Genomic DNA, 41,917 nt, shown 5'->3' on the forward strand with positions numbered 1-41,917 from the left:
TCGAGGATCGCAAGCACGTCGCGGCCGAAACGTTCCATCGAATAGGGAGGGGGCGGCACCTTGGACTTGCCGTGGCCGCGGCGGTCGTAGCGGATGACGCGGAACACCTGGGTCAGCGCCTTCATCTGCGGCTCCCACATCTGCAGCGTACAGCCGAGCGAGTTGGAGAGCATCAAGGTCGGCCCGCCGTCGCGGCCCTCGACGGAGACGTTGATCAGGCAACCGTCGGCATCGATCATGGGCATGCGGCGTCTCCGTTTTATTTCCGCTCAGGGTTGCTCTATTCGCGGTCGAGGCTGTCGAGCAGCCGGTCGATCAAGGCCTGCGACATCCCTTGATAGGCCATCGGCTCAAACAATGCCGTTATTTTCTCGGGCGTCAGATGCGCAGCGACCTGCGAATCGGCGGCGAGAATTTCGCGCAGATGTTTCTTCTCGGCAACCGCGCGCTTGCTCGCGGCCTCGATCAGATGATGCGCGTCGCTCTTGCCGATCTTATCGGCGAGCGCAAAGGTGACGGCTTCCGCCATGATCAGCCCGTGCGTCGCGTCGAGATTGCTGCGCATGCGCGCGGCATCGACATCCAGCCCCTCGGCGATGTCGACGATGGCCGCAAGCGCGCCCGAGGTGACCAGCATCAATTGCGGCAGCGTCGGCCATTCCGCATGCCAGGGCCCGGCGCTGCGCTCGTGGTCCTGCACCTGGGCTGCAAAGATCGTCGCGGCGAGTTGCGGGGCCATGGTCGCGCAGCCGAGCGCGCTTGCGGCTGCGACCGGGTTGCGCTTGTGCGGCATGGTCGAGGACCCGCCGCGGCCCTCGCCGGCGGGCTCGAACGCTTCGCCGACGTCGGTCTGCATCATCAGCGAGACGTCGCGCGCGATCTTGCCGCAGCTTCCGGCGAGAATCGCGAAGCTTGAAGCGGCCTCCGCGATGCGGTCGCGATGGGTATGCCAGGGCGCTTCCGGCAGCGGCAGGTTCAGCTCCTGCGCCAGCCGTTCGGCCACCGCGAGCCCGTTGTCGCCGAGGGCTGCGAGCGTGCCGGCGGCGCCGCCGAATTGCAGCGCAAGGCCCTCGCGGCGGAGCCGCCGCAGCCGGCAGCGGGCGCGGGCGAGGCTCGAGGCGTATTCGGCGGCCTTCAGCCCGAACGGCATCGGCAGCGCGTGCTGAAGCCAGGTCCGTGCCACCATCGCGGTGTTGCGATGGGCGCGGGCAAGTGCCGCAAAACCCTTGATGGCACGGCTGAGATCGGCGTCCAGCGCATCGATTGCAGCGCGCAAGCCGAGCATGGTTGCGGTATCGATGACGTCCTGGCTGGTGGCGCCCCAATGCACGTAACGCGCAGCCTCGCTGTCGGCCTTGCCGACATTGGCGGTCAGCGCCTTGACCAGGGGGATCGCGAGATTGCCCGACCGGGTTGCGGCCTCGGCCAGCGCGGCCATGTCAAAGCTGTCGGCCTTGCAGGCGGCTTCGATCGGGCTTACCGCGGATACGGGAATCACACCCGCGGCGGCCTCGGCCCGGGCCAGGGCTGCCTCGAAATCGAGCATGTTCTGGAGCGTGGACCGGTCGTCGCAGACGACGCGCATGGCTGCGCTCGACAGCATCGGCGCAAGCAGGGGGGAAAGGGCTGTGCTCATGTTGCGCCGGACCTAATCACCATGCTTCGGCTCTGCCAATCCCTGACCGACCGCACAAGGCATTTTGCAGGTGCGAATATGCATTGCACGTGACCGGGGGCTGCCCTTTCCTTTGCGGCCTCCGTGCGTTACTTGAGCAATATTATTCAGATGCGATCCAGCTTCGATATCCCCGGAGACGCCCCATGGCCATGACAATGAACGGCGAAGTCCAGCTTGCGGCGCCACGCGAGGCCGTGTGGGAGAAGCTCAACGACCCCTCGGTGCTCAAGGCCTGCATCCCCGGCTGCGAGGAGCTGGAGAAGACCGACGACGGCGGTTTTCGCGCAACGGCGAAGATGAAGGTCGGTCCGGTCTCGGCGCGCTTCAAGGGCAAGGTCACGCTGAGCGATCTCGACCCGCCGAACGGCTACAAGATCTCAGGCGAAGGCGAGGGCGGGGTGGCCGGCTTTGCCAAGGGCGGCGCCGTGGTCAAGCTCGCGGAGAAGGACGGCGGCACGCTGCTGTCTTACGACGTTGAGGCGCAGATCGGCGGCAAGTTGGCGCAGCTCGGGCAGCGCCTGATCAACGGCACCGCCAAGAAGCTGGCCGACGAGTTTTTCGCGAATTTCGCCAAGGCGGTACAGGGCTGAAGGCTATCGTCTTTCGGCATGGCGCCTTGCGTCCGGGGTGATGTTGCCCCAGGGCATAATGGCCCATATGATGGGTTGGAATAATTATAAGAACCGCTTCGACGGGACCCGTCGGGGCGCTGATAGAGAGTGCTTATGGCAAAAATCTCCCTCATCGTGAATGGCAATCCTGTTACCGGCAATGTCGACCCGCGTACGCTTCTGGTGCAGTTCCTGCGCGAGAATCTGCGGCTGACGGGTACCCATGTCGGCTGCGACACCTCGCAGTGCGGCGCCTGTGTGGTGCATCTCGACGGCAAGGCCGTGAAGTCCTGCACCACGCTGGCCGTGATGGCCGACGGCCACGAGGTCAAGACCATCGAGGGCCTGGCGGCCGATGGCGCGCCGCTGCATCCGATGCAGGAAGCCTTCCGCGAGCATCATGGCCTGCAGTGCGGCTTCTGCACACCCGGCATGATCATGACCGCGATCGATATCGTGCATCGCAAGGGCCACGAGGTCGACGATCACACCATCCGCGAGGAGCTGGAAGGCAATCTCTGCCGCTGCACCGGCTACCAGAACATCGTCGCCTCGATCGCCGCCGGCGCGAAGGCGATGGCGAAATCCGATCTCGCGTAACCGCGCGCCCTCCGCGATCAGGACACCCTCATGTACGAATTCAAATACCATCGCCCCGGGACCGTGCGGCAGGCTGCCAACCTCCTGGTGAAGAACGAAGACGCCAAGGTGATCGCCGGCGGTCACACGCTGATTCCGGTCATGAAGCAGCGGCTCGCAAGCCCCCCGCATCTGGTCGACCTCTCCCACATCGAGGGGCTGAACACGATCGAGATGAAGGGCCGTTCGCTGGTGATCGGCGCCACCGCCAGGCACGCCGAGGTCGCGACCTCCGCCATCGTCGGCGAGGCGATCCCGGCACTGGCCGATCTCGCCAGCCAGATCGGCGATCCCGCCGTGCGCCACAAGGGCACGATCGGCGGCTCGCTCGCCAACAACGATCCGACCGCGGATTATCCGGCCGCCGTGCTCGCACTCGGCGCGACCATCGTCACCAACAAGCGCCGCCTCAAGGCCGAGGAGTATTTCCAGGGTCTGTTCACGACCGCGCTGGAAGCCGACGAGATCATCACCAAGGTGATGTTCCCGCTGCCGAAGAAGGCGGCCTATATCAAGTTCCGCAACCAGGCCTCGCGCTATGCGCTGGTCGGCGTGTTCGTGGCACGGCGGCCCTCTGACGTGCGAGTCGCCGTGACCGGCGCCGGCTCGGACGGCGTGTTTCGCATCGAGGCTTTTGAGGAAGCGCTGAAGAAGCGGTTCTCGTCGAAGGTGCTCGAGGGCATCGAGGTGCCGGCGGAAGGGCTGAACAGCGACATCCACGGCAGCGCCGAATACCGCGCCCATCTGATCGGCGTGCTGACGCGGCGCGCCCTCGACGCCGCCAACGCCAAGGAATGAGTGGGCCTCACGATCTGGCCCAATACTTGCCCTTTGTGAGGGCGTAGTGAGACTGGCTTTTTCATGACTTCAGCGACCTTGCCGGCATCGGTCGATGCGATGCTCGAACTTTTGACCTCGCGCGGCTATCTCGCCGAGCGGTCGCTGGCGACGGTGACGTATCTCTCGCTACGGATGGGGCGGCCGCTGTTTCTCGAAGGCGAGGCCGGTGTCGGCAAGACCGAGATCGCAAAGGTGCTGTCGGCGGCGCTGGGGCGGAAGCTGATTCGCCTGCAGTGCTACGAAGGCCTCGACGTCTCCTCGGCGGTCTATGAGTGGAACAGCGCCGCGCAGATGATCGCGATCCGGATGGCGGAAGCCGCCGGCGATACCGATCGCGATCAGCTCTCGAGCGATATTTTTGCCGACCGCTACATGATCAAGCGGCCGCTGCTGCAGGCGCTGGAGCCCGACGTTGCCGGTCCGCCGGTGCTGCTGATCGACGAGCTCGACCGTGCCGACGAAGCATTCGAAGCCTATCTCCTGGAAATCCTCAGCGACTTCCAGGTGACGATCCCCGAATTCGGCACCGTGAAGGCGCCGCATCCGCCGATCGTCATCATCACCTCCAACCGCACCCGCGAGATTCACGACGCGCTGAAGCGGCGCTGTCTCTATCACTGGGTCGATTATCCCGCCGCCGATCGCGAGCTCGCGATCGTCAAGTCGCGCGTGCCGGGCATCTCGGCAAAGCTGTCGCAGCAGGTCGTGCGCTTCGTGCAGGCGCTGCGCAACCAGGACTTCTACAAGTCGCCTGGTGTCGCCGAGACCATCGACTGGGCCACTGCTCTGTCCGAGCTCGACGCCCGCTCGCTGACCCCGCAAGTGGTCGGTGACACGCTGGGCGCACTGCTCAAATACCAGGACGACATCACGCGGATGCAGGGCGACACCCTGCAGAAGGTGCTGAAGGAAGCGACGAGCGACTAGCTCGTCATTCCGGGGCGCGCGTAGCGCGAACCCGGAATCAATGGTGCAGCGGTGACGGCGGATGAATGGATTCCGGGTTCAATGCTGCGCATCGCCCCGGAATGACGGCAGGGACACGGCAGACCATGGCCATCAACCACCTCGCGCCTGAGCAGACCGAGCAGTTCGCCGACAATATCGTCGGCTTTGCGCGTGCGCTGCGGGCGACCGGCATGCCGGTTGGTCCAGGCGCGGTGATCGATGCAATGAACGCGCTGCAGGTGATCGACATCGGCAGCCGCGCCGACGTCTTCACCACGCTGGAGGCGATCTTCGTCAAGCGCCACGAGCATGCACTGATCTTCAAGCAGGCCTTCAACCTGTTCTTCCGCGCCTCCGAAGAGTGGAAGCACATGCTGGATTCGGTGCCGCTGCCGGATGGCGCCAAGAAAAAACCGCCGGCCGCCTCGCGCCGCGTCCAGGAGGCGATGTCGCAACCGCGGATGACGGAGACGCAGCAGCACCAGGAGCAGGATCTGCGCCTGTCGGTCTCCGACAAGGAGATCCTTCAGAAGAAGGATTTTGCGCAGATGAGCGCAGCCGAGATCGTCGAGGCGCTCCGTGCCATCGAGATGATGCGGCTGCCGCAGGCGGAGCTGTTGACGCGCCGGCACCAGCCCGATCCGCGCGGCCTGCGGCTCGACATGCGCCGGACGCTGCGCGCGTCGTTACGCACCGGCGGCGATATCATCGACCTCCATCGCCTCGGGCGGATCGAGAAGCCGGCCCCGATCGTGGCGCTGCTCGATATCTCGGGATCGATGAGCGAGTATACCCGCCTGTTCCTGCACTTCCTGCACGCTGTCGGGGACGCGCGAAAACGCGTCTCGGTGTTCCTGTTCGGCACGCGGCTCACCAATGTGACACGCGCGTTACGCCAGCGCGATCCGGACGAGGCGCTGGCAAGCTGCTCGGCGGCAGTCGAGGACTGGGCCGGCGGTACGCGGATCTCGGCCTCGCTGCACAACTTCAACAAATTGTGGGCGCGGCGGGTGCTGAGCCAGGGCGCCATCGTGCTGCTGATTTCCGACGGGCTGGAGCGGGAGGCCGATTCCAGGCTGGCCTTCGAGATGGACCGGCTGCACCGGTCCTGCCGGCGGCTGATCTGGCTGAACCCGCTGCTGCGGTTCGGCGGCTTCGAGGCCAAGGCCCAGGGCATCAAAATGATGCTCCCGCACGTTGACGAATTTCGTCCCGTGCATAATTTGAGCTCTATCCAGGAGCTGATCACCACGCTGTCCCGGCCGCTGCCGCCGCATCACCGCAGCCTGATCCGCCCCGCAGCCTGAGAGGCAAAGCCATGCTCGATCGCGACGAGGATATTCTGAAGGCGGCGGAGGACTGGCAGAAGGCCGGCCGTGGCGTGGCGCTGGCAACCGTGGTCGAGACCTGGGGATCGGCCCCGCGCCCGGCGGGCTCGAGCCTCGTCATCAACGACGAGGGCACGTTTCTCGGCTCGGTCTCCGGCGGCTGCGTCGAAGGCGCTGTGGTCACAGAGGCCATGGACGTGATCGAGAGCGGCAAGCCCAGGATGCTCGAGTTCGGCGTCGCGGACGAGACCGCCTGGAATGTCGGGCTGTCCTGCGGCGGCACCATCCGCGTCTTCGTCGAGAAGGTCGGCTAGCCGTGAAGCTCGCAATCCTGCACGAACTCAATGCCGAGCGCGCCGCGCGCCGGCCCGTGATTTTGGTGACCGACACCGAAAGCGGCGAGCAGCGCCTGGTGAAGGCTGCGGATTTCACCAAGGATCCGCTGCGCGCCGAGCTGGACAAGCAGCTCCGCATGGGCAAGAGCGGCAATGTCGAGGCCGGCGGCAAGAAGCTGTTCCTCAACGTCTACGCGCCGACCGCAAAGCTCGTCATCGTCGGCGCGGTCCATATCAGCCAGGCGCTGGCGCCGCTGGCGCGCTCGCTCGGCTACGACGTCACCGTAGTCGATCCGCGCACCGCCTTTGCGAGCCCCGAGCGCTTCCCCGATATTCCCCTGGTCGCGGAGTGGCCGGATACGGCGCTGCCGCCGCTCAACGTCGATGCCTACACCGCCTTCGTCGCGGTGACGCACGATCCGAAGATCGACGACCCCGCACTGCTGCACGCGTTCGAGCGCAACTGCTTCTATATCGGCGCGCTCGGCTCGCGGAAGACGCACGCCAAGCGCGGCGACCGGCTGCGGGCGCAGGGCGCCAGGGACACCGACATCGCGCGCATCCACGCGCCCATTGGGCTTGCGATCGGCGCGGTCTCGCCGTCCGAGATCGCGGTGTCGATCATGGCCGAGATCACCGCGGTGCTCCGGCTGCCGCCAAAAGAAAAAGAAGAAGCGGCATGAAGTTCGGTCCGGCGAGCCCCAGGGAAGCGATCGGCGGGGTGACCGTCCACACCCTGCGCCAGGGTCCGCTGGTGCTGAAGAAGGGCACGACGATCGGGCCCGCCGAGGTCGAGGCGCTGACGCGCGCCGGCATCAAGGACGTCGTGGTGGTCCGGATGGAGGAGGGCGACGTCACCGAGGACGTCGCGGCCGCCAGCATTGCACTTGCGATCGGCGGCGAGGGCATTCATGTCGAGCGCGCCTTCACCGGCCGCGCCAATCTGTTTGCCGCGCGCCCGGGTCTGCTGGTGATCGACCGCGCCGCGGTCGACCGCATCAACAATATCGACGAGGCCATCACCTTCGCCACGCTCGCCGCCTACAAGCCGGTGGTCGAAGGCGAGATGGTCGGCACCGTCAAGATCATCCCGTTCGGCGTTGAAGGAGACTTGCGCGATGCCGCGGTGAAGGCCGCCGGCAAGGACGTGCTGAAAATCGCGCCCTACGTCATCAAGCGCGTCGGCGTGGTCTCGACCCTGCTGCCGGGCTTGTCCTCCAAAGTGGTCGACAAGACGCTGCGCGTCACCGCCGAGCGCCTCGCGCCGGCCGGCGCCGGCATCATCGCCGAGCGTCGCGTGCAGCATGACGAGCGCGCGCTGTCGGCGGCAATCAAGGAATTGCTCGCCCTCGGCGCCGAGCTCGTGATCGTGTTCGGCGCGTCGGCGATCGCCGACCGCCGCGACGTGATCCCGGCCGCGGTCACCGAGATCGGCGGCGAGATCGAGCATTTCGGCATGCCGGTCGATCCCGGCAATCTGCTTCTGATCGCGCGCGCCGGCAGCGTGCCGGTGCTGGGAGCGCCGGGCTGCGCACGTTCGCCGGTCGAGAACGGTTTTGACTGGGTGCTGATGCGACTGCTCGCCGGCATCAAGGTGACGCGCTCCGAGCTGATGGGCATGGGCGTCGGCGGCCTCCTGATGGAGATCGTGACTCGGCCGCAGCCGCGCGCCAAGCCGGAGATCGAGGGCAACAGCCGGGTCGCCGCCATCATGCTCGCCGCCGGGCGCTCGACCCGCATGGGCGGGCCGAACAAGCTGCTGGCCGAGCTCGACGGCAAGAAGCTGGTGCGGATCGCAACCGAGCAGGCGCTGGCCTCGAGAGCATCCGAGGTGATCGTCGTCACCGGCCATCAGACCGAGCTGGTCGAGCAGGCGCTCGAGGGCCTGAAGGTGCGTTTCGCCAGGAATCCGGATTTCGCCGGTGGCATTGCGAGCTCGGTCAAGGCCGGTATCGCGGCCGTGTCTGACGCGAGCGACGGCGCCGTGGTCTGCCTCGGCGACATGCCACTGATCGACGCCGGCCTGATCGACCGTCTCATCGACGGCTTTGCGCCGGACCGCGGCAATCTCATCGTCGTGCCCGTCAGCGACGGCCGCCGCGGCAATCCCGTGCTGTGGTCGCGCCGCTTCTTTGGGGAGCTGATGACGCTCGACGGCGACGTCGGCGCGCGGCATTTGATTGCCAAGCACTCCGAAGCAGTGACCGAGGTGCCCGTCGACGGCGAGGGCGCCTTCCTCGACATCGACACGCCGCAGGCGCTGGAGGCAGCAAGACGGGGATGACGGTGCAGTAGGGTGGGCAAAGGCGCGCCGCGCCGTGCCCACCATCCCTCCGCGCTGAGCCGTTGAATTGGTGGGCACACTACGCTTTGCCCACCCTACGGCACCTCGCAATCGTCCCGTTTCGACCACTCGTTCACCATCTGGAAACGGTCCGCCGCTTAGAGTCCTCCGCACCTGCCTTGGGGGGAGGGGCTTTTCCATGGTTTCGAACGTCGTCGCGCGCCGCTGCGCGATGTTTTTCTTTGCGCTGTCGGTTTGTGTCGCCGGTGCCCGTCATATCGCCGAAGCCCATGCCGCCGGCGCGTTTGCCGTCGGCAAGTGCGGCGCCTTTGGCCAGGCCTATGATTATGGTGTCGAGCACGAGGCGCGTGCCGCGGCACAAAAGCAGTGCAAGGGCGACTGCACGACGGTGACGATGAAGCGCGCCTGTGCGGCGATGTCGGTCGACATGGCCAATCCCTGCGGCGCCTATGGCTACGCCGTGAAGCCGAAGATCTCAGCCACGCTCAATGCCGCCACGCGCGAATGCTACAAATATGGCGGCAAGGAATGCGTGATCCGCGCCTGGGCCTGCGACGCCAAGGGTTGAGCACGGGCTAAGCGCAGCCATCAAGGGCTAGCGCAGCCATCCCGCGTTGGCTTGCACCAGTTTTGCCGGTTGCTCCTGCGCATCCACCGACCATGGCACCTTGGCCCCCGTGAATTCCGACCAGGCCTTGAGCAGACGCGCTTCGATGCCGACCATGGCATGGGCCTGCCAGCCGGCGATCGCCGCCGCCGCCATGCCGCCGGTCGATGTCGCGTCGACATCCGCAAGCAATGACGTCGTCGTCGCCATGTCGTTGTAGACCCCGAGTTCCTGTTGGAGGTCGGCGAGCCTGCGCGCGAAGCGCCGCGCGGATTTGCGTTGCCCGCAGAGCGGGAGCAGAAAATCGGCGATGTAGCGTAACTTCTTCGCGGCGAGACGGACCCGGTGCCGTTCCTCCATCGGCAGCGACTTGAAGCGACGGCCGCGCTTCAGCACCTTCGCATGCTGTGCCGACAGGATGTTTCGTGCAAAATTGATCGCCGGCTCCGCCAGTTGCGCCAGACCTTCGGGAGCAACCTCGATGCGCCAGCCACGTGCTTCGATCCAGGCGCCGAGCCTAATGACGAAATACTGACATCGCCGGTCGGCGAGGGCGAGGCGGGCCTTGTCGTAGCAGGCCGCGCGACGCTCGTCGGCGAGCTCACCCAGCATGTCGAAGCCGGCGACCGACGGACAGCCATCCGCAACGGTCCGCAACGTGTCCTGCCGAAACACGTCCCAATCGCGTGCGCCGGAGAGACTCCCCGCAAGCCACTTCGCCTCGGCGCGCAGCAGGTCGAGCTTGTTCAACGACACCACCGACCGCATCAGGTCGAGCGCCGATCGCAGGCGCCGTAGCGCGACGCGAAGCTGATGCATTCCCTCGGGATCGCGCCCGTCCTCGGCGGCGGGCAACGACTGCAGCAGATGCAAAAGACAGGAGCGCAGAATCTCGGAAAATGCCTCATCGAGCGATGTCGATGGATCGAGACGAAGCTTTGGCGGCTTCGGTGCCCGCGGCGGTGTATCGGCCGCGAGGTCAAAGCCCCGCGCCGATTTGGTCCGGATCGAAGGTTTCACGGAACCATGCTCGGCGAGCCGCAGCGCCAACTCCCAGATGGCGGACGGGCTACCGCTCTTGAGCTCCAGCTCGATCTCGCTCACCGGCAGCGAGCGATCGCCGGATGTCAGATAGCCCTGATCGAAGGCGACCTCGATGGTGCCGGACGGCAAGTCGACGAGGCGCTGATGCCGGTGAACGTCGCTGCTGAAGACGGCCTCGACCGGGTGACGTTCGAGATCGGCTCGCAGCTTGTCTGAAACCAGCGGCATGACCAGCGCGATGTCCGGCGCCATCGACGGGACGGCTGCCTCCCACTCGCCACGGCGCAGCGGATCGTTGCCGAATTCGGCTTTCACCGTCTGCGTGAATCGCGCGCCGCTCTGGCGAACCCTGAAGCTGAACCCGTCGCGCCGGAGCGCGCGCTTGGGCGTGTCATAATACACGGCCTTGAGATGCTTGCGCGTCCCCTTGTTGCGCATATTCGTCGCGATGATCGGCGCATCGTTGAAACCCGCGAGGCGATCGGGAGCCACGATCAGCTTGAGTTCGATTTCGGTGGTGGGTGGCCCGGCGTCGCGGGAAGGCGGGGGTTCCGATGCAGGCGTCTTCGCTCGAGCTTCATCACCGGAGAGGCCAGCCAGCAAAGACTCGGTGTGCAAAGACTCGGTGTGCGAAGATGCGTTGTCAGGAAGCACGGAACCGGGCGCCTTACCAATGGCGGGAACAACGAAGCTGGATTTCTTCCCTTCCTCGGCGATCGGATGACCGCTGGCTTTCGCAAGCCGTTGTACTGGTTCGAGGGCTCGCTTGATTGCGCCAGTTTCGGACATGCACGCTTTATGACAGTTCGGTGACAGGGCGCCGACATATACCCGAGTTGACGCGCGGGGAGAAGCGCAGCCGGTCGCATCTCCATTGAAATTTCCGAGCTGTGATCGATGGGTCAATCCGGGTTACGTTCATGTCCGCCGCCGGGCGCACGAGGAATCTTCTTTTCTTTCCCGACGCTTGGTTGTGTGTTGGGAGAATTCATGCAGTTCGACACCAAGATTGCCGTTGTCATTCGCAACGACCTCCAGACCTGGCAGAAGCTCAATGTCGCATCGTTCCTGACGAGCGGTGTTGCGGCCGCCTTTCCGGAGTGCATCGGCGATGCCTATGAGGACGCCTCGGCGACGAAATATCTTGCGCTAATCGGCCAGCCGATCCTGATCTATGGTGCCGATGGTCCGGCGTTGTCGCGTGCACTCGATCGTGCACTCACGCGCAACGTCACGCCGGCGGTCTATACCGACGACATGTTCAAGACCGCGCATGATGCCGCCAATCGCGAGGCGGTGAAGGCGGTTGCGCGTGCCGATCTCAATCTCGTCGGCATCGCGATGCGCGCCGATCGCAAGGTGATCGACAAGATCGTCGATGGATTGAAGTTTCATAGTTGAGATAGAAGCTGCTGGCCGCAAACCTCTCCCGCAAGCAAGCGGGAGAGGGAGCGCACCAAACGTCTTAACCGGGGGGCATCGTCTCGAACTTCGTCAACCCCGCATCGAGATGATCCCAGGCATACGCGCGCGCAGCGTAAGTGACCGCTTGCGGCTGGTAACGTGCGGGCTCGTCGAGGCTCGCGGCGCGGATGGTGAAAATGTCGGGCATCGCCGCGAAGGTCATGTAAACGGCCAGGCCGCATGTGGGGCAGAAGGCGCGCGTCTTCACATTGCCGCTGTCGCCGACCATGTCCCATCTCCTGGCCTCGCCTGTCACGGTGACACCGGCGCGCGCGAACGTGGCGTACGAGCCGTGGCCGCTGCCGCTTTCACGCTGGCAGTCCCGGCATTGGCAATGGTTCGCGAACAGGGGCTCGCCGGCAATCGAATAGCGGATCGCGCCGCAGGCGCAGCCGCCGGTATAGGGCTTGTCCATCGTGATCACTCCTCAGCTGTCCTGTTACTTGCCTTCGCCGCTGATCTCGTCGAGCTGCCGGACGACCTTCTTCCAGCCGCCGCTCATGACGGTGTAGGCACTCTCGTTCCTGGGCAGTGCGAAGCCCGAGTGAACCAGCTGGATTCGCGTGCCGGCTTCGACCGGGGTGAGGGACCATGTCACGACGGTGTCGAGCGGGGCGCCGTAGCCGGTATTGCGCTCATCGCCGCCCTTCCAGGCGTAGACGAGGCGTCTGTGAGCCACGACCTCCAGGACGCGGCAATGGATGACGCCGTCCCAATTGCCGCCCGGCGTGGTCTGGAACGTGAAGGCCTTGCCTTCGACGGCTTCAAAGCCGGTCGGCTTCATCAGCCAGCGCGCGATCAGTTGCGCACTGGTCAGCACCTTCCAGACCGTCTCCGGCGCATGAGGGAGTACCTCATCGATGACGATGTCCCGGATGTTTTCTTGAATGTTTTCTTGAATGTTTTCTTGGGTCTCGGCTTTCAGCTCGGCTGCACTCACGAGTCGATCTCCTTCAAGAGGTCACGCAGATTCTGGAAGCGCTCGCGCCAGAAGACGCCGTAATGATCCATCCAGGTCACCAGCGGCTCGAGGCCTTGCGGAGCGGCGCGGTAATAGACGTTGCGGCCCTCGGCGCGCTCGGCGACGAGGCCCGCCTGCTTCAACGATTTCAGGTGCTGCGAGATCGCGCCCTGCGTCACGCCGCTGCCGCGCGTCAGCTCGGCGACGCTGATCTCCTTGCTGTCGAACACGCGCTCGAACACCGCGCGGCGGGTCGGATCGGCGAGGGCACGCATCACGGCGGTGACAGGATTTGGGGCGGCTTCGATCATATCCATCAATTAGCAATTACTAATGCATTAGTCAACGCTAATTCGTTTTCTATCCCGGATCCAAACCTCGATTGACTATGACTGACTAGTCAGTCATATATGGAGGATGACGAATAGGTCTACCAAAGCAGCAAGTCGCAAACCCGAAGCTGACGGGGAAGCCCCTCCGGCATCGAACCGCGCCACACGCGCGGCGGAGCGGCGCGCGGCCATCGTCGAGGCGGCGATGGAGGAGTTCATCGTACGCGGGTTTGCCGCGACGCGGCTCGACGATATTGCCAAGCGCGCAGGCGTCGCGAAGGGCACGATTTACCTGCACTTCAAAGACAAGGAATCGATGTTCGAGGAGCTCGTGCGCACCGTGATCGTGCCGGTGGTGGCGCGGCTCAACGCACTGCCGCCGCCGACGGGCTCGGTGCGCGATCTGATCGAAACCTTTGCCGGCAACTTCCTCAAAGAGGTGATCGGTACACGGCGCGGCGATCTCGTCCGCCTGATCGTGGCCGAAGGGCCGCGCTTCCCTGCGGTGGCCGACTTCTACTACCGCGAGGTCGTCTCGCGCGGGATGGCCGGCATGCGGGCGCTGATCGAGCTTGGCATTGCCCGCGGCGAGATCCGCGAAAGAGACCTCGCACACTATCCGCAGATCCTGGTCGCGCCGGCGATGATCGCAGTGATCTGGCAGAGCCTGTTTGCACGGCACGCGCCGCTCGATGCGCAGGACATGCTGCGCGTTCATCTCGATTTGATTTTTGGCGAACGGAGGACGACATGAGGTCGTCGCAAAGAATTTTCAGATTTGCATTGGTCGCCGCGCTCGCCATCGGGCTTGCCGGCTGCAACGAGAAACGCGACCCCGGCTTTCAGGGCTGGGTCGAGGCCGACATGATCTTCGTCAGCCCCGACGAAGCGGGGCGGGTGACGAAGCTCGACGTCCGCGAGGGCGACGCGGTGAAGGTCGGCGACGCCCTTTATGACGTCGACGACGATCTCCAGCTTGCCGATCTCAACCAGACCAAGGCGACGCTGGCCAATGCACAGCAGGTGTTTGATCGCGCGGATTCCCTGCGCAAGACCGGCTCCGGCACGCAAGCCGCGCTCGATTCCGCCGTCTCGGATCTGCGGGTCGCACAGGCGCGGGTAGTGACCTCGCAGACGCGGCTGGCGCGGCGCAAGGGCTTTGCGCCGGTCGCCGGCACCATCCAGCAGATCTACTTTCGCGAGGGCGAGATGGTGGCGGCGCAGCGGCCGGTGCTGTCGATCATGCCGCCCGGCAACATGAAGCTGCGCTTCTTCGTGCCGGAGGCGGAATTGCCGAAGCTGTCGATCGGCGACGAGGTCCGCGTCGCCTGCGACAATTGCGCCGCCGATCTCACCGCAAAGATCTATTTCATCGCGACCTCGGCCGAATACACTCCGCCCGTGATCTACAGCCTCGATGAGCGCAACAAGCTCGTCTATCTGATCCAGGCGCGGCCGTCGCGGCCGGATGCGTTGCGCGTCGGACAACCGATCAACGTCTATCTCAATCCCAAAACGCCAGTGGCGGAAAAGCGATGAACGCCAGCAACGACATCGCGATCGACGTCAAGGGCCTGACCAAATCGTTCGGCGGCCGCGAGGTCGTGCACGATCTGTCGATGCAGGTGAAGCGCGGCTCGATCTACGGCTTTCTCGGGCCGAACGGTTCGGGCAAGACCACGACCATCCGCATCCTCTGCGGCCTGCTCACGCCCGACAGCGGCGAGGGTACCTGTCTCGGCTACGACATCTTGCGCGATGCCGAAAAGATCAAGCGCCAGGTCGGCTACATGACCCAGCGCTTCAGCCTGTACCAGGACCTGTCCGTGCGCGAGAATCTCGAATTCGTCGCGCGGATCTATGGCCTCGCCGACGCACGCGGTGCGGCACGTGACATGATCAAGCGGCTCGGGCTCTCGGGCCGTGAGGAGCAACTGGCCGGCGAGCTCTCCGGCGGCTGGAAGCAGCGGCTGGCGTTGGGCGCCTGCACGCTGCCCAGCCCAAAGCTGTTGCTGCTGGATGAGCCGACGGCCGGCGTCGATCCCAAGGCGCGGCGCGATTTCTGGAACGAGATCCACGCGCTCGCAGCCGATGGGCTCACCGTGCTGGTTTCGACCCATTACATGGACGAGGCCGAGCGCTGCCACGAGATCGCCTACATCGCCTACGGCCATTTGCTGACCCACGGCACGGTGGAGGAGGTGATCGCGGGATCTGCGCTGACGACCTACACCGTAACAGGCGAGGATTTGAACGGCCTCACGGCCGCGCTCACCGGCAAGCCCGGGGTAGACATGGTGGCACCGTTCGGCACGTCGCTGCATGTTTCGGGGCGCGACGTTGCCGCGCTCGAAGCCAGCATCGCGCCGTGGCGCGACAAGAGCGGTCTGCACTGGCACAAATCGGCGCCGTCACTGGAAGACGTGTTCATCGAGCTAATGGGCCGCTCCAAGGACAATTTCCAATGAGCACCATCGATCATCCGGCTCCCGCGCACGAGATCCGCGAGCGCTTCGGCTTCTGGAAGCGCTCCTATGCGATGCTGGTCAAGGAGTTCATCCAGCTCAGGCGCGACCGCGTCTCGTTCGCGATGATCGTGATGCTGCCGGTGATGCAGCTTCTGCTGTTCGGCTATGCCATCAACACCACGCCGCACAATCTGCCGAGCGCGGTGCTGCTCCAGGAGGATTCCGATCTTGCGCGCTCGGTCCTGAAGGCGCTGGAGAATACCGCCTATTACCGCTTCATCTACGAGGTGCATGACGTCGACGAATTCGACAATCTCCTCAAGTCCGGCAAGGTGCTGTTCGGCGTGGAGATCCCGCGCGGTTTCGAGCGCGCGGTGCGGCGCGGCGACAAGCCGGCGCTGCTGGTTGCGGCCGATGCCACCGATCCGGTTGCGGCGAGCGCCGCACTCGGCTCGCTCGGCATGATCGTGCAGACCGCGCTGGCGCACGATCTCTATATCGGCAATCCCCCGGAAATGCCGTTCGAGATCCGCGCGCACGCCCGCTACAATCCGGCTGCGAACTCCAGCCTCAACATCGTGCCGGGCCTGGTCGGCACCATCCTCACCATGACCATGCTGATCTTCACCGCGCTCTCGGTGACGCGAGAGGTCGAGCGCGGCACCATGGAGAGCCTCTTGTCGATGCCGATCAAGCCGGTCGAGGTGATGTTCGGCAAGATCATCCCTTACGTGCTGGTCGGTTTCGTCCAGGCCTTCCTGATCATCGGCATCGGCGTGTTCCTGTTCGGCGTGCCCGTGCTCGGCAATCTGTTCCTGCTGGCGCTGCTGTCGACGCTGTTCATCACCACCAATCTGTCGATCGGCTACACGATCTCGACGCTGGTGCAGAACCAGCTCCAGGCCATGCAGATGTCGATGATGTTCTTCCTGCCGAGCATCCTGCTGTCCGGTTTCATGTTCCCGTTCGCGGGCATGCCGAATTGGGCGCAATATGTCGGCGAATGCCTGCCGCTGACGCATTACTTGCGTATCGTTCGCGCCATCATGCTGAAGGGCGCGTCTATGCCAAATCTGCGCTTCGATGCGGCCGCGCTCGTCATCCTGATGCTGGTTGCCATGACTATCGCCGTGACGCGCTTCCGCCGCACGCTGGATTGAGGCAGACTGCCCCGGAATCGAGGGGGTGGAATGGTCAGCTTGGTCAGCGGGGAAGCCCGGCAGAAAGCCCTCTTGTCGGAGGCGTTCGAGCGCGAGCTGACGCGCGAGGTGCTGCGCACCGAGCTGTTGCGGGTGAAGGCGCTGATCGCCACCGGCTTGGCCATGATGGTCTTGCTCACGGCAACTTTCGTGATCGACCCTGCCATCGTGAACCGGATCTGGCGCGGGACGGAGGGCATATTCCGCGAATACGTGCTTTTGGTGGGCTTTCTGCTGTTCGAGGTCTGGGTCCACGGCCAGATCAGGCGAAACCTCAAGCTCGACCGCGACCTGCCGGTGATCAGGCGCTATATCGGTGCAACAATCGAAACGTCGCTGCCGACGCTCATTCTGATCCTCCAGATCCGCAGCATGGGTGCAAGCCAGGCACTCGGCTTCGTGTTGCCGTTGGCCTATTTCATCTTCGTCATTCTTTCGACCCTGCGGCTCGATTTCTGGCTGTCCACCTTCACGGGATTTGTCGCCGCAGCCGGGCTGCTGGCCGTCGCGCTGTATTACAATTCAGCCAGCGACGCCGGCGAACCGCTGATCTATTTCCACGCCGTGCGTAGCCTTGTGATCCTGGTCTGCGGCGTGCTGGCGGGCTCCGTCGGCGCACAGTTGCGGCGGCAGTTTGCCGCGAGCATCGCGGCGGCCACCGCGCGCGACCGGGTCACCAATCTGTTCGGCCAGCACGTCTCGCCGCAGGTGGTCGAGCGGCTGATGGCGGAAGGCACCAGCGCTGCGGGCGATCTTCGCCGTGTCGCCGTGATGTTCGTCGATTTCCGCGGCTTTACCGCCGGCGCGCAGTCGCGCACGCCGCAGGAGGTCGTCGACCGGCTCGACGGCGCTTTCGCGGTGCTGGTCGATGTTCTCGACCGCCACGGCGGCATCGTGAACAAGTTTCTCGGCGACGGCTTTCTCGCTCTGTTCGGCGCGCCGCTGGAGGCGTCCGATGCAGCGCATCGTGCGGTCGCCGCAGGCCGCGAGATGCTGACCGCGATGGACCACATCAATGCGCAGACGAACTGGCTGCTGCGTATCGGCATCGGCATCCATTTCGGCGAGGTCGTCGCCGGCAATATCGGCTCGCCCCGGCGCAAGGAATACACCGTGATCGGCGACACCGTAAACTTCGCCTCGCGGCTGGAGGCGCTCAACAAGGAGTTCGGCTCGCAGCTCCTGATCTCCGCGTCCGTGCGCGAGGCGCTGGGCGACGACGGCGAGGATGCGGTCGCGCTCGGCGAGGTCATGGTGCGCGGTTACGAGCAGCCGGTCGCGGTGTTTCAACTGGGGTGAGGGGCGCTGCTCGCGTTTCTTTGAACGTGCGGCTGAAATATTTCACGTGGCATTCCGCTCTTGCACTCAGGACGTCGAAAACCTGTCGATGTCCGTTTGTCACGCGGAGGAAATCCATGACTCGACTGACCTTCGTCTCAGCCGCCCTGATCGCCGCTTCCGTCTATCAAACCCAGGCCGCAGCCGCCCGCGATGTCGCGCCCGTGCGGCGTGCGTCAACCCACGCAACGGCGGATTGCGTCAGGGCTCCCGCAGTGGGCGCCTATGCCACGGCGCCCTACAAGGAGCCGCCCTGCATGCCCAAGACCACGAACTGACGATCGACACAGGCGAGGCCGGGTTGGCGAAGTCCGCAACCCGGCCTCGCGCTCGTTCCGCGAGGACTCCGGCCTTGCGGTATCAAGGTAGCGCTTGACTCCACTTTCATCTAGTCATCTATATGACTATATGAATTCAGTCCCGCGCGACGACCGCCTGCCACGCTACCAGCGCCTGCGCGACGACCTCGCGGCGCGGATCAACCGCAATGAATGGCGGCCGGGCGAGCCGATTCCGTCGGAGGCCGAGCTTGGCGCCCATTACGGCGTCGCCATCGGCACCGTGCGCAAGGCGATCGACCAGCTTGTTGCCGATGCGGTGCTGGAGCGGCAGCAGGGCCGCGGCACCTTCGTGCGCCGCGCGCGTTTCAACTCCTCGTTGTTCCGTTTCTTCCGCTTCCAGTCCGAAAGCGGCGAGCGGCGCGTGCCGAAGAGCCGCATCATCCGGCGCAAAAGCGTAGCGGCGACATCCGCTGTGGCATCGGCTTTGCGTATTCCGGTCGGCGAAGCCGTGATCAGCCTGTCGCGCCTACGGCTGATCGACGACGTGCCGCTGCTCGCCGAAGAAATCTGGCTCCAGCAATCGCGCTTCGCAAAAATCCTCGAGATCGACACGGCCGAGTTCGGTGACTTGCTGTATCCGCTCTACGAGGAGCGCTGCGGCGAGGTCGTGGTCTCCGCCGAGGAAATCCTGACGGTCGAGGCCGCCAACGAGATGCAGGCGCGATTGTTGCGGCTCGAGGCCCACGCGCCGCTGATCGTGATCGAGCGCCTCGCGCTCGATCTGGAGCGGCGGCCGATCGAATGGCGCCGCTCGCGCGGGCCCGCGGATCGCTTCCGCTACCACGCCGAGATCCGGTGACAACGACTTTCAACGACACCAAGCAATAAACGATTACGGGGGAAACAATGTCAAACTGGTACAGCGAATGCTCGCCGCTCGAGAAGCGGACCTTTTGGGCAAGCTTTGGCGGCTGGGCGCTGGATGCGCTCGATGTCCAGATGTTCGGCCTTGCCATCCCCGCGCTGATCGCGGCTTTCGGCATCAGCAAGGCCGATGCCGGCCTGCTCGGTTCGGTCACGCTGTTCTTCGGCGCATTCGGCGGCTGGCTCGGTGGCGCGCTCGGCGATCGCTACGGCCGCGTCAAGGCGCTCCAGATCACGGTCGCGACTTTCGCGCTCGCGACCTTCGCCTGCGCATTCGCGATGAGCTACACCCAGCTTCTGATCCTCAAGGCCGTCCAGGGCCTCGGCTTCGGCGCCGAATGGGCCGTCGGCGCGGTGTTGATGGCCGAAATCATTCGTCCCGAGCATCGTGGCAAGGCGCTCGGCTCGGTGCAGAGCGCCTGGGCGATCGGATGGGGCGCGGCGGTGCTGTTGTCGGCGCTGGTCTTCACCTGCGCGCCGGCGGACATCGCCTGGCGCATCCTGTTTGCGATCGGTTTGTTGCCGGCGCTCCTCATCATCTTCATCCGCCGCGGGCTGAAGGAGCCGCCGCGCGCTGTTGCAAGGGACGCAGAAACACGGTTCCTCGCCACGCTCGCCGGCATCTTCCACCGCGACGTGCTGCGCTCGACCCTGGTCGGCGGCCTGTTCGGCATCGGCGCCCATGGTGGCTATGCCGCGCTGACGACGTTCCTGCCGACTTACCTGCGCGAGGTGCGCCACCTGTCGGTGCTCGGCTCCAGCTTCTATCTCGCCGTCATCATCGTCGCCTTCTTCTGCGGCTGCGTCGCCAGCGGGATCATCAGCGACCGGATCGGCCGCAGGGCCAATGTCGCGTTCTTTGCCAGCGCCTGCATCGCCACCGTGCTGGTCTACATCTTTGCGCCACTGACCAATGGCGAGATGCTGGTGCTCGGCTTTCCGCTCGGCTTCTTCTCGGCCGGTATTCCCGCCAGCATGGCGGCGCTGTTCAGCGAGCTCTATCCGGCAGGCGTGCGCGGCACCGGCGTCGGCTTCTGCTACAATTTCGGCCGCGTCGTCTCCGCCGCGTTTCCTTTCCTGGTCGGCTTCCTCAGTGATCGCATCGGTCTCGGGCCCGCGATCGGCATCGACGCGGCGTTTGCTTATGCATTGGTGCTGATCGCGGTGCTGCTCCTGCCCGAGACCCGCGGCAAGGTGTTCGAGCAGGCCGCGCCGGCGCGCGTCTGACAGGAATGGGGAGGAACGACCATGACATTGCCCCAGGGCGGCCTGACGCGCCGCCAGTTTGGTGCGGGCCTCGCGTCGCTCGCCATAACGGTCGCGACCACAGCCAGGAGTGAGGCGGCCTTGCCTGTTATCGACACCCACGCCCATGTGTTCCATCGCGAGCTTAAGCTCGCGCCGGGCCGGCGTTATGCGCCGGATTACGACGCGCCGCTGTCGCTTTATCTCGAGCAGCTCGACCACAACGGCATCACCAATGGTGTGCTGGTGCAGCCGAGCTTTCTCGGCACCGACAATTCTTATCTCGTCGACTGCCTGAAGCAGACCAACGGCCGCCTGCGCGGCATTGCCGTCGTCGATCCCAAGGTCTCTGCAGACGAGCTGCGCGAACTCGATCGCGCCGGCATCGTCGGCATTCGCCTCAATCTCGTCGGCCAGCCCTTGCCCGATCTCGCCGCGAGCGAATGGAAGGGGTTGCTCGCGAAGGTGAAATCGATGGGCTGGCAGGTCGAGATCCAGCGCAACGCCTCCGATCTCGCCGTGCTTGCGCCGCAGCTGCTCGACCGCGGCGTCACTGTCGTGCTCGATCACTACGCGCTGCCCGATCCGAAGCTCGGTGTCGCCGATTCCGGCTTTCAATCCGTACTGAAGTTAGGGGCGGCGAAGAACGTCTGGATCAAGATCTCCGCGCCTTATCGCAACGGTGCTGCGGGCGAGAGTTTTGCGAAGGAGGCCTATCCGCTGCTGCGCGGTGCCTACGGCCTCGATCGCCTGCTGTGGGGCAGCGACTGGCCGCACACGCAGTTCGAGGCGACGCAGAGCTACGCGAAGAACCGGCAATTCCTCGACACACTGATCGTCGACAAGAGCGAGCGCGCGCAAGTTCTGGCATCACCGCGACCTCTCTTTCGCTTCTGATCTCTCATCCGCGATTGCTCCGATTGCACCGAATTTTGGGGCATGACGGGCGATGTTGAGGGCTTGTAGAGTGCTGCGCGAGGCGGCCGGAGGCGGCCGCCATTTGCGTGAGGATTTTGCATGCAGCGCCGCTACGTCACCGTCGACGTGTTCACCGACCGCGCCTTCGGCGGCAACCAGCTTGCCGTGGTGCTCGACGCCGCTGGGCTTTCCACGCAGCAGATGCAGGCGATCGCGACCGAGTTCAACTATTCCGAGACGACCTTCGTGCTGCCGCCGCGCGACAAGGCCAACGATGCCGAGGTGCGCATCTTCACGCCGGTAAGGGAGATGCCGTTCGCCGGCCATCCGAATGTCGGCACCTCCTTCGTGCTGGCGAGCCTCGCGAAAGATCCGAAGCCGCGATTGCTGTTCGAGGAGATAGCCGGGTTGGTCCCGGTTGATATCGTGCGGGAGCAAGGAAGGGTGGTCAGCACCGAGCTCACCGCGCCGCAGCCGCTGTCGCGACTGGCGGAGGTTTCCGCCGCCGACGTTGCAGCCTGCATCTCCTTGACTGCCGATGACATCAGGACCGATCACCATGCGCCGCAAGTCGTCGGCGTCGGAACGCCGTTCCTGGTGGCGGAGCTGCATTCGCGCGATGCGCTCAAGCGAGCGAGGCCCGACGCGGCCGCGTTCGGCGGGGTCTTGCCGCGCGACGAGGCCCGCTCGGTGTGGTTCTACACGCGCGACGTGCCCGCGACGGAGGCGCCGTGCGAGCGCCAGGCGCGCATGTTCATGCGCGGCGCCAGCGGTCTCACCGAGGATCCCGCCACCGGCAGTGCGACGGTCGCGGCCGCCGCCCTGTTCGCCGATCTCGATTCCACGCGCGACGGTGAATTGAAGCTCACGGTCGGCCAGGGCTTTGACATGGGCCGGCCCAGCATCCTCCAAACGCGCGTGCGCAAGCAGGACGGCAAGATCGTCTCCGCCCATGTCGGCGGCAGCTGCGTGCAGATGATGGAGGGGACGTTCAAGCTGGCGGGGGAGGGGTAAGTCGTCATTTCGGGGCGCGCGCGAGCTGTCTCCGCTCGTCATTCCGGGGCGCGACGAAGTCGTGAGCCCGGAATCCATTCATCCACCAACTCTGAGGCTCGATGGATTCCGGGCTCGTGCTGCGCACGCCCCGGAATGACGAGAGTAGCTACACCTGCCGCCCCGCCAGATTCTTCACCGCCACCCCATCGCGCTCCTCGATGATCTCCGCGATCATCTGGCGGTGGCAGTGGGTGTGGTCGCGCTCGTAGCAGAGCAGGCAGACGGGACCGGCCTTCTTCACTAGCGCCGAGAGCTCGTCCATCGCTTCTCTCGCCTCAGGCTCCTTCAAGTGCTGTGAGTAGATCTTCTCCAGCGCAACGTATTGCCCGCTGCGGGCGGCGAGGCGGCCTTCCCTGGGTGTGCCCAGCGCTGCAAGGTGGACATAGGCGATGCCGCGTTCGTCCAAGCCTGCGGCAAGCTGCTTCTTGGAAAAGCCCGGCCGCCGCGACGATGTTACCGCGCGCACGTCGACCACAAGCTTGACGCCGGCCTGCTCAAGCTCATCGAGCACGGCCTTGGGCGGCGTCTGCTCATAGCCAATGGTGAAGAGCTTCTTCGCTCCGGCCATGAATGATCCTCAGCTCACCCGCGCGATCAGCTCCATGGCGCCGTGCGGCGCGCGCACCTTGCCCTCGTGAATGACATAGGCGAACACGTCGCGCGGCTCCTTGTTCGGCTTCGCCTTGTCGACCTTCGGCAAATCGTCGGGTTCACCTCCCGCGGCCCAGGCCTGAAAGCGCTCGGCCCAGGCATCGAGTTGCTTCGGCGGATAACAGGTCTTGATCTCGTCATTGCCCTTCTGCAGCCGGGCATAGACGAAATCGCCGGCGACGTCGGCGATGGCAGGATATTTGCCGTGCTCGGCGAACACCACGGGTGTCCCGAATTCACGGATCAGCGCGATGAAATCAGGCGTGCAGAAACTGTCGTGGCGCACCTCCACCACGTGGCGCAGCGCGCGGCCCTCGAGCTTGCGCGGCAACAGCTCCAGAAACTTGCCGAAATCGGCGCCGTCGAATTTCTTGGTCGGCGCGAATTGCCACAGCACGGGCCCGAGATGGTCGCCGAGCTCCAGCACGCCGGAATCATAGAACCGCTTGACGGAATCGCCGGCCTCGGCGAGCACGCGGCGGTTGGTGGCAAAGCGGGGCCCCTTCACCGAGAACACAAAACCATCCGGCACGTCGGCTGCCCATTTGCGGAAGCTCTCCGGCTTCTGCGAGCCGTAATAGGTGCCGTTGATCTCGATCGAGGTCAGCTTCGAGGCCGCGTAGGATAGCTCCTTCGCCTGCGTCAGCTTCTCCGGATAGAACACGCCGCGCCAGGGCTCGAAGGTCCAGCCGCCGATGCCGATGAAGATGTTGCCGGATTTTTTGGTCGCGGTTTTTGCTTTGGCCACGGAGGGATCTCGCATCGACGGGGAGGGGAGGTCTGCATCCTAGTCAAACCAGAAGTGATTGGCCAGTTGTCGTGTCCCGTCTAAGCTCGCGAAGAAATCTGCGCAAAAAGGAGAAACAAGATGCGGACGCTGATGCTGGGAGCGGCACTCGTCATGATGACATCTGCTGCCATGACATCTGCGGCTTTGGCTGACGATGACGATGCGAAGGGCGCGCAGAAGCTCGCTATGCAGGGCCGCGACGATTACTGGCATTGCCTGGCGCGGGAATATTCGCGCGACAGCAATCAGGGACTGTCGGAACAGAATTTCGGCCGGTCGGTTGCGGGAGCCTGTCCGTCGGAGCGGCAATATTACCGGGTGGCGCTGCTCGACTATCTCACCTCCCAATATCCGAACATCGAATCCGGCGCCCATCTCGCGACCGCGAACAGAGCGGTGGAGGCGGCGCAAAAGGACATCGTGACCGCCTTCGTCAAGCACCGGCCGCCGCAGAAATGAGGGGGTGGCGAATGGCGAATGGCGAGTAGGGACGAAAGACGGGCCTGCCCTATTCGCTACTCGCCATTCACCATTCGCTCCCTTCGCCAAGCCCTTCCGGCCGCGTGTTCATCCGTGGTATGACTGGCTGCATCTGGAACGGGGACGGGCTGGCATGTCGTCTGAGTCGGTAGGTGGCATCTGTGGCGTGATCGTCGCGGCGATTGTGCTTGCGGCCGCCATCGTCTTCGGGCCGATCGGGCAGTACGGCAAGCCGCCGAAGCCGGCCAAGGTCGAGCCGGCCCCTTCCGCCATGGCGCCCGCAGCCCCTGCGGCGCCGGCGCCGCGGGGCCCCGTGATCCGGGAAGTCCCGAACCAGTAGCGGCCCGAAAAAGAGCGCTTCAGCCCCTTGCGAAGCGGCAGTGTCGTCCCCATTTAGTTGATAACGGCAACGTTGAGTGACATTCTCCGTTGCTGGGACGACCTTGGAATAGCTTGGGCTCGCGCCGGATGTACGCGCGGTCCGCCGTTCCGGGGTCGTTGGCATTTTAGGGCCCCTTTGGGCCGTTCCCCCAGACCCCCGGCTTGGCATCACACGACGCGGCGGTTATACGCTGCCGTCATGAACGAAGCGATCAGACCGGGCGTCGACAGCCAGGCTCAAGAGGGGCCCGAACTGTCGGTCATCGTCCCGACCTTCAACGAGCGCGATAACGTCACGGTGCTGTACCGGCGGCTGGAGGCGACGCTCGTCAACGTCGCCTGGGAGGTCGTGTTCGTCGACGACGATTCGCCCGACGGCACCTCGGATGTGGTGCGGGCGCTGGCGCTGCAGGACAGCCGCGTGCGCTGCATCCGCCGTATCGGCCGCCGCGGCCTGTCGGGCGCCTGCATCGAGGGCATCCTGGCCTCCAGCGCGCCTTACGCCGCCGTGATCGACGCCGACCTCCAGCACGACGAGACGCAGCTGCCGAAGATGCTGTTGCTGCTTGCAAGCGATCAGGCCGACCTCGTCGTCGGCAGCCGCTACATCGAGGGCTACAAGAGCGAAGGTTTCAACAAGCAGCGCGCCGGCGCCAGTGCGCTGGCGACCGAGGTCGCGAGGAAGATGCTCCGGGTCGAGATCGCGGATCCCATGAGCGGCTTCTTCATGGTTCGCCGCGACCGTTTCGAGCAATTGGCGCCAAAACTGTCGGTGCACGGCTTCAAGATCCTGCTCGATCTCGTCGCAAGCGCGCAGGGCAATTTGCGCGCGGTCGAGATTCCCTACACCTTCGGCGCCCGCCAGCATGGCGAGAGCAAGCTCGATTCCATGGTGGCGCTCGACTTCCTTGGCCTGGTGCTGGCGAAGCTGACCAACGATATCGTCTCGCTGCGTTTCATCCTGTTCGCGATGGTGGGTGGCATCGGCCTCGTGGTGCATCTCACCACGCTGTTCATCGCGCTCCAGCTGATCAAGGTGCCGTTCGCGGAGGCGCAGGCCGCCGGCGCCATCGTCGCCATGACCACCAACTTCGTCCTCAACAACTTCCTCACCTATCGCGACCAGCGGCTGAAGGGCTTTGCGATCCTGCGCGGCCTGATCATGTTCTATATCGTCTGCAGCGTCGGCCTGCTCGCCAATGTCGGCGTTGCTTTCTCGGTCTACGACCAGGAGCCGATCTGGTGGCTGGCGGGCCTCGCCGGCGCGCTGATGGGCGTAGTGTGGAATTACGCGATGTCCGGACTGTTCGTCTGGCGCAAGAAATAGCGCGTCAAGGCTTGCAAGGAAGCTTGTATGGGCGGGGCTGACGCGCGGATCGTCCGCAATACGGCGCTGGTGATTCTTGCGCTGGTCGCACTGCGGCTGGTCGCGGCCGCCTTCACCCCGATCACCTTCGACGAAGCCTATTACTGGATGTGGTCGAAGAACCTGGCGGGCGGATACTACGACCATCCGCCGATGGTGGCTTACGTCATCCGCGCCGGCACCATGATCGCCGGCGACACCGAGCTCGGTGTTCGTCTGGTCTCGATCCTGCTCGCGCTGCCGATGAGCTATGCGATCTATCGTTCGGCCGCGATCCTGTTCGGCGGTGCCCGCGTGGCGGCGACCAGCGCGATCCTGCTCAACGTGACGATGATGGCCTCGGTCGGCACGCTGATCGTGACGCCAGATGCGCCGCTGCTGGTCGCCTCCAGCTTCGTGCTGTTCTTCCTCGCAAAAGTGCTGGAGACCGGTCGCGGTATCTGGTGGCTTGCGGTCGGCGCCGCAATCGGCGCGGCGCTGCTGTCAAAGTACACTGCGATGTTCTTTGGTGCCGCGATCCTGATCTGGCTCGCCTCCGTGCCGAAACTGCGGCGCTGGTTCCTCTCGCCCTGGCCCTATCTCGGCGGCCTCGTCGCGCTCGCGCTGTTCTCACCGGTGATCCTCTGGAATGCGGATCATCAATGGGTCTCGTTCGTCAAGCAGCTCGGGCGCGCCAGGATCGAGGATTTTCGCCCGGTCTTCATTGCCGAGCTGATCCCGACCCAGATTGCATTTGCGACCCCGCTGGTCTTCATCCTTGGCGCGATGGGGCTCCATGCGCTGACCTGGCGCCGGGCAGGCGCGCTCGCCTCGCGCGTGCTGATCGAGACGATGTTCTGGACCATCGTCGCCTATTTCGTCTGGCACTCGCTGCACGCCCGCGTCGAGGCCAACTGGTTTGCGCCGGTCTATCCGCCGTTCGTCGTTGCCGCCGCTGCCGCAGCCAACCTCGTACAGTGGAAACCGCGTGCGCGACGCCTGGTGGATTTTTGCCTGCGCTGGGCCGCGCCCACCGGCATCGTGATGTTTGCCGCACTGATCCTGCAGGCCAATACGGGGCTGCTGTCCGGCTATCGCCGCGATGCGACCGCGCGCAGCGTCGGCGTCGGCTGGCGCGAGCTCGCAGCTAACGTCGAAGCGGCGCGTGTCCGCAGCGGTGCGCCTTGCGTGCTCACGCCGGATTACGGCACCACTGGCTGGCTCGCCTTCTATCTGCCGCGCGGCACCTGCGTGGTGCAGCAGAACCAGCGCATCCGCTGGGTCAACATGCCCGAGCCCGATCCAAAGCTGCTCGCGGGCAAGCTGATCTATGTCGACGAGCTGCGCCCCGGCGGCCATCCGTTCCTGAACGACCTCTTCACGCAGGTGACGCGTGTCGCCGAGCTGCAGCGCAAGCGCGGCCCGCTCATGGTCGAGACCTACGGCGTCGATCTGCTTGAGGGCGCCAAGGGCGATGTGCTGGACCGCTCGCCGCCGCCCGAACTTCTGCCCTGAACCGGGCGCACCTCGCGGCACTCACCAGCGGGGAATTTCACCGGTCGGAACGGTTGTCGAGACGGCGTTGTTGTTTTTGGGAATGACAAGCGGGCTGAGGCAGGCGAAGGCCTCGATCGAATTGTAGATGAAGTTCATCATGCCATCGACCCCCATGACCGGGATCGTGCGACCAAGCGCTGCAACCCGAAGAAACCGGTTTTCCATCGGAAAGCAGAGCTCCAGAAGTCTCTTCGCGCCTCGGGGCGAAACCGCATAACCTGCCGTGCCGAAGCAATTGACGAGCCGAAACGCGGCGACCTCTGCGCTTGACCTCCGAAAAACCGCCGCGCTTTCGTCGCTTGGCTGCTTGGGCGTGAACACCATCTCGGACTTGAAGCCGGGCGTCAGCTCAAGTTCGAGAACGGAGTCCGTATTGTAGCCGAGCGCGACGTAATCCCAGTCTTTGAGACGGCGAAGGAAATCCAGACGCTCGGTGATGTCATCGCGGACAATCGCATCGTCCTCGAACACGAGCGCCGGCACTTCGGATTGAGCCGTCTGTTGCCAGATCCGGAGATGTGAGGCCGCGCAGCCGACGGCACCGGGCGTGAACTGTGCTCCGGGCACAACCAGGTTCATCCCAAGCGCATCCTGCGATGAGAACGATGCGCCATCGGACGCCTCAAATCGTTCGAAGGCGATCTTCGACCCGGCATTCAGTCTCAAGAAGCTTTCGTACTTCTCCGGCTGACGGTTGAGGTTGACGACAAAGTTCTTCATGCAAGGGCCAGCTTCAAAGATCGGATAAAGCGCCGATCGCTGGTTGAGGCATATCAACCGCTCCCTTGATTCGCCACGCGCCGGCGTGCCGAGGCGAAGGCGGCGCCCAGCTTCGAGCAAGCTCCAGGGAATAATTGAGAATCGGCAACCTTCCTGCAGGCTCGGGAATCGGGTTGCTGCCCGCTCTCCCTTGATCCGGAAGGTCCCCGATGAATTATCACGACGGCACTCTCGCAAGAGCAAACGAGATCTCGACAGAGCCGTCTTCGCCGACGCGGGATGAATACTACAAGATCTGCCTTCAACACTTGAAAACGGGTGAGCTTGAGCAAGCCGAAGCCCGTTGCCGGGAAGGGCTGGCCTCAGACGCGAACCATGCCGGCTTGCTTCATCTGATGGCTGGCGTGTCCCTGCTCAACGGGAATTACGACGCCGCCGTGGAATGGGCTTGCCGCGCTCTCACGAGCGAGATGAAGGCGACCTATCTCGCAACGCTCGGGACCGCTCTGCAAGGGAAGGGACTTCAAGAACAGGCGTTCGAGGCGTTTCAGCGGGCGGTCGCGCTTGATCCGGTTGACCCGACTGTCTGGGAAAATTTTGGCAACGCCTTGAACAGGGCGGGGCACGTCAACCAGGCGAGCCTTTGCTTTCTGATCGCTCGCGCTTATCAGAAATTGCCATTCCTTGCGGAGTGCCGTTCTGTCCCTCGCAACGGGTGGAATGCGCTCACAAGGCAATTCAATCCGCATCTTCAAAGCCGCCCGGGGTCGGGAGAAGCCCGCGACCCCATTCACTGCTTCTGGTCGAATGCGCCGCTGAGCGAGATGTCGCGTCTCTCGCTTCAATCGATGGTCCGGCAGGGCCATCCGGTGAAGCTGTACACTTACGACAATGTCGGCGCCATGCAAGCACGTGTGCCGCCCGGCGTCATGGTGGTCGATGCCGGAGATCTCGTCCCGGGTGCGATCTACCAGCATGCCGTCCTGAACAGCGAGATCCGCTACTTCAGCGACATCTTCCGCTATGCCGTTCTTCATGAATTCGGCGGCTGGTGGCTCGATACGGACATCGTGCTCGTGAAACCCCTGGATTTTGGCAGGGAGCACGTGTTTTCCGCGCAATGGTCGGGAGTCGAGAACGGGCATGTGTGCGTCGGCGACGTGATGCGCGCGCCCAAGGGCTCGCCTCACATGGCCAATCTGTATGCGCTGTCGCTGCAGCGGATGTTCAGCGAAAAGCGTGTCGAATACGGCGCGGTGGGGCCGCTGTTGCTGAGCGAATATCTGCTCGTGGCAGGCGACGAGGAGCTCCAATCCTCGATTCTCCCGCCGACGACCTTCAACGCGATCGACTGGCGCGAAGTGGATCTGTTTGCCGCCGAAGGCCGGGCCGGCTTCGATCTCTTGAGCGATCCCCGTGTAACGGGTGTCCATCTCTGGGGAAAAATGTGGGCCGAGAGAGGGCTGCGCTTCGATGCGGTCCCCGAGCAGAGCGTGGCGGGCTATCTCAAGAAGCTGGTGCTCGAGCCGAACTGGTTGACGCAGCTTGCGGCGAAATACGATTCCGACAAGGGCGCGGTCTACAAGGGCCAGCTCGCCCATCACTATACGCGAATCTATCACGAGCTGTTCCGATCGAAGGCCCTTGAACCCATTCGCATCCTGGAAATCGGTCTGTGCCGGGGGCGGGTCGAAGGCTGGACTCAGGATCAGGTGCCGTCGCTGCAGATGTGGCTGGACTATTTCCCGAATGCCGAGGTCATCGGTGCCGACATCGAGGACTTCAGCTGGTTCTCCCATCCGCGGGTCAGAATCCATCGCGTCGATCAGGGCGATCGCAGCATGCTGGAGCAGCTGGCGGCCAAGGAAAAGCCGCTGGACATCGTCATCGACGACGGCTCTCACGCCTCGGTGCACCAGCACCTGACGCTCGGCGTGCTGTTTCCCTCGCTGAAGCCGGGCGGCTTGTTCGTGATCGAGGATCTCGATTGGCAGCCGCCGGAGATCCCGTCCAACGGCGCGCCCCTGGTCAAGGATGTGCTCAACGCCATGAAGGTGAGCGGCTCGTTCACGTCCATCGTCATGACCGAGGCCGAAGCGAAGTTGATCTCGGACGAGGTCGACGAGATCCTCCTCAACGACAGTTTTCGCGAGTTGATGTCGCGCGGCAAGCTGGGCGGCCTGGGCGTGCTGAGGCGCAAGGGGCAATAGCGGACGCGCCAGCCGCCTCAGTCGATCATCTCGACCTTGGCCGCGGCCTGGCTCGGCCTGTCCTGGTCGCGCCAGAACCAGACGGTCACGACGCCGGAGCGGCCACGGATCTGCGTGTGCAGGGGGCCCGACAGGATACCGTCGGGGGCCCCGTGAAAGTCGGCCGCATCGAGCAGCGCGTCGGTCAATGCGAGCCGCGCATGGTTTTGCGCGGCGACCTCCATCAGCCGGCTCGCGAGATTGACGGTGTCGCCGTTTGCCGTGATGTGCTGGTGGCTCTCGCCGAGACGGGAGGCGACGATCGGGCCGAAATGCGCTCCGATCTTGAACCCGAGCCGGCCGCCGATCGCTGATGGCAGCGACGCCATCCAGCGCTCGACGCCGCGATGCAGGTCGATCGCACATTTCAGCGCACGCGCCGCGTCATCCGGCATCGCGCTCGGCAGGCCGAACAGGATCATGGCGCCGTCACCGAGAAAGCTGGTGATCATGCCGCCGCAATCGACCGCGGCCCTGTCGATCAGCGCGTGGAACGCTTGCAGGATGTCCTGGAGTTCGTCCGGATCGATCTGCTGGCTCAGTGCGGTGAAATCGGAGAGATCGATGAAGACGATGGCCGCATCCTGCCGGACCGGCTTCGCCAGGAAATTGGGATCGCGTGCGAGCCACGCCTGCACGGCCGGTGCCTGGAATTGCGCCAGCGACCGGCTCTTGGCGGCGAGATATTGCGTGCGGCGGCCTCCTGCCCACAATTGTACGCCAACGAACAGTGCGACCGGTGGCACCGCGGCCGCGAGCGTGGTCGCGGCATCGAGCCAGACGCCGCGCGTGAACGCGAACAGATTGAGCCCGGCCCAGGCGACCATCACCGCGGCTGCCGCGATGAAGCCGACCGCGCTCCGTCGCCAGGCAAGCAGGCCCACCAGCAGCATCGGCAGCAGGATCGCGGTGAGCGCGTCGACGATGTGAACCCTGCGGTCGCGCACGATGCCGTCGCCGGCGACGAGATGCGTGATCGCGGTCGAGATCACCTCGACGCCGGGCATCAGGGAATCGAACGGCGTCGGGAAGAAGTCGCCGCCGCCGGCAACGGCGGCGCCGATCACGACGATCCGGTTCTCGATCGCCTTGCGGTCGAGCGTGCCGTCGAAAATGCTCTGTGCGCTCACGGTGCGGATGGTGCGACGCGGCCCGTAATAGGTGATCGGCAGCGCAAAGCCGGTGTCGGTCGGCACTGTGCGATCGCCGAGCATGAGATGATCGGGCGCGATCGTCAGTGGCTTGTCGAGTGCGCGGCTTGCGACCCGCAGCGGAAACGACAGCTCGATCTTGTCGCCTGTCCGGAACAGCATCGGCACCGAGAGCGGCGAGCCCGATTGCCCAGTCGAGACGTTGACGATTCCGACCTCGGCGTGATCGGCGAACGCCGGCAATGGCAGCAGGAAGCGCTCGGCCTGGGGCAGGGCGGCGAGCGGGCCTGCGCTTCCGGGCGCCACGGTCTCGCTCGCGCTCGGGAAGATCGCGGCGGCTGCGAGCACCACGGGACCGGTGGCAAGCGTGTGAGCCAGCGTGGCGTCGCCGATCGCGGCGCTGCGGTCGACCAGCAGCAGGTCGATCGCGACGACCTTCGGCTTGAACTGCACGATGGTGTCGACGACGCGGGCGAGGTCGGCGCGCGGCAGCGGATAGCTGCCGCCGCGTTTCACCACGGTATCGTCGACGGCGACGATGGTGACGAGGTCGGGCGGAGCTTGCACGCCGCGGACCTGTGTTCGCCAATCCGTCAGCGTCGCCTCGAGCCGATCGAGAAAGCGCAGATGACCGTTGGCGTGACCCGCATAGATGCCCGCGCCCCACAGCGCAGTGAGGACAAGTGCCACCAGAATTTGAACGCGTCGCTTCATGCCGTCGTACTGCAATCTTCTTTAATATCCCGGCCTGACCGGGCAGGCCTATTGGCCGAGTCTTGCCATCAGCGCGTCGACGCGCGGCTGGCCCCATGTCTTGACGGTCAGCGTCTTGACGGTCAGCGGACCCGCCGCTTCCACGTCGACGCCTTGGCCGGGGCCCAGCACCACGCCGCGTCCACGCGCCGCCCTGCGGGCCACGCCGACACGGCCGTTGGCGACGAACACGGAGGTCTTGGCCTCGGCGACATCGACCGCCCATTTGGTGCCGCGGACGGCGGCGATCGCCTGCGGCGTCAGCACCTTGAAGGGATTGCCGCCGGGCTTCCTGGGCACCTCGACCAGCAGCGCCTTGCTGCTCAACTCCACGGAGTCAATATGTCCGTCGCGGTTGGCGTCGTTCAGTTCAAATCTGGCGCCACTTTCTGCGACGATCGTGATGCCGTTGTTGCAGCGCCAGGTCTGCGTCCCCGCGGCCGATGGTGTTGCCGTGCAGCCCGCATTGGCGGCCGGCTGTGCAATTGCAGATCCGATCAACACCAATGACCACGCCAGGGCGCAAAACCCGCCGCGCGAAATCCCTCTCATGCCAGCCTCCCTTTGGGTAGCTATTTTGTCGCTGCGTCCATTTCCAGCCCGGCGCGATCAACTTTCAGTCAAGGCGCGCCGTGCCGCGAGCGATCGTCGCGCGATGTGTGACGTGCGTGATCTGCTGCCGCCGTTGTGCTGACATCTGCAGTTGAACGCACCAGCCTCGCGCAACGTATCCCCGCTATCTTCCGGATATTGATGACCACGAAAACGACTTGGTTGGTGCGTCCAAAGATGCGGCCGGAGACGTCCGCCGACCGTGCCGAACCGGCCGAGAAGTGTGGTTAACAGCTTCGCCTAAGTCCGTAGTTCTGCGGGCTTTTTTCTCGAAATGGCACAGCGTTAACGACCTGCCCTACATACGCCCGAACTTAATCCGCATTTAACTAAAAGTCGCCTTAATGACGCTCCGACCCTCTGCGAGATGCTGTTCCCGGAACGTGACCAGCGGCACTTCGAAGGGGGACTGAGTGACACCGTCCTGGACGCAAGGCGAATGAGTACGAGTATCGCTGCGCAAAGTTACGCGGCACGGAAGCCCAAGAATCCGAACAAGCATTCTCATCGGAAGTCTTCCCGGAAAATGACCACCCAAAACGTGCTCGGCGCGGCCGTGATTGGCTGCGTCGTGCTTGCCGGCTGGACCGTCTACAACAACATCTTCGCCGCCAGCGTCTATCCGACCGTCGGCAGCTCCGGCTACGACGAGCCCGTGGTCAAGCGTGCGCCCAAGGTCGCGCTGCGCGAGGCGGGCGAGGCCATCCGGGACACCTTTGCGCTGCTGCCCGACCGGCTGCAGGTGGCTGCACCGATTTCACGCGAGATGTTCAACGAGCGCTTTGCCGCCGCGGCGACGCAGGGCGTCGAGTCCAACGCGGCGAGCGCTGCGCCTGCGGCGAAGGTCGCCGACGCCAAGGAAGCGGCGAAGCCGACCGTCGTCGCCAGGGTCGCAGACGTGCTGAAGAGCCCGGCCAAGGCCGTCGAGAAGATCGCGGACGCCGCGAAGACCAAGCGCGCTGACGCGCCGGTGCAGCTCGCGTCGGCCGATCCGGCCGAGATCGTGCCGGCGCCCGAAGCGAAGCCAAAGTCGTTTGCCGATCGCGCCAAGGCCGCAGTGATGTCGATCACCGGTCCGCGTCAGTCGATGGTGGAGAAGCTCTGGGGCAAGCGCGAGCCGTCCGGCGGCTTGCTTGCTTATGCTTCGGCCGATGCCAGCGTGACCGCTTCCATCGCGCCGAAGGAGCAGAACCCGATGCTGGGCGGCTCGCCGCCCTATGACCGCTCGACCGCGGTCTACGACATCACGGCGAAGACTGTGTATCTGCCCGATGGCACCAGGCTCGAGGCGCATTCCGGCCTGGGCTCCAACCTCGATGATCCCCGTTCCTCGCGCGTGCGCATGCGCGGCGTGACCCCGCCGCACATCTACGAGCTGAAGCCGCGCGAAGCGCTGTTCCACGGCGTGCCGGCGCTGCGGCTGACCCCGGTCGGCGGCGAGAACGCGATCTACGGCCGCGACGGTCTGCTCGCGCACACCTTCATGCTCGGGCCGAACGGCGATTCCAACGGCTGCGTGTCGTTTAAGGACTATTACGCGTTCCTCGACGCCTATCGCAACAAGGGCATCCGCAGGCTCGCGGTGCTGGCGCGGGTCGACTGAGGCGCGCTCAAGCCGCCATGGCCTTGCGCAGCGCCGTCTCGGTGGCGATCGCTTCCCGCACCATGGGCCGCGCCCGCATGCGTTCGAGATAGGCCGACAATGACGGCCATTGCGCGATGTCGACGCCTGCGGCACGGAGCAGCAGCAAAGCCCAGGTGAGATGTGCATCGGCAACGGTGAAGCTGTCGCCGACGAGGAATTCACGATCGGCAAGATGTGCTGCCGGCACCGACAAGGTCTGAGCGATCCTCGCGCGCGGCTTGGCGAGCGAGCCCTCGTCCTTGTACCAGAAGGTCGGAAACAGGAACGCCTTGTGGATCTCGGCGCCGGTGAAGCTCAGCCATTCCTGCAGGCGGTAGCGATCCGCTTCGCCCGGCCGCGGCGCAAGGCCGCGCTCAGGGTTGAGGTCGGCGATGTATTGCAGCACCGCCGCGCATTCCGTCAGCCGCTCGCCGTTCTCCAGCACCAGGACCGGCACCGCGCCCTTCGGCGAGATGCCGCGAAAATCGCTGTCGTCGTCCGCGACTGTCTTGGTCGCGAGATGTACCAGGTGATAGCGCGCATCGAGGCCGGCTTCCATGAGCGCGATGCGGCTCGCAAGCGAGCAGGCCATCGGCGAGAAATAGAGTTGCAGCATCGCGTTGCTCCGTTATGTCAGCGCATCGCCGCGCGCGATAATCGCGAAGCGGTCCGATAGCTCGGCGAGTGCAACCTCGTGGACGGTCCGGGCGTCCAGCGTGCCGCCGCGCCCGTCAGGCAGATCGCGCGTGGCGCAGGCGTCGGCATCGATCGTGGTGCGAAAGCCGAGGTCGAGCGCGGCGCGCGCCGTGGAGCTGACGCACATATGCGTCATGAAGCCGGCTAGCACGATGTTCTTCCTGTCGGTTGCGGCAAGGCGCGCCTGCAAATCGGTGCCGGCAAACGCATTCGGCAACTCCTTCTCGATCACCAGCTCGCCGGCACGGGGGCTTAGCTCGACGACGATGGCGCCGCGGTCGGCGCCGCGATCGAACAGGCTGCCGGCCTTGCCGCGATGGGCGATATGGATGATCGCGGCTCCGCTCTCGCGGGCCCGTGCCAGGAGTGCACCCGCCCGCGCGATTGCGGGCCGGGCGTCGGGCAAGGCGAGGGGGCCTGCGAGATATTCGTTCTGGATATCGATCAGCACCAGCGCGGCGTCGCCGAGACGCGGCGGGTTGAGATCGGCACCGGCGAGCTGCAGCAGGGTCTTTGCGGTCGTCATGGTCTTTGACATCTCCGGGGGGCAAGAGGCGCGGCAAACATAACTCCGGCAATCCCTGCCGATATGCAGGGAAATTGCAGCGGGTGGCTGCGATATTGCAGGCTGCTCCCGGCCGGTATAGCCTCGGTCGATGAACTGGGACGATCTGCGCATCATCGCTGCGGTCAGGGACGAGGGCACCTATGCGGGCGCCAGCGCGCGGCTGCGCATCGACGAGACCACGGTCGGGCGCAGGCTGTCGCGCATCGAGCGTGCGCTCGGTTTGCGTCTGTTCGAGGCCGCCGACGGCGTCCGCAGGCCGACGCGGCAATGCGAGGCGGTGCTGGCCCATGTCGAGGCGATGGCCGCACATGCCACCGAGATCGGTCGCCTCAGTGAGAGCCTGGCAGGTCCGGTGGGACGCCTGCGCATCGCCTCCACCAACACGGTCGCCGAGGAGGCGCTGGCGCCGCGCGCGAGCGACTTCCTGCGCGCCAATCCCGGCCTGACGCTGCAATTCCTCACCTCGAGCGAGAACGTCAACTTCTCGCGCTGGGAAGCCGATCTCGCCATCCGGCTGCGCAAGCCCGACAAAGGTGACTTTGCGATCTCCAGGCTCGGCGATATCAGCATCTATTATTTCGAGCCTGTTACGACCGAGGGTGAGCCGGTGCTGTGCGCCTATCCGGACGAGCTCGGTGACATTCCCGAGATGCAATTCCTGCGCACGAGGCAAGCCCGCGCGCGCTGCGTCACCGACAACGTCCGGGTCATCCGTAACCTGATCCGCTCGTATCAGGTCGCCGGCGTGTTGCCGGAGTATGTTTGCGCGGATCTGCTCGGTGATCGCCGCCTGCGCGCGACGCTGCTGCCGAAGCGCCGCGACGTCTGGCTGCTCGTGCAGAACCACCTCAAGCGCGATGCCGCAACGCGCGTGACGATCGACTGGGTGAGAACGTGTTTCCAGGACATGTCGCGCAGTTGATCGCCTGCAGGCGGCCCTTTGAACGCAGCTTGGCAAATTGACGACCAACTCAAGCAGGCCTGGGATTGCGCGCGCCCATAGGTTGCGCAATCCTGTGGCGACGACAATCCCGGGCAGGGCAGGCAATGACTACTCTTGAGAGCACCAACCGGCCGCGCGCCAGATCCAGCGAATGGAAGGCGATCGTCATCCTGATCCTGCTCGTTCCCGTGCTGTGGTCGCCACCCTTTCTGTTTCGCATCTTCCTGTATCAGCCGTTCAACATCCCGTCCGGCTCGATGACGCCCACGCTGATGGTCGGCGACTACGTCTTCGCCGCCAAATATGCCTACGGCTACGGCCGCTACTCGTTTCCCTTCGCGCCGTCATGGATCTCCGGCCGTTTCCGCGCCGCCGATCCCGCCTACGGCGATATCGTCGTATTCCGGTCGCCGAAAGATACGTCGGTCGATTATGTGAAGCGCGTGGTCGGGCTGTCCGGCGATCGCATCCAGATGCGGCAGGGGCAGCTCTTCCTCAACGACCAGCCGGTGACGCGCGTTGCGCTCAAGGACGTGTCCGCCGGCGCCGCCTGCGGCGGCGAGGTCGGTGCAAAGGTGAAGCGCTGGCGCGAGACGATGCCGAACGGCGCGAGCTACGTCACGTATGACTGTGTCGACAACGGTTTTGTCGACAACACCGAAGTCTACGCCGTGCCTCCAGGCCATTTCTTCGCGCTCGGCGACAACCGCGACAACTCGACCGACAGCCGCTTCAAGTCGGCGATGGGTTTTATTCCGATGGACAATCTGGTCGGCAAGGTGACGCGGATCTTCTGGTCGCTCGATTCCAGAGGCGAGCTGCGCCCGGATCGGATGGGGAGGGTGGGTTAGCCCCTCGGTCATTCCGGGGCGGCGCGTAGCGCCGAGTCCGGAATCCATTGACCGGCGAGGTCAGACCGCAATTTGCGGATACAGATCAATCCACTGAGGATTCTTCTCCTCAATAAGCCGGATATTCCATTCCCTCCGCCACTTCTTCAACTCCTTCTCGCGTGTGATCGCAGTGACGGGATCGTCGTAGATCTCGAACCATACCAATCGGCTGACAGAGTATCGTTTGGTGAACCCAGCAATGACTTTGCTCTTATGTTCGTGAGTGCGCCGGACGATATTGTTCGTCACGCCGAGATAGAGCGTGCCGTACTTCTTGCTGGCGAGGAGGTAGACGTAATAGGCCATGAGCAAGCGGTGAAATGGATTCTCAGGTGCGCAATTGCGCACCGTAGCTCGGCGCTTTGCGCCGCCCCGGAATGACAATAGAATGATACTACCACAGAGTGTATCACCTCAAACAAAAACCCCGGCATCGCTGCCGGGGTTTCGTAGTCATCGAGGTCGTTGGACTTAGAAGTCCATGCCGCCCATGCCGCCGCCCGGGGGCATCGCCGGACCGGCGCCGCCCTTCTTGGGCAGCTCGGCGACCATGGCTTCCGTGGTGATCAGCAGGGCCGCAACCGAGGCTGCGTTCTGGATCGCGGTACGGACCACCTTGGTCGGGTCGATGATGCCCTTGGTGACCAGGTTGACGTACTCGCCGGTCTGGGAGTCGAAGCCGTAAGCGTAGGTCTTGTTCTCCAGGATCTTGCCGACGATCACCGAGCCGTCTTCACCGGCGTTGATCGCGATCTGGCGAGCGGGAGCCGACAGCGCCTTGCGCACGATCTCGACGCCGGTCTTCTGGTCGTCGTTCTTGGTGCGCAGGCCCTTGAGCTGCTCGGAAGCACGGAGCAGGGCGACGCCGCCGCCCGGGACGATGCCTTCCTCGACAGCAGCGCGGGTCGCATGCATCGCGTCATCAACGCGATCCTTGCGCTCCTTCACCTCGACCTCGGTCGCGCCGCCGACGCGGATCACCGCGACGCCGCCAGCGAGCTTGGCGAGACGCTCCTGGAGCTTCTCACGGTCGTAGTCCGAGGTGGTTTCCTCGATCTGCGCCTTGATCTGGGCCACGCGCGCCTCGATGTCGGCCTTCTTGCCGGCGCCGTTGACGATCGTGGTGTTCTCCTTGTCGATCATCACCTTCTTGGCGCGACCGAGCATGTTGAGCGTGACGTTCTCGAGCTTGATGCCGAGATCTTCCGAGATCGCCTGGCCGCCGGTCAGGATCGCGATGTCCTGCAGCATGGCCTTGCGGCGATCGCCGAAGCCCGGAGCCTTGACGGCCGCGACCTTCAGGCCGCCGCGCAGACGGTTCACGACCAGGGTCGCGAGCGCTTCGCCTTCGACGTCCTCGGCGACGATGATCAGCGGCTTGCCGGTCTGCACCACGGCCTCGAGCAGCGGGAGCAGCTCGTTCAGCGAGGAGAGCTTCTTCTCGTTGATGAGGATGTAGGCGTCGTCCATCTCAACGCGCATCTTGTCGGCGTTGGTGACGAAGTAGGGCGAGATGTAGCCGCGGTCGAACTGCATGCCCTCGACGACGTCGAGCTCGGTCTCGAGCGACTTGGCTTCCTCGACGGTGATGACACCCTCGTTGCCGACCTTCTTCATGGCATCGGAGAGGAACTTGCCGATCTCTGCGTCACCGTTGGCCGAGATGGTGCCGACCTGGGCGATCTCGTCGTTCGAGGTGACCTTCTTGGAGTTCTTGACGAGGTCGGCGACCACGGCTTCCACGGCCAGGTCGATACCACGCTTCAGGTCCATCGGGTTCATGCCGGCGGCAACCGACTTGGCGCCTTCGCGAACGATCGCAGCCGCGAGAACGGTTGCGGTGGTGGTGCCGTCGCCGGCCGCATCGGCGGACTTGGAGGCGACTTCGCGCACCATCTGCGCGCCCATGTTCTCGAACTTGTCGTCGAGCTCGATCTCCTTGGCGACGGTGACGCCGTCCTTGGTGATGCGGGGAGCGCCGAACGACTTGTCGAGGACGACGTTGCGACCCTTGGGACCGAGCGTGACCTTCACCGCGTTGGCGAGGATGTCGACGCCGCGCAGCATCTTGTCGCGCGCATCTACGCCGAATTTGACTTCTTTAGCTGACATCTGGATTTTTCCTTGAGGGGTTTAGCTGGGGGAGAGAGGGGGCTGTTAGGCCGCCTTCTTCTTGGAAGCGGGGACGTCGAGGACGCCCATGATGTCGCTTTCCTTCATGATCAGCAGGTCGACGTTGTCGATCTTGACCTCGGTGCCGGACCACTTGCCGAACAGCACGCGGTCGCCGACCTTCAGGTCGATCGGGATCAGCTTGCCGGCTTCGTCGCGGCCACCAGGGCCGACGGCGACGATTTCGCCCTGCGAGGGCTTTTCCTTGGCAGTGTCGGGAATGATGATGCCGCCGGCGGTCTTCTCTTCTGCGTCGATGCGCTTGACCACGACGCGGTCGTGAAGCGGACGGAATTTCATGCAGTCCTCCTAAGTAGTTGCACGGTATGGGAATTTTTAGGCGTTAGCAGTCTGTGCCCACGAGTGCTAGCACAGGCGAGGCTGAAATAGGACAGGAATTTTGCGGGGGCAAGGGCTTCTAGCAGAAAAATCGGCACTCAGAAGGCCTGTCTGCCAGAATCCCTTTACCATCGTTAACCGGTCTTGGAGGGCCCTTGGGGCGTATTAGCACGGAGCCGTGTCTGCTGCTAACGCATTGAATTTCAACAGCTTGTTAAACTTTTGGGCTTGAGATGGATTGTCAGTTTGCGTCACATTTCTCTCATGTGAGCGCATCTTCACCGGGTGGCTCGTCAGCAGCGTACCGGCAAGCCATCCCCTGAATATGCGCTCCTGCAAAGGAGGTTGGCATGGGCTTGCGGGCGGGCGCCGTTTCCGACGATTTCCGGAAACAGCTATTGGGTTACGGGCTGACGACGGCACAGATTCTCTATCGGATGCCGGATCATCCTTCGCTGCTTCAGACCTATGTCTGGCAGAACTACGACATGTTTCCGAAATTCCCGGCGCTGAAGGATTTCCTGGCGTTCTGGGAAGAGAAGCTCGACGGCCCGCTTCACTCGGTGACGGTCGCGCATTCCAAGCTGATCAAGCCCGCCGAGCTGCGCGCCGTGGATGGCGTGTTCCGGCTGAATTGAGGGCTTGGACGGTGCGGTAGGGTGGGCAAAGGCGCGCACTTCGCGCGCCGTGCCCACCATCTCTTCGCGCTTCCATTTGCAATGGTGGGCACGCTTCCCGCTTTGCCCACCCTACGAGATATGTTTCCGTGCTAGCCTTTCCCGATAACACCAGGGGAGGCCGGCCCATGGCCAAGAAGACAAGCAAGAAAACAAGCAAGAAAACAAAATCGCGCAGCGCAGCCCAGACTGCGGTGAAGAAGCGGAGCGGCGCCAAATCCGCCGCGCGATCCTCCGCGCGCAAAGCCGTGAAAGCGAAGGCGCGCACGACGCCCGCCAAGACAACAACCAAGGCCGCAACGAAGAAACCCGCGCGCCCGAAGCAGCGCATCGCCATCAGCCACCATCGCGAGGAAGATTTCAAAGCCGACGGCCTGCGCGCCTACGCAAAATACCGCGACCTCGGCATCGCCGCTGCAAGCCATGGCCTCGCGCAAGCCCATGTGATCCGCCTGCAAGGCCCCTGCGATCCCGATGAGGTCTCAAAACTGCACTTCCACGACGTCGACTTCCAGATGGTCTACGTGCTCAAGGGCTGGGTGAAGACCTACATGGACGGGCAGGGCGAGACCTTGATGAAGGAAGGCAGCGCCTGGACCCAGCCGCCGAAGATCAAGCACATGATCTTGGATTATTCTGACGACGTGGAGTTACTGGAGGTGATTTTGCCTGCGGAGTTCAAGACGGTGGAGTTGAAGGCGTAGCGGCCCGACTCGCTCCGTCGTCATTGCGAGGAGCCCTTGCGACGAAGCAATCCAGACCGCCGCCGCGGAAAGATTCTGGATTGCTCACATG

At 64.4% G+C, this 41,917-nt stretch carries 47 protein-coding genes (1 of these 47 running past the window's edge); 30 read left to right on the plus strand and 17 right to left on the minus strand.

Going from position 1 to position 41,917, the window contains the following annotated elements:
- Both pcaD and FXB38_RS14495 read right to left on the minus strand, forming a co-directional pair.
- Positions 1 to 245, minus strand: the 5' portion of a protein-coding gene (pcaD, locus tag FXB38_RS14490) for a 3-oxoadipate enol-lactonase (RefSeq protein ID WP_148751511.1). Its footprint begins 538 nt before the window's first position; the window shows 245 of its 783 coding nt (coding positions 1-245); the start codon lies at positions 243 to 245; the stop codon falls past the left edge of the window.
- Between the two features lie 35 nt (positions 246 to 280).
- A complete protein-coding gene (locus tag FXB38_RS14495) occupies positions 281 to 1,636 on the minus strand; it encodes a 3-carboxy-cis,cis-muconate cycloisomerase (protein ID WP_148751512.1) in 1,356 nt (451 codons plus the stop codon).
- Between the two features lie 185 nt (positions 1,637 to 1,821).
- Between FXB38_RS14495 and FXB38_RS14500 the strand changes: the two genes are divergently transcribed.
- The 9 genes from FXB38_RS14500 (at position 1,822) to FXB38_RS14540 (ending at position 9,252) form a co-directional block, all read left to right on the plus strand.
- Entirely contained in the window at positions 1,822 to 2,268 is a 447-nt protein-coding gene (locus tag FXB38_RS14500; protein WP_148751513.1) for an SRPBCC family protein, read from the plus strand.
- Between the two features lie 135 nt (positions 2,269 to 2,403).
- Complete coding sequence (locus tag FXB38_RS14505; RefSeq protein WP_148751514.1) at positions 2,404 to 2,889, plus strand: (2Fe-2S)-binding protein; 486 nt, start codon at positions 2,404 to 2,406, stop codon at positions 2,887 to 2,889.
- A gap of 30 nt (positions 2,890 to 2,919) precedes the next feature.
- Positions 2,920 to 3,726 (plus strand): FAD binding domain-containing protein, encoded by an 807-nt coding sequence (locus FXB38_RS14510; RefSeq protein ID WP_148751515.1) that lies wholly within the window; start codon positions 2,920 to 2,922, stop codon positions 3,724 to 3,726.
- A gap of 63 nt (positions 3,727 to 3,789) precedes the next feature.
- Positions 3,790 to 4,695 (plus strand): AAA family ATPase, encoded by a 906-nt coding sequence (locus FXB38_RS14515; RefSeq protein WP_148751516.1) that lies wholly within the window; start codon positions 3,790 to 3,792, stop codon positions 4,693 to 4,695.
- 125 nt (positions 4,696 to 4,820) lie between these two features.
- The gene (locus FXB38_RS14520) at positions 4,821 to 6,023 is read left to right on the plus strand and encodes a vWA domain-containing protein (RefSeq protein WP_187434872.1); all 1,203 of its coding nucleotides are present in this window, start codon (positions 4,821 to 4,823) and stop codon (positions 6,021 to 6,023) included.
- Between the two features lie 11 nt (positions 6,024 to 6,034).
- Positions 6,035 to 6,358 (plus strand): XdhC family protein, encoded by a 324-nt coding sequence (locus FXB38_RS14525; RefSeq protein ID WP_148751517.1) that lies wholly within the window; start codon positions 6,035 to 6,037, stop codon positions 6,356 to 6,358.
- A 2-nt stretch (positions 6,359 to 6,360) separates the two neighbouring features.
- Positions 6,361 to 7,062, plus strand: coding sequence for an XdhC family protein (locus FXB38_RS14530; protein ID WP_148751518.1), 702 nt, complete (start codon positions 6,361 to 6,363; stop codon positions 7,060 to 7,062).
- Positions 7,059 to 8,663, plus strand: a complete 1,605-nt coding sequence (locus tag FXB38_RS14535) for an NTP transferase domain-containing protein (protein ID WP_148751519.1) — start codon at positions 7,059 to 7,061, stop codon at positions 8,661 to 8,663. The genes FXB38_RS14530 and FXB38_RS14535 overlap by 4 nt, the downstream gene beginning before the upstream one ends.
- Before the next feature lie 199 nt (positions 8,664 to 8,862).
- On the plus strand, positions 8,863 to 9,252 hold the full coding sequence (locus FXB38_RS14540) for a DUF4189 domain-containing protein (protein WP_148751520.1): 390 nt from the start codon (positions 8,863 to 8,865) through the stop codon (positions 9,250 to 9,252).
- A 27-nt stretch (positions 9,253 to 9,279) separates the two neighbouring features.
- Here FXB38_RS14540 and FXB38_RS14545 read toward each other — a convergent pair whose 3' ends face one another.
- Positions 9,280 to 11,124: a CYTH and CHAD domain-containing protein gene (locus FXB38_RS14545; RefSeq protein ID WP_148751521.1), complete on the minus strand. Its 1,845-nt coding sequence runs from the start codon at positions 11,122 to 11,124 to the stop codon at positions 9,280 to 9,282.
- A gap of 201 nt (positions 11,125 to 11,325) precedes the next feature.
- Between FXB38_RS14545 and FXB38_RS14550 the strand changes: the two genes are divergently transcribed.
- Positions 11,326 to 11,736: a DUF2000 family protein gene (locus FXB38_RS14550; RefSeq protein WP_187434873.1), complete on the plus strand. Its 411-nt coding sequence runs from the start codon at positions 11,326 to 11,328 to the stop codon at positions 11,734 to 11,736.
- A gap of 64 nt (positions 11,737 to 11,800) precedes the next feature.
- Here the strand turns inward: FXB38_RS14550 and FXB38_RS14555 are convergent, their stop codons facing one another.
- Genes FXB38_RS14555 through FXB38_RS14565 form a run of 3 tightly spaced genes read right to left on the minus strand, consistent with a single transcriptional unit; the run spans position 11,801 to position 13,071 of the window.
- Positions 11,801 to 12,214, minus strand: a complete 414-nt coding sequence (locus FXB38_RS14555) for a GFA family protein (RefSeq protein WP_148751522.1) — start codon at positions 12,212 to 12,214, stop codon at positions 11,801 to 11,803.
- A 24-nt stretch (positions 12,215 to 12,238) separates the two neighbouring features.
- Entirely contained in the window at positions 12,239 to 12,739 is a 501-nt protein-coding gene (locus FXB38_RS14560; RefSeq protein WP_430640172.1) for an SRPBCC family protein, read from the minus strand.
- Positions 12,736 to 13,071 carry an ArsR/SmtB family transcription factor gene (locus FXB38_RS14565; protein ID WP_148751523.1) on the minus strand — a complete coding sequence of 112 codons (336 nt, stop codon included), beginning with the start codon at positions 13,069 to 13,071 and terminating at the stop codon, positions 12,736 to 12,738. Before FXB38_RS14565 ends, FXB38_RS14560 begins: the two co-directional genes overlap by 4 nt.
- A gap of 106 nt (positions 13,072 to 13,177) precedes the next feature.
- On the opposite strand from FXB38_RS14565, the gene FXB38_RS14570 reads away from it, so the two are divergent.
- The 10 genes from FXB38_RS14570 (at position 13,178) to FXB38_RS14615 (ending at position 22,479) form a co-directional block, all read left to right on the plus strand.
- Positions 13,178 to 13,846 (plus strand): TetR/AcrR family transcriptional regulator, encoded by a 669-nt coding sequence (locus FXB38_RS14570; protein WP_148751524.1) that lies wholly within the window; start codon positions 13,178 to 13,180, stop codon positions 13,844 to 13,846.
- Positions 13,843 to 14,631, plus strand: coding sequence for an HlyD family secretion protein (locus tag FXB38_RS14575; protein ID WP_148751525.1), 789 nt, complete (start codon positions 13,843 to 13,845; stop codon positions 14,629 to 14,631). Before FXB38_RS14570 ends, FXB38_RS14575 begins: the two co-directional genes overlap by 4 nt.
- Positions 14,628 to 15,560: an ABC transporter ATP-binding protein gene (locus tag FXB38_RS14580; protein WP_148751526.1), complete on the plus strand. Its 933-nt coding sequence runs from the start codon at positions 14,628 to 14,630 to the stop codon at positions 15,558 to 15,560. Before FXB38_RS14575 ends, FXB38_RS14580 begins: the two co-directional genes overlap by 4 nt.
- On the plus strand, positions 15,557 to 16,720 hold the full coding sequence (locus FXB38_RS14585) for an ABC transporter permease (RefSeq protein WP_148751527.1): 1,164 nt from the start codon (positions 15,557 to 15,559) through the stop codon (positions 16,718 to 16,720). The genes FXB38_RS14580 and FXB38_RS14585 overlap by 4 nt, the downstream gene beginning before the upstream one ends.
- Positions 16,721 to 16,750: 30 nt before the next feature.
- Positions 16,751 to 18,058: an adenylate/guanylate cyclase domain-containing protein gene (locus FXB38_RS14590; RefSeq protein WP_148751528.1), complete on the plus strand. Its 1,308-nt coding sequence runs from the start codon at positions 16,751 to 16,753 to the stop codon at positions 18,056 to 18,058.
- Positions 18,059 to 18,174: 116 nt separating this feature from the next.
- On the plus strand, positions 18,175 to 18,375 hold the full coding sequence (locus FXB38_RS14595) for a hypothetical protein (protein ID WP_148751529.1): 201 nt from the start codon (positions 18,175 to 18,177) through the stop codon (positions 18,373 to 18,375).
- 130 nt (positions 18,376 to 18,505) lie between these two features.
- On the plus strand, positions 18,506 to 19,237 hold the full coding sequence (locus tag FXB38_RS14600; RefSeq protein WP_148751530.1) for a GntR family transcriptional regulator: 732 nt from the start codon (positions 18,506 to 18,508) through the stop codon (positions 19,235 to 19,237).
- 47 nt (positions 19,238 to 19,284) lie between these two features.
- Positions 19,285 to 20,529 (plus strand): MFS transporter, encoded by a 1,245-nt coding sequence (locus tag FXB38_RS14605; protein ID WP_148751531.1) that lies wholly within the window; start codon positions 19,285 to 19,287, stop codon positions 20,527 to 20,529.
- 21 nt (positions 20,530 to 20,550) lie between these two features.
- Positions 20,551 to 21,444 carry an amidohydrolase family protein gene (locus FXB38_RS14610; RefSeq protein WP_148751532.1) on the plus strand — a complete coding sequence of 298 codons (894 nt, stop codon included), beginning with the start codon at positions 20,551 to 20,553 and terminating at the stop codon, positions 21,442 to 21,444.
- Between the two features lie 120 nt (positions 21,445 to 21,564).
- Entirely contained in the window at positions 21,565 to 22,479 is a 915-nt protein-coding gene (locus tag FXB38_RS14615) for a PhzF family phenazine biosynthesis protein (protein WP_148751533.1), read from the plus strand.
- Positions 22,480 to 22,627: 148 nt separating this feature from the next.
- Here FXB38_RS14615 and FXB38_RS14620 read toward each other — a convergent pair whose 3' ends face one another.
- Together FXB38_RS14620 and FXB38_RS14625 are read right to left on the minus strand one after the other, a co-directional pair.
- Positions 22,628 to 23,089 carry a DUF488 domain-containing protein gene (locus FXB38_RS14620; RefSeq protein ID WP_148751534.1) on the minus strand — a complete coding sequence of 154 codons (462 nt, stop codon included), beginning with the start codon at positions 23,087 to 23,089 and terminating at the stop codon, positions 22,628 to 22,630.
- A 9-nt stretch (positions 23,090 to 23,098) separates the two neighbouring features.
- The gene (locus tag FXB38_RS14625) at positions 23,099 to 23,935 is read right to left on the minus strand and encodes a DUF72 domain-containing protein (RefSeq protein WP_148751535.1); all 837 of its coding nucleotides are present in this window, start codon (positions 23,933 to 23,935) and stop codon (positions 23,099 to 23,101) included.
- Between the two features lie 105 nt (positions 23,936 to 24,040).
- On the opposite strand from FXB38_RS14625, the gene FXB38_RS14630 reads away from it, so the two are divergent.
- The 4 genes from FXB38_RS14630 to FXB38_RS14645 all read left to right on the plus strand — a co-directional run bounded on the left by FXB38_RS14630 (position 24,041) and on the right by FXB38_RS14645 (position 27,683).
- On the plus strand, positions 24,041 to 24,421 hold the full coding sequence (locus tag FXB38_RS14630) for a hypothetical protein (protein WP_148751536.1): 381 nt from the start codon (positions 24,041 to 24,043) through the stop codon (positions 24,419 to 24,421).
- Positions 24,422 to 24,575: 154 nt separating this feature from the next.
- Positions 24,576 to 24,782, plus strand: coding sequence for a hypothetical protein (locus tag FXB38_RS14635; protein WP_148751537.1), 207 nt, complete (start codon positions 24,576 to 24,578; stop codon positions 24,780 to 24,782).
- 240 nt (positions 24,783 to 25,022) lie between these two features.
- Positions 25,023 to 26,150, plus strand: coding sequence for a glycosyltransferase (locus tag FXB38_RS14640; protein ID WP_148751538.1), 1,128 nt, complete (start codon positions 25,023 to 25,025; stop codon positions 26,148 to 26,150).
- A 27-nt stretch (positions 26,151 to 26,177) separates the two neighbouring features.
- Complete coding sequence (locus FXB38_RS14645) at positions 26,178 to 27,683, plus strand: glycosyltransferase family 39 protein (protein WP_148751539.1); 1,506 nt, start codon at positions 26,178 to 26,180, stop codon at positions 27,681 to 27,683.
- A gap of 21 nt (positions 27,684 to 27,704) precedes the next feature.
- On the opposite strand, the gene FXB38_RS14650 is transcribed toward FXB38_RS14645, so the two are convergent.
- Together FXB38_RS14650 and FXB38_RS42730 are read right to left on the minus strand one after the other, a co-directional pair.
- Entirely contained in the window at positions 27,705 to 28,565 is an 861-nt protein-coding gene (locus tag FXB38_RS14650; protein WP_148751540.1) for a glycosyltransferase family 25 protein, read from the minus strand.
- Between the two features lie 242 nt (positions 28,566 to 28,807).
- Entirely contained in the window at positions 28,808 to 29,194 is a 387-nt protein-coding gene (locus FXB38_RS42730) for a hypothetical protein (RefSeq protein ID WP_187434874.1), read from the minus strand.
- 75 nt (positions 29,195 to 29,269) lie between these two features.
- On the opposite strand from FXB38_RS42730, the gene FXB38_RS14655 reads away from it, so the two are divergent.
- Positions 29,270 to 30,655: a glycosyltransferase gene (locus tag FXB38_RS14655; RefSeq protein WP_187434875.1), complete on the plus strand. Its 1,386-nt coding sequence runs from the start codon at positions 29,270 to 29,272 to the stop codon at positions 30,653 to 30,655.
- Between the two features lie 17 nt (positions 30,656 to 30,672).
- On the opposite strand, the gene FXB38_RS14660 is transcribed toward FXB38_RS14655, so the two are convergent.
- Positions 30,673 to 32,559, minus strand: coding sequence for a CHASE2 domain-containing protein (locus tag FXB38_RS14660; RefSeq protein WP_148751542.1), 1,887 nt, complete (start codon positions 32,557 to 32,559; stop codon positions 30,673 to 30,675).
- A gap of 48 nt (positions 32,560 to 32,607) precedes the next feature.
- A complete protein-coding gene (locus FXB38_RS14665) occupies positions 32,608 to 33,150 on the minus strand; it encodes a FecR domain-containing protein (RefSeq protein WP_148751543.1) in 543 nt (180 codons plus the stop codon).
- Between the two features lie 586 nt (positions 33,151 to 33,736).
- Here FXB38_RS14665 and FXB38_RS14670 point away from each other — a divergent pair.
- Positions 33,737 to 34,813, plus strand: a complete 1,077-nt coding sequence (locus tag FXB38_RS14670; protein ID WP_187434876.1) for a DUF2778 domain-containing protein — start codon at positions 33,737 to 33,739, stop codon at positions 34,811 to 34,813.
- 7 nt (positions 34,814 to 34,820) lie between these two features.
- On the opposite strand, the gene FXB38_RS14675 is transcribed toward FXB38_RS14670, so the two are convergent.
- Positions 34,821 to 35,450: a glutathione binding-like protein gene (locus FXB38_RS14675; protein ID WP_148751545.1), complete on the minus strand. Its 630-nt coding sequence runs from the start codon at positions 35,448 to 35,450 to the stop codon at positions 34,821 to 34,823.
- A 12-nt stretch (positions 35,451 to 35,462) separates the two neighbouring features.
- Positions 35,463 to 36,056, minus strand: a complete 594-nt coding sequence (locus tag FXB38_RS14680) for a cysteine hydrolase family protein (RefSeq protein ID WP_148751546.1) — start codon at positions 36,054 to 36,056, stop codon at positions 35,463 to 35,465.
- A 130-nt stretch (positions 36,057 to 36,186) separates the two neighbouring features.
- Between FXB38_RS14680 and FXB38_RS14685 the strand changes: the two genes are divergently transcribed.
- Both FXB38_RS14685 and lepB read left to right on the plus strand, forming a co-directional pair.
- A complete protein-coding gene (locus FXB38_RS14685; protein WP_148751547.1) occupies positions 36,187 to 37,020 on the plus strand; it encodes a LysR family transcriptional regulator in 834 nt (277 codons plus the stop codon).
- Positions 37,021 to 37,145: 125 nt separating this feature from the next.
- The gene (lepB, locus tag FXB38_RS14690; protein ID WP_148751548.1) at positions 37,146 to 37,892 is read left to right on the plus strand and encodes a signal peptidase I; all 747 of its coding nucleotides are present in this window, start codon (positions 37,146 to 37,148) and stop codon (positions 37,890 to 37,892) included.
- 60 nt (positions 37,893 to 37,952) lie between these two features.
- On the opposite strand, the gene FXB38_RS14695 is transcribed toward lepB, so the two are convergent.
- The 3 genes from FXB38_RS14695 to FXB38_RS14705 all read right to left on the minus strand — a co-directional run bounded on the left by FXB38_RS14695 (position 37,953) and on the right by FXB38_RS14705 (position 40,406).
- Positions 37,953 to 38,240, minus strand: a complete 288-nt coding sequence (locus FXB38_RS14695) for a GIY-YIG nuclease family protein (RefSeq protein ID WP_148751549.1) — start codon at positions 38,238 to 38,240, stop codon at positions 37,953 to 37,955.
- 165 nt (positions 38,241 to 38,405) lie between these two features.
- Positions 38,406 to 40,046: a chaperonin GroEL gene (groL, locus tag FXB38_RS14700; RefSeq protein ID WP_148751550.1), complete on the minus strand. Its 1,641-nt coding sequence runs from the start codon at positions 40,044 to 40,046 to the stop codon at positions 38,406 to 38,408.
- 45 nt (positions 40,047 to 40,091) lie between these two features.
- Positions 40,092 to 40,406: a co-chaperone GroES gene (locus tag FXB38_RS14705; protein ID WP_027518760.1), complete on the minus strand. Its 315-nt coding sequence runs from the start codon at positions 40,404 to 40,406 to the stop codon at positions 40,092 to 40,094.
- 389 nt (positions 40,407 to 40,795) lie between these two features.
- On the opposite strand from FXB38_RS14705, the gene FXB38_RS14710 reads away from it, so the two are divergent.
- Entirely contained in the window at positions 40,796 to 41,083 is a 288-nt protein-coding gene (locus FXB38_RS14710; RefSeq protein ID WP_148751551.1) for an usg protein, read from the plus strand.
- A 167-nt stretch (positions 41,084 to 41,250) separates the two neighbouring features.
- Positions 41,251 to 41,826 carry a cupin domain-containing protein gene (locus FXB38_RS14715; RefSeq protein ID WP_148751552.1) on the plus strand — a complete coding sequence of 192 codons (576 nt, stop codon included), beginning with the start codon at positions 41,251 to 41,253 and terminating at the stop codon, positions 41,824 to 41,826.
- The last annotated feature ends 91 nt before the right edge of the window (positions 41,827 to 41,917 follow it).

Origin of the sequence: Bradyrhizobium cytisi (genome assembly GCF_008123515.1) — a bacterium.
Taxonomy (GTDB): Bacteria; Pseudomonadota; Alphaproteobacteria; order Rhizobiales; family Xanthobacteraceae; genus Bradyrhizobium; species Bradyrhizobium cytisi.

Coding starts and splice junctions, on each gene's coding strand:
- FXB38_RS14540 (WP_148751520.1), top strand. CDS start 8,863: ATGGTTTCGAACGTCGTCGCGCGCCGCTGCGCGATGTTTTTCTTTGCG.
- FXB38_RS14575 (WP_148751525.1), top strand. CDS start 13,843: ATGAGGTCGTCGCAAAGAATTTTCAGATTTGCATTGGTCGCCGCGCTC.
- FXB38_RS14685 (WP_148751547.1), top strand. CDS start 36,187: ATGAACTGGGACGATCTGCGCATCATCGCTGCGGTCAGGGACGAGGGC.
- FXB38_RS14515 (WP_148751516.1), top strand. CDS start 3,790: ATGACTTCAGCGACCTTGCCGGCATCGGTCGATGCGATGCTCGAACTT.
- FXB38_RS14595 (WP_148751529.1), top strand. CDS start 18,175: ATGACTCGACTGACCTTCGTCTCAGCCGCCCTGATCGCCGCTTCCGTC.
- FXB38_RS14495 (WP_148751512.1), bottom strand. CDS start 1,636: ATGAGCACAGCCCTTTCCCCCCTGCTTGCGCCGATGCTGTCGAGCGCA.
- FXB38_RS14605 (WP_148751531.1), top strand. CDS start 19,285: ATGTCAAACTGGTACAGCGAATGCTCGCCGCTCGAGAAGCGGACCTTT.
- FXB38_RS14630 (WP_148751536.1), top strand. CDS start 24,041: ATGCGGACGCTGATGCTGGGAGCGGCACTCGTCATGATGACATCTGCT.
- FXB38_RS14570 (WP_148751524.1), top strand. CDS start 13,178: ATGACGAATAGGTCTACCAAAGCAGCAAGTCGCAAACCCGAAGCTGAC.
- FXB38_RS14505 (WP_148751514.1), top strand. CDS start 2,404: ATGGCAAAAATCTCCCTCATCGTGAATGGCAATCCTGTTACCGGCAAT.
- FXB38_RS14660 (WP_148751542.1), bottom strand. CDS start 32,559: ATGAAGCGACGCGTTCAAATTCTGGTGGCACTTGTCCTCACTGCGCTG.
- FXB38_RS14555 (WP_148751522.1), bottom strand. CDS start 12,214: ATGGACAAGCCCTATACCGGCGGCTGCGCCTGCGGCGCGATCCGCTAT.
- FXB38_RS14615 (WP_148751533.1), top strand. CDS start 21,565: ATGCAGCGCCGCTACGTCACCGTCGACGTGTTCACCGACCGCGCCTTC.
- groL (WP_148751550.1), bottom strand. CDS start 40,046: ATGTCAGCTAAAGAAGTCAAATTCGGCGTAGATGCGCGCGACAAGATG.
- FXB38_RS14585 (WP_148751527.1), top strand. CDS start 15,557: ATGAGCACCATCGATCATCCGGCTCCCGCGCACGAGATCCGCGAGCGC.
- FXB38_RS14500 (WP_148751513.1), top strand. CDS start 1,822: ATGGCCATGACAATGAACGGCGAAGTCCAGCTTGCGGCGCCACGCGAG.
- FXB38_RS14665 (WP_148751543.1), bottom strand. CDS start 33,150: ATGAGAGGGATTTCGCGCGGCGGGTTTTGCGCCCTGGCGTGGTCATTG.
- FXB38_RS14695 (WP_148751549.1), bottom strand. CDS start 38,240: ATGGCCTATTACGTCTACCTCCTCGCCAGCAAGAAGTACGGCACGCTC.
- FXB38_RS14655 (WP_187434875.1), top strand. CDS start 29,270: ATGTCGCGTCTCTCGCTTCAATCGATGGTCCGGCAGGGCCATCCGGTG.
- FXB38_RS14680 (WP_148751546.1), bottom strand. CDS start 36,056: ATGACGACCGCAAAGACCCTGCTGCAGCTCGCCGGTGCCGATCTCAAC.
- FXB38_RS14645 (WP_148751539.1), top strand. CDS start 26,178: ATGGGCGGGGCTGACGCGCGGATCGTCCGCAATACGGCGCTGGTGATT.
- FXB38_RS14535 (WP_148751519.1), top strand. CDS start 7,059: ATGAAGTTCGGTCCGGCGAGCCCCAGGGAAGCGATCGGCGGGGTGACC.
- FXB38_RS14510 (WP_148751515.1), top strand. CDS start 2,920: ATGTACGAATTCAAATACCATCGCCCCGGGACCGTGCGGCAGGCTGCC.
- FXB38_RS14710 (WP_148751551.1), top strand. CDS start 40,796: ATGGGCTTGCGGGCGGGCGCCGTTTCCGACGATTTCCGGAAACAGCTA.
- lepB (WP_148751548.1), top strand. CDS start 37,146: ATGACTACTCTTGAGAGCACCAACCGGCCGCGCGCCAGATCCAGCGAA.
- FXB38_RS14715 (WP_148751552.1), top strand. CDS start 41,251: ATGGCCAAGAAGACAAGCAAGAAAACAAGCAAGAAAACAAAATCGCGC.
- FXB38_RS14675 (WP_148751545.1), bottom strand. CDS start 35,450: ATGCTGCAACTCTATTTCTCGCCGATGGCCTGCTCGCTTGCGAGCCGC.
- FXB38_RS14525 (WP_148751517.1), top strand. CDS start 6,035: ATGCTCGATCGCGACGAGGATATTCTGAAGGCGGCGGAGGACTGGCAG.
- FXB38_RS14625 (WP_148751535.1), bottom strand. CDS start 23,935: ATGCGAGATCCCTCCGTGGCCAAAGCAAAAACCGCGACCAAAAAATCC.
- FXB38_RS14565 (WP_148751523.1), bottom strand. CDS start 13,071: ATGATCGAAGCCGCCCCAAATCCTGTCACCGCCGTGATGCGTGCCCTC.
- FXB38_RS14620 (WP_148751534.1), bottom strand. CDS start 23,089: ATGGCCGGAGCGAAGAAGCTCTTCACCATTGGCTATGAGCAGACGCCG.
- FXB38_RS14550 (WP_187434873.1), top strand. CDS start 11,326: ATGCAGTTCGACACCAAGATTGCCGTTGTCATTCGCAACGACCTCCAG.
- FXB38_RS14610 (WP_148751532.1), top strand. CDS start 20,551: ATGACATTGCCCCAGGGCGGCCTGACGCGCCGCCAGTTTGGTGCGGGC.
- FXB38_RS14520 (WP_187434872.1), top strand. CDS start 4,821: ATGGCCATCAACCACCTCGCGCCTGAGCAGACCGAGCAGTTCGCCGAC.
- FXB38_RS14580 (WP_148751526.1), top strand. CDS start 14,628: ATGAACGCCAGCAACGACATCGCGATCGACGTCAAGGGCCTGACCAAA.
- FXB38_RS14640 (WP_148751538.1), top strand. CDS start 25,023: ATGAACGAAGCGATCAGACCGGGCGTCGACAGCCAGGCTCAAGAGGGG.
- FXB38_RS14545 (WP_148751521.1), bottom strand. CDS start 11,124: ATGTCCGAAACTGGCGCAATCAAGCGAGCCCTCGAACCAGTACAACGG.
- FXB38_RS14635 (WP_148751537.1), top strand. CDS start 24,576: ATGTCGTCTGAGTCGGTAGGTGGCATCTGTGGCGTGATCGTCGCGGCG.
- FXB38_RS42730 (WP_187434874.1), bottom strand. CDS start 29,194: ATGCGGATTGAATTGCCTTGTGAGCGCATTCCACCCGTTGCGAGGGAC.
- FXB38_RS14590 (WP_148751528.1), top strand. CDS start 16,751: ATGGTCAGCTTGGTCAGCGGGGAAGCCCGGCAGAAAGCCCTCTTGTCG.
- FXB38_RS14705 (WP_027518760.1), bottom strand. CDS start 40,406: ATGAAATTCCGTCCGCTTCACGACCGCGTCGTGGTCAAGCGCATCGAC.
- FXB38_RS14670 (WP_187434876.1), top strand. CDS start 33,737: ATGACCACCCAAAACGTGCTCGGCGCGGCCGTGATTGGCTGCGTCGTG.
- FXB38_RS14600 (WP_148751530.1), top strand. CDS start 18,506: ATGAATTCAGTCCCGCGCGACGACCGCCTGCCACGCTACCAGCGCCTG.